This is a genomic window from Chryseobacterium sp. JUb7, from assembly GCF_024806495.1.
GTDB lineage: Bacteria > Bacteroidota > Bacteroidia > Flavobacteriales > Weeksellaceae > Chryseobacterium.
The window spans coordinates 1-57,671 of record NZ_JANUFF010000013.1 but is presented as its reverse complement, the minus strand read 5'-3'; the positions used below and the strand labels follow the sequence as shown (position 1 = coordinate 57,671).

Here is a 57,671-nt window from a genome sequence, read left to right as displayed (position 1 = left end):
GATTTTATGTTGGAAATTTGCTAAAACTCCGTACCAGTTGTGAGAATTGATACTAGCTCTACGTATTAATGTGTTTCCAGCAGCTGCAGCATTTACGTCAACAGCAGCATTGGCTTTAAAGATAGCATCATAATCGAAGTGTCCTTCTGTATCATAATAACCAGTGATTCCTTTTCCACCAACTCTACCTAATTCACCAGTTCCACCACCTCTACCATTAGACATGTATGCTACGGTGCTTAATTTTGATTTATCGTTGATATTCCAATCCCAGTTAAACATCATTACCGGTTTAGAATAGTAGTTCGCTCTGTTTGCTAATGCTACTTTATTTCCATTGGCATCTGTGTAGTAACCATAATCAGAGTTATATTGTCTGTATGGAGTTCCATCATGATCCGGATTGTAGTTAATGTAATTTTGGATCGTTGGTGAATATGTTCTTTGGTTGTGCCATTGCGGCGCAGAAGTTAATGTAAACTGGAAATTATGTTTTTTATTTGGCTCCCAACCTAATGCAAAATAATAAGCATAAGATTCATAATCTGTATTTTCTATATAAGTACTACCAGCCTGTCTGCTCATTAAGAATGAAGAAGACCATCCTTTATCAGATTTACCTGTATTATAAGCAAAAGATGTTTTAAAATAGTCATTGTTACCAACTCCTAATCTAATGATTCCTCCTTTCTTCATATCAGCCGACTTTGTCAAGAAGTTCATAGTTCCCCCAACAGAAGCAATTGCTAATTTTGAAGAACCAAGTCCTCTTTGTACCTGCATGGTACTTGTTACGTCAGATAATCCAGTCCAGTTTGAGAAATAAACTGTACCACCTTCCATATCATTTACCGGCATACCATTTACCATTACGGCAATGTTTCTAGATTCAAATCCACGCATTGTGATCTGAGAGTCTCCAAATCCACCTCCACCTTTTGTAGCATATACAGACGGTGTTGTGTTTAGCAATTCAACAAGCTCCTGGTTTCCTTGTCTTTCAAGAATCTGTGCAGCTTTAATTGTAGATACTGCAACAGGTGTCTTTCTATCTTTTGCGATATCGGTTACACCTCTTAGGATTACCTCTTCAATGTCTTTGGACTTCGTAGTGGTGTCCTGAACTTCTTGAGCGTAATAAATACTAGCCGTTGATAATGTAATTATCGCAGTTAGCATCGATTTGTTGATTAATTTCATAATCGTTAGTAATAGTTAGATTTAAATTTTCCGCAAAATTCGGAAAATAAAATTTAACTAATATTAACTTTATGTTAATTTTTACTCAATCTTAATAAGTTGTAATATTTTGATTTACAATGTATTGAATAATAATTGAAATTTTACATGAAAAAAATCATATTATTGAATTTTTAACAAACGTGGCTTGTTTTTATTAAAAATTCAATGCTATTTCACTGCTTTGAGACTCAAATCGATATTCTCGGCAGAGTGAGTAAGGGCTCCCGCGGATATAAATGTTACGCCGGTAGAGGCGATTTCTTTCAGTTGATCGCGGGTGATTCCGCCTGATGCTTCAGATTCGCAGGTGTTGTTAATCATCTGTACAGCTTGCTTCATGGTCTTTACATCCATATTGTCGAGCATGATTCTGTCTACTTTTGCTTTGATGGCTTCCTGAACTTCTTCCAGATTTCTGGTTTCAACTTCAATCTTTAACTTCTTTTTGGTCTTTTTAACATAGTCTTTCGCCATTTTCACAGCGTTTGTGATGCTTCCGTTATAATCAATATGATTATCTTTCAGCATGATCATATCGTAAAGTCCATATCTGTGATTGGTTCCGCCGCCGATAGCTACAGCCCATTTTTCGCAAACTCTGAAATTAGGTGTTGTTTTTCGGGTATCTAATAATTTTGTTTTTGTTCCGACCAGTCTTGAATCCCAGTCATGAGTCATAGTGGCGATTCCGCTCATTCTCTGCATGCAGTTTAAAACAAGTCTTTCTGTGGAAAGAATAGATCTTGCGCTTCCGCTGACAATAAAGGCTACATCTCTGACTTTGGCAATAGATCCGTCTTTGATAAAAGTTTCAATCTTAAGATCTTTATCAAAAGTTTTAAAAATAATTTCAGCTAACTCTACACCTGCCAGAATACAGTTTTCTTTCACTAAAAGCTTAGCACTTTGCTGTAGATCTTTTGGAATGGTAGAGAGGGTAGAGTGATCACCATCCTGAATGTCCTCTTCCAAAGCATTTTTTATAAATTGTTTTAAAATTTTATCTGTTGCGTATGCTGGTCTTTTCATTTTGTTTAATTTTAGTAATAGTAAGATGCTTTTGTTCCGAATAGCAAATCGTAGATCACAAAGAGCAAAATTACTTCATTTTCATCAGCTTTTATTTTTTCGAACTCTATTTTGTTTTTTATCCGGATATTATCTTGGTTAATGCCTGTGAATTCTATTATATATTTGCCATTTTTTCTATTGTAGTTATAAGGCTCTTTAGAATATGGAAAATATTTCCAATTGAAATGTTTCCATTCATATTCCTGATCGTGGAAAAGAACTTTATCTTTATTGAATTGTAAAATAGGATGCTGGTGATTATTGATATAATAAAAAGTCGATGGAAGATTGTTGTCATTAATGATTTCATCCATGTCAAATTTATCTTTTCCAAAATAATAAGGCTTTCCTAATTTCAGAATATTACATAAAAGATTCAGGGGAAGTGGATATTTTGCTTTAGAAATAATGATTCTCTTTAAATAGTTGAAAAAATCTCTTCCAAAGAAAGCGATAACAATTCCTAAAATCCACGCAACAAGATCGGTTGAGTTTTCAAATTTAAAAATGAAAAGAAGAATTCCTAAAATTCCTAAAATCACTAATACAATTAATCCTCTTAAAAAATATAGAAGTTTAATAACTGTAAGAATCTTCAGGCTGAATATTTCCATTGATTTTTGCTTTAATTTCTTTTAAGCTAAATCTTTATTGTAAAAAGCTCCCTTATTCTCCTTCATCTCCATAGACTGGGTAATGATGAGGTGAGCAACAGTTGTTAAATTTCTTAATTCAGATAATTGAGGCGAGAGAATTGAATAGTGGTATATTTCATTTACGGCAGCGGCGATTTCCTGATGTTTTTGAAGAGCCATGCTTAAACGTCTGTTGCTTCTTACAATTCCTACAAGGTCGCTCATCATTTCCTGAAGTTGTTTTCTCAGATAAGAAATGATGACCATTTCATCCATAATCTTCATTCCTTCTTCGTTCCATTCCGGGACAGCTTTTAAATCTTCAAAGTTGAAATTGTTTTCGTGTAAAAGTTCCACTGTTTTCATGGCAGCACTGTGTCCGAAAACCAATCCTTCCAGTAATGAATTTGAGGCGAGTCTGTTGGCTCCGTGAAGTCCGGAATTTGTACATTCTCCCACTGCAAAAAGATTTTTGATAGATGATTGTCCGTCTTTGTCGATTTCAATCCCGCCCATTAAATAATGACAGGCCGGTACGACAGGAATTAACTGCGTGAAAGGATCTATCCCTTCATCTTTGCATTTTTTATAAATATTAGGGAAATGTTCTAGAAATTTTTCATGATCCATATCGCGGCAGTCTAAACCTACATATTCGTCACCTGTAATTTTCATTTCGGCATCGATGGCTCTTGCGACGATATCTCTTGAGGCTAATTCTTCACGTTCATCATATTTATGCATGAATTTTTCACCTCTTTTGGTTCTTAATTTGGCACCGTCTCCGCGAACTGCTTCAGAAATTAAAAACAACATTCCATCAATTTTGCTGTATAACGCCGTTGGGTGGAATTGATAATACTGCATATTGGAAACCTTCCCTTTTGCACGGGCTACAAAAGCAATTCCATCTCCTGTTGCAATGGTGGGGTTGGTGGTGTTTTTATAAACATGACCGGCTCCGCCAGTGGCTACCAGGGTTATTTTTGAAGTTATTTTTTTGATAGACTTAGATTTTTCATCTAAAATGTAAGCTCCGTAGCAGTGGATGTGCCCTTCGTTTAATTCTTTTCCCGGAACATGGTGCTGAGTGATGATATCGATAACATAATGATGGTCGAGAATTTCAATATTCGGACTGTTTTTAGCTGTTTCCAGCAAAGCGCGTTCGATTTCGAAGCCTGTTATGTCTTTATGGTGGACGATTCTGTTTTCAGTATGGCCGCCTTCTCTTCCTAAAGCGAATTCTCCATTTTTCATGTCAAAATTGGCGCCCCATTCAACGATTTCATTAAATCTTGCAGGAGCTTCTGTCACTACCATTTCTACGACATCACGTTTGTTTTCTCCGTCTCCGGCACGCATCGTGTCTTCGATGTGTTTACTGAAATTATCATTTTTAGAATCTGTAACTACTGCAAGACCGCCTTGGGCATATTTGGTGTTACTTTCGTCTTCATCAGATTTTGTTACGATGATTATTTTGGCATCAGGAAGTTGCTCAGAAATTTTTATGGCATAAGAAAGTCCCGAAATTCCGGAACCAATTACTAATACATCCGCTTTTATCATTATGCTTGCTTTAGGTACAATCGTCTAAATAATTAGATAAATTTAAACAATTTTTCGTTTGGTTTCCTTACTTTTTTCATGTGCTGGAAATGATCTTCCTCAGAACGGTAGCCTAGAGCGAGGGTGACGGTTACCTTTTCTGTCTCCGGATTGATGTCTAAAATGTTTTCAATCACGTCATGTCGGAAGCCTTCCATAGGGCAGGTATCTATACTTTCAATAGCTGCTGCATACATTAAGTTGGCTAAAACTATATAAGACTGTTTTTCTGCCCAATTGAAAATTTCATCTTGGTTTTTCTGATTAATATGTTGACTGATGCTGTTTCTGAATAAGTTGAGCTGCTCCAAAGGAGTTTCTCTTACTTCTGAAATATGTTTAAAATACCCATTGATATAGGTTTCTTCAACTGTTTTTTTTGAAATAATAACAATTAAATGAGAGCATGTGGAAATTTGCGAAGGATTGTAAAAGGCAGGAATTAGTTTTTGTTTCATGTCATTACTTTCCACCACCAGAATTTTATAAGGCTGAAGCCCAAGAGAACTTGCAGACAGCTTTCCTGACTCAAGGATGTTGTGCAGTGTTTCCTGAGGAATAATCTCGCCATTGAATTTCTTTACAGAATATCTTCTGCTTAAAGCTTCCAAATAATTCATATTACAAATTTAAGAATTGAATGTGAATAAATTTTGTTTAAAATGAATTATCTCTTTCTAAATAAGCATAAAAAAGAATCACTTCAATATTTTGAAGTGATTCTTCGGTATAATAATGAATGTTATATTTATTCTCTGTTTTTTACAAGAATCCAGTCAGAATATTTAATAGCCGTATTCTTTTTGTTGTTTTCATTCCATGAGACAGAGTACCAGTAGCTTCCGGTAGGAACTTTTCGTCCGGCAATAGTTCCGTCCCATCGGTATTTATTTGATTTGTCTGCCTGGTGGATTTTTGCTCCATATCGGTCAAAAATATTGAAAACAAGATTTTGTTTGCTTCCTAGAGCTGAATAATCAATAAAATCATTGATTCCGTCTCCGTTTGGTGTGATAACGTTAATAAGATTAGGAACAACAATCGTGATGTCAATAGGCTCGCAATCATAGGCGTCTTTTACAAATATTTGGGCATCCCCTCTCGGAACATTTTTAAATACATTGGAATCCTGCCAGTTGATTCCGTCCATAGAGTATTTGTAAGGTTGTGTTCCGCCATTTGCATAAACGGTAACCGTAGTGCTTGCAATATCAATACTTGAAATAACAGGTTGTTCCGATGCGTATACTTTTACAGCTTGTGTAGCAATACATTCTCCCGATTTCAGCTGTACCCAATAGGTTCCGACTGTAACGTTGTTGATGACTTGTGTTGTTGCTCCTGTGCTCCAAAGATAACTTGTAAATCCGGGTCCTGCATCCAGTGATGTCTTGTCTTCCATGCAGATGGTTTTATCTTTTAAAGTGGTTGAAAAAGTTGGTGGAATAACCTCTAAATTAACTTTTGCAATGGCAAAGCACCCATATGTATTACTGACTTTAATGTAAACGACTCCGGTAGGGGCAATGTAATTATTGAAATTTGTAATTTCATTTGTCCCGTTTTGAGCATCGGTTAAAGAAGGGTAATACTTTTTAGTCGTGCTCCCAGTACCTGTCACGCTTGCTGTGGTAAGATTAAAAAGTGCTGTTGAAGGATTGGCTTCAATGAAGCAGGATCTTAAATTAGCATTATTCACCGTAACTGTGGGAGCAACTTTCAGTGCAATTTTTGCGTCATTATTGTCACAGAGTACGGAAGTGGGATCTTTGATAACGACCGAAATGTTGGTGTCTGCGTTGTATTGGAAGTTTGTAGGATTGGCAATCGGAGTTCCGCTTCCGGTAATATAATAGGTGAAGTTATAATTAGCGGGAGTTGCTGTAAACTGAGAATTAAATGTCGTTAAGTCAATATTGCTCATTCCTGCGAGGTCCGGGCAAATGTATTTGGTAATATTGGTTTCTAAAAGCGGAATTTTATCTACAAAAACTTTTACATTTTTAATAGAATGTCTTGATCTTGCTCCTCCTGTAGAGGCAGAAAATCCGAAATATCCGACAGTCATTGCCGCAGCTGCGCCGGAAGGAGCGAAAGATTGACTGCAGATCTGAGTGCCGTTAATTGAAATTTTTACAATCCAGTTAGCGGGAGCGTTAGGATCTACTTCTCCGCTTACTTCAACGTGTTTATAAGTTGTTCCCTGAAATGGTAAGGTTGCATTAAGGTCAGGTGAATGAAAAGAACTGTTCGGAACATTGAAGAATTCTACATTATTGGTATCAGTGGTATTTTGAACCTGGCCGTAAGCAACATGTACTTTACTCATGCCGGAGCTTCCGGTAGAGTTGTTAAAGGTGTCAAAACCCACGATAAAGCCTATGGCGTTTTGGGAAACTCCGATCCCGGATCCTAATACACTGGCTATCGGAGGGTTGGCGAGGTACCAGAAGGCAATGCCGTCTCCGTTATACGTTTGATTGGAATCCATTCTGAAGTCGAACTCAACTCTCCACTTGTCGCAATATTTTAAGTTAATGGGTTCGTTTAATCTTATCGATCCTGATCTGTCATTGGTGTCCGGTGTGAGTTGTACAAAGTCCGTGTTCACAACGGTGGGGGCGACCATAGTCCATCCGGTCGTGTTTACAGGATTGCCTGTAAGCTGATACGTTTGTGATGAGAATAGTTTTGGAAGACAGAGTAGGAGGATAAAAAGGAAGAAGGGGTAGTTTTTTTTCATATGTAAAAGTTTATTAGTTTATGATTTTGTAAATATAATTAATTTTCATTGATTGATGTTGTGTTAATTTTGTGTTTTTAATGATGATTTATTAATGGTGTCGAAAGTATTGAAATAAATGTTTAATAATAAGGTTGTCCATTGGTTTTTGCTAATTTATTTTTTAATTACCTTCTTTTTGTGCAAATAAAAAGGATCATTTCAATTGATGAAATGATCCTCTTATGTAAAAATGAATGTTATTTTTTTATTCTCTGTTTTTCACCAATATCCAGCCTGAATATTTGAATGGAGTATTGTTTTTGTCATTCTCGTTCCATGTTACAGAATACCAGTAGCTTCCGGTAGGAACTTTTCTTCCTGCTATTGTTCCGTCCCATCTGTATCTGTTGGTTTTATCAGCCTGATGAATTTTTGCGCCATATCGGTCAAAAATGCTGAATACCAGATTCTTTTTGCTCGCTAAAGCGGAGTAGTCAATTGCATCATTGATTCCGTCTCCGTTTGGAGTGATTACGTTGATCAGATTAGGAACAACAACGATGATATGAATTGGCTCACAGTCGTAATCGTCTTTTACATAGATTTCACTATCTCCTCTTGGCAGATCTTTGAATATATTCGAATCCTGCCAGTTGATTCCATCCAGAGAATATTTGTAAGGTGGAGTTCCTCCGATCACATTAATTGTAACCTTATTGTTGGAAATGTCTACATTCGTGATGACAGGTTGTTGTGAAGCGTATATTTTTACTGTCTGCGTAGCAATACATTCTCCTGTTTTCAGTTTTACCCAATATGTGCCTACACCTACATTGTTGATGACCTGAGTTGTTGCTCCGGTGCTCCATTCATAACTTGCAAAACCTGGTCCTGCGTCCAGAGAAGTTTTATCTTCCATACAAATGGTTTTATCTTTCAATACATTTGAATAAACAGGAGGCAGAACGACTAATGTTACTTTTGCAATGGCGTAGCATCCGTTTCCGTTTGTCACTTTTATATAGGCGACTCCGTTTGGAGAGACGTAGGTTGTAGGTGCTGTAATTTCGTTAGTTCCGTTCTCTGCATCAGTTAAAGAAGGATAGTATTTTTTAGTGATTCCTGTTTGTGTCGTTACTGGGGCTACCGTAAGATTAAATGATGATGTAGAAGGATTTGAATCCATAAAGCAGGATCTTAATGTAGCATCACTTACTACTACAACTGGGAATAAACTTAAAGTCACTTTCGCTGTATCCACACAGCCCTGAGGGGTTGTTACTTTAGCATAAATTACCGCAGCAGGTGAGAAAAATGCATTAGGATTTTGAATCTGATTGATATTGTTATTCAGATCATACATGCTGTTGTAAAACTGCATGGTAACTCCGGGAACTGTAGTGAACGGTGCGGTTGTCAAATCAAATACAGCTCCGCCCGCATTGTTGTTATTACATCCTGTTAATGTCACGTCATCAGCTGAGAAAGGGGATGGGTTTAATACAATTTTACCGTCGCCATTATCACATAAAGTGGAGGATGGATCTTTTACAACTACTGAAATGGTGGTAGTTCCTGTGGTATATTGATAGTTTGTCGGAGTTGTAATTTGAACTCCGCCGGGACCATAATAAGTGAAGGTGTAATTGGCGGGATTCGTTACAAACTGATTTTGAAAAGATGTTAAATCAACAGATCCATTTCCTGTAGCCGGATTTACGCAGACAAAAGGAGTGATCGTATTGGTTAAAATAGGAACTTTATCAATGTATATCTTTGCATTTTTAATAGAATGTCTTGCGCTTGCTCCACCTGTTGCAGCTGAGAAACCGAAATATCCTGTAGTCATACCCACTGCACCTCCTGAAGCGGTGAACGGCTGGTCTGCAATCGTTACTCCGTCTAACTGAACTTTGATATGCCAAATGTTAGGGTTAAGAGCATCAATTTGGCCATTTACTTCAACGTGTTTGTATGTTGCTCCTACAAACGGTTGGGTTGGGTTGAGATCTGCTGAGTGGAAAGTACTTCCTGCAGTAGTGTTGTATTCAATATTGTTATTTCCTACCGGAAGGTTGTTTGTTCCGTATAAAATATGGACTTTACTCATCTGGCCTTCTGTGGTGTTGTTGAAAATATCAAAACCTACCATTAGCCCGTTGGCTCCTGAAGGAATTCCTAATCCGCCTCCACTCGTAAATGCTGTCGGAGGATTGGCAAGATACCAGAATGTGAATCCGTCACCTCTTCCAAAAGCGGTGGTTCCGTTTCCATCGATTCTGAAATCGAATTCCACTTTCCAGTTATCACAATATTTAAGATTGATAGGATTGGATAATTTTACAACGCCGAACTGACCTCCAATGTCCTGTGTAAGCTGAACGAAGTCACCAGTTGCAGATGCATTGGAAACAAGATCCCATCCGGTTGTGTTTATGACCGGTGTTCCCACGAGTTGATAGGTCTGTGAAGATAATGTTCCTGACAGAAAAATGAAGAGTAATGAAAAATAGTAGAGTATATTTTTTTTCATATGATAAGGTTGAAGTTTTTGTTGATTTTGTAAATGTATTGAAAAATAGATGGTTAATATTTAATTGGGTATAATTTGATCGATAAAGATGCTTTTTAGGGTTTTTATTAATTTAAAACAAGAGATCGTATTAAAAAATTAATTTTTTTTAACTGAAAAATAAAAAGATCACTCCGATGATGGAGTGATCTCAGTATATATTATTCTCTGTTTTTTACCAATACCCAGCCGTTGTATTTAGTTTGTGTGTTGTTTTTGTCGTTCTCATTCCAAGTGATAGTGTACCAGTAGGTGCCTGTAACGATTTTTTTACCGAAAGCCGTTCCGTCCCATTTGTAATTTCTGATTTTATCAGCTTGGTATAATTTGTTGCCATATCTGTCATACACTGTAAACACAAGGTTTTTCTTATATGCCAATGCGGAGTAGTCAATATCATCATTGATGTTGTCTCCGTTTGGCGTGATCGCGTTGATCAGATTTGGAACAGTGATCTGTACATCAATAGGCTCACAATTGTAAAAGTCTTTTACGTATACCTTCACTTCACCTCTTGCCAGATTGGAGAAATAATTAGAATCCTGCCAATTAACACCATCCAGAGAGTATTTGTATGGTGGAGTTCCGCCGTTTACATTTACCGTGATCGTATTGTTGTTGATGTCTATACTTGAGATAACAGGCTGTGCAGAAGCATTTACTTTTACAATTTGAGTAGTGATACAGTTTCCTGTTTTTAATTTTACCCAATAAATACCAACTGGTACACCTCCGATAGATTGTGTGGTAGCACCTGTGTTCCATTCGTAGCCATCAAATCCAGGGCCTGCGTCAAGGTCTGTTCTGCCGTCGATACAAATTATTTTGTCTTTTAATACTGAAGACTTTACAGGTGGTAATACCACAAGGGTAATTTTAGCAATGTTAAAACATCCGTTCGTGCTTGTTACCTTTACGTATACTACTGTGCTTGTTGTTACATATGCTGCGGGATTTGATATTTCGTTTGTCCCGCTAAGTGCATTGGCAAGAGTTGTGTAATATTTTTTTGTAATTCCTGTTTGGGAAGGCTGTGTTACAGCAGCCGTTGTGAGATTGAATAATCCAGTGGTTACATTGGTTTCAATAAAACAAGACTGTAACGTTACATCCGTTAAAGGAATCTGAGGATAAAAAGCAAGGGTAATAGGCGCTGATCCCGTACATCCCAGAGGAGTTGTTACTTTTACATAAACAGTTCCTGCTACAGATAAATACGTTGTCGGGTTTGTGATTTCATTGGTCCCTGCATTAAGATCTGCCATTGTTTTATAATACTTCTTTGTAGACCCGACAGGTTCATTTACATTGGCAAGGGTTAGATTATAAGTTGCCGTTCCAATATTATTGTTATTACAGGCTGTGAGGGTAGCCGGAATTGCGGTAAAAGGGGAAAGATTCAGCTGAATTTTTCCATCCGGATTGTCGCAGAGGAGTCCCGAGTTATCCTTAATTAAAACTGAAACAGTGGTATTTGCGGCAAACTGATAGTTGGCAGGCGTTGTAATCGGAGTTCCTGCTACACTGTACGAAAATGTATAGTTACCTGGATTGGTTACAAATTGATTCTGATATGAAGTAAGGTTTACTGTTCCCTGTCCTGTTGTTGGATTAGGGCAGAATGTGTCTGTTACGGTTGCTTGGTTTATTGCTACTTTATCTACATAAACCTTTACATTCTTGATAGAGTGTCTCGATCTGTTCCCTCCTGTAGAAGCAGAAAACCCGAAATATCCGACAGTCATTGCAGCTGCGGCACCAGCAGGCGCAAAGTCCTGATTACAAATAATGTTTCCGTCAATTGTAATTTTTATGGTCCAGCTTTGTGTACCGGGAACGATTTGCCCTGTTACTTCCACGTGCTTAAAAGTAGTTCCCTGAAATGGAAGGGTAGTGTTCATATCCGGTGAGTGGAAAGAACTTCCGGCTGTGTTGAAGAACTCCACATTGTTGTTATCGGTCGTGTTGGCAATCTGTCCGTATCCGACATGTACCTTACTCATTACTGCGGTTGTGGTGTTGTTATAAGTGTCAAATCCTACAACTAAACCGATTGCATTCTGAGAAACACCTAATCCTGATCCTAGTACACTGGCAACGGGAGGGTTTTGAAGATACCAAAAGGCAATACCGTCTCCATTGGCAGTTTGGTTAGAGTCCATTCGGAAGTCGAATTCCACTCTCCATTTATCACAGTATTTTAAGTTGATTTGTTCGTTCAGCCTGATAGATCCGGACTGGTTGTTGGTATCCGGAGTAAGCTGAATAAAATCACCATTTACCTGCGTCGGGGAAACCATAGTCCATCCTGTCGTACCCACGGGATTGCCTATTAGCTGATAGGTCTGAGAAGATGTTTTTCCGAAAAAACAGATGAAAAGAATGGTGAAATAAGATAGTAGTTTTTTATTCATTTATTAACATACTTAAAATTAGACGTGTAAAGATATTAAATCCTAATTAATAAATATGTATATAATGTTAATTTTGTAGAAAAAGCTGAATATTTTGTAATAAATATGAATTTGAAAAACGAAAAAGGCAATATAATTAATATAAATTTAGTTTAATTAAAATTAGGCTTAAATTTTTCTTAAAATAGAGTGTTGTTTTCCTGATTTTCAAAATAGGTATCAACCTCAAGATTTGGTGAAGCAGCAGCGGCTACCGCTAGCTTGTCGCAGAGTTCATTTTCGAAATGACCGGCATGTCCTTTGATCCAGTGCATTTTTGGATTGTGTTGGTTGTAGAGCTCAATGAATTTTTTCCAGAGATCCGGATTTTTCACATTTTTCCAGCCTCGTTTTACCCAGCCGGCAATCCAGTTCTGATTGATCGCGTCGGAAACATATTTACTGTCTGTAAAAACATGAATGTCATTTTCCGTAGATTTCAGTTTTTCAAGCGCCGTGATGACGGCCAATAGCTCCATCCTGTTGTTGGTTGTTTTCCTGAAACCTTTTGAGAATGTTTTCTGATAGTTTTTTTCGGGAACGCGCATGAGAATTCCGTATCCGCCTTTTCCGGGATTTCCGCTGCATGCTCCGTCGGTGTATATTTCTATTCTCAAAATTTTATTTACTTGAATTTTTTAGCGCAGGCTTCGAGAGCCTCAGCCTGACACGGTTTCAAATTAGCTTATCTTAAATTACACTTTAAAAAGGAAAATCATCGTCATCATCCAAATCATTCATCGAAGATCCTGAAAGTTTTGAACTGTCCGGAAGATCAAACGCTGCTCCTGGCTGAATAGTCGTCTTAATTTTATCAAAACCACTCTGGTCGGTGTTGAAATTAGAAGGATAGCCATCTGGTCCTCCCATGGCAGCTTCAACATCGCCGAATTTTGCAAAATGTTTTAAGAAAGATAAACGGACATCTGCCGTTGCTCCATTTCTGTGTTTTGCTATAATCAATTCTGCTTGATTTTCTGTTGAGGTTTCCTGTCCTTCCTCATCATTGTCCCAAACTGTAATTTTATAATATTCGGGTCTGAAAATAAATGATACGATATCGGCATCCTGCTCAATAGCTCCGGATTCCCTCAGATCTGAAAGCTGAGGTCTTTTTCCGGGACGGGTTTCCACACTTCTCGAAAGCTGCGAAAGGGCAATTACCGGAACATTTAATTCTTTTGCAATTGCTTTTAAGGAACGGGAGATCATTGAGATTTCCTGTTCACGGTTTCCGACTCCTTTTCCGCTACTACCGGCAGTCATCAGCTGAAGGTAATCGACCATTATTATTCTCACGCCGTGTTGCATTACCAGTCTTCGGCATTTGGCCCGGAAGTCAAAAATGGAAAGGGAAGGGGTTTCGTCAATATATAGAGGTGCGTTTTCCAGTTCGGAAACGTTAGAGAAAAGCCTTTGCCATTCTTCATCGTCTAAGGTTCCTTTTCTCAGTTTTTCGGATGAAATTCTTGTTTCTGAAGCAATCATTCTGGTAATCAACTGTACAGATGCCATCTCCAGGGAGAAAAGTGCCATCGGGATTTTGTGGCCTACTGCAATATTTCTCGCCATGGAAAGAAGAAAAGCGGTTTTCCCCATCGCGGGACGTGCCGCAATGATGATAAGATCGGAATTTTGCCAGCCTCCGGTTTCTTTATCCACATCCCTGAATCCTGAAGGAACTCCGGAAAGTCCTTCTTTGTCTTTTAGAGATTTAATGGTTTCAATGGCTTGCTTTACTAATGAATTAGCGGTATCGAATCCTTTTTTAATGGTACCGTTGGTGATTTCAAAAAAGGACTGTTCTGCTTTGTCCAACAGTTCAAAAACGTCTGTAGATTCTTTATACGAGGAATCAATAACATTAGCAGAAACATTAATTAAGCTTCTTAAGATATATTTTTCAAGAATAACACGTACATGATATTCTATGTGGGCAGATGAACTTACCCCCATCGTTAAATCTACAATATAATGATCTCCTCCGGCCAGGTTAAGTTTTTCGGTCTTTTTCAGATCCTGAATAATGGTCATTAAGTCAACAGGCTGGTTGGCTTCATATAATTTTAAGATGGTAGAGAAAATCACCTGATGTCTTGGGTCGTAAAATACATCAGGAGTAAGTAAATCGATAGAATGGTCAAGCCCTTTTTTGTCTATTAAAAAAGTACCGATAACCAATCTTTCAAAATCTACTGCATTAGGAGGCATTTTTCCATCAGCAATTGACAGCTCTTTTGCAAAGTTTCCATTGGTAAGAGATGATAATGTTTCTTTCTGCGCCATTCTGCAAAGATAGTTTATTTGAAAAATAATCTGAAATTAGTAATTAATAAATATTGTGGATAAGTTTTAAATTTCTAGTAATGAAGGGCTTTATATCATGTGAATAAAAAAATCACCCCGGGATTGGGGTGATTATAAAAGATTATGAAAATTAAATTATTCTCTGTTTTTTACCAATATCCATCCGGTATAACTTGTCTGGGTATTGTTTTTATCATTTTCGTTCCATGAGATGGTGTACCAGTAGGTTCCTGTGATAATTTTTTTACCACCGGAAGTTCCGTCCCATTTGTAGTCTCTGATTTTGTCTGCTTCATACAGTTTGTTTCCGTATCTGTCGTAAACGATAAAGGTTAAATTCTTCTTGTAAGCCAATGCTGAATAATCAATATAATCATTAACATTATCACCGTTTGGCGTGATGGCATTCAGAAGATTCGGAACAGTTACCTGAACATCAATCGGGGTGCAGTCAAAAGCATCTTTTACGAATACTTTGTTTTCTCCTCTCGGAAGACCTGTGAATACATTAGAATCCTGCCAGTTGGTTCCGTCAAGAGAGTATTTGTAAGGTGATTTTCCTCCGTTTACATTCACAGTGAAAGAATCGTTTGTAATGTCAATACTTGTGATCACAGGTTGCTGTGAGGCATATACTTTTACTTGTTGCAATGTATAGCAAGCTCCGGTTTTTAATCTTACCCAGTAAGATCCTACAGGAACATTTGAAATAGACTGTGTTGTAGCGCCTGTGCTCCATTCGTAACCGTCAAATCCAGGCCCGGCATCAAGAATGGTTGTATCTTCCATACAAATTGTTTTGTCTACCAGAACATTCGATTTTACCGGAGGCAAAACTTTAAGCGTAATTTTAGCAATAGCATAACATTCGTTGGTACTGATTACTCTTACATAAACATCTCCACTTGTGGCAACATAGGCCATAGGAGTTGTTATTTCGTTGACACCGCTTACCGCATTGGCAAATGTAGTATAGAATTTTTTTGTAATTCCTGATTGAGAGGTTACGTTGGCGGTTGTTAAATTAAATGAAGCTGTTGTAATAGCTGTATCAATAAAACAAGATTCGATGCTGGTATTATTTACAACAACTACAGGATGAAATTTCAATGCTATTTCAGCATTTCCTGTACATCCTTCAGAAGTAGTCACTTTTACAAAGATTGTTTTTTCACCTGAAACATAGTTGGTAACATTCGTAATTGCGTTTGTACCAGCCGTTAAATCTGCCAGAGTCGGATAATATTTTTTTGTTGCTCCAGGATCAGAGTATACATCTGCCAGTGTCAAATTGAATGATGCTGTGCCGGCTCCGTTGTTGTTACAAGAAAGCAATGTGGCATTGGTAGGTTTTATAGGTCCGAGCACAAACTTAAATGATCCGGTTTGGAAGCATTTGTTCAAAGGGTTATTCGGATTATTCGGATCCTGATATTTTACTCTGTAATAATAAGTTGTTGCTGTTACAGTAGTTGGTGAAGTAATAGGGTTATCTCCTGTGATAGCATCATTCATCGTATTATGATAAGTTACGGTAAACGATGTATTTCCATTTAAAATTCCGCTGGTAAGAGAGTTGAAATTAAATGTTGTAGGAAGGGCACATCTTGCTATTTCATTAGGCTGATTAGGTGTTGCACTTGTTTGTCCCGGCGGAACGAATGGGAATGGGGTAAGGGTAGGATCAGTAAATGCTGAAGATATCGTTGCAGTACCTCCCCATGATAATGAAAATCCATTAGCTGTACTTAAATAATTGTCAACAACCAGATAATAAGTTTCTCCGGCCACCACATCCATATATGCACTCCATGCATCATCGGTGTCCTGATCGGTTAAAGAAAGTGTCAATCCTGTATCACCATCGGCTCCGGAATAATTGCATCTGATAGGCGCTCCCAAACTTCCGCAGCTGGCATTAGGTCCATATACTGCAAAGTCATAGTCATCTGCAAACACATTTGGATGAATGGTAAAAGTTAACGTTCCGGATGTTGCAATGGTAAAAGAATACCAAACTGAAAAGTGTTCGTCGGAAACCAGACATCCTCCCAGGTCTTCATTCACGTTTCCATGACCGCTGGGAGTATAAGAGAAATTGGAGTTTCCACACACCGGAATAGCAGAGTCACAATCGGATTGTGAAAAATAAAATTGTGATAAAAATAAAACTAAAACGAATAGTAGTCTTCTCATTTTTTTAAGTTTATGTGAAGTTTAAATAATAGGGTTGTCTTTAAGTGAAAAAACCGCCTTTGCAAGCGGTTTTTATAATATTAATTAGCTTAATCTCTGTTTTTTACCATTACCCAACCAGAATATTTGAGAGGGGTATTCTTTTTATTGTTTTCGTTCCAGGTTACAGAGTACCAGTAGGTTCCGGTAGGTACTTTTTTACCGGCTATGGTACCATCCCATTTATAACCGTTAAATTTATCTGCCTGGAAGATCTTCGTTCCGTATCTGTCATAGATATTGAATACAAGATTCTGCTTATGTCCTAATGCTGAATAATCAATCACATCGTTTATTCCGTCACCGTTTGGTGTGATGACGTTGATGAGGTTAGGAATTACAATCTCTACATCAATAGGTTCACAGTCGTAAGCATCTTTTACATATACTACACCATTGCCTCTCGGTACGTTATTGAATATGTTGGAATCCTGCCAGTTGATATTATCCATTGAATATTTGTAAGGCGCAGTTCCTCCTATAGCATTTACTGTTACGGTGTTGTTGGCAATATCAATATTAGATACTACCGGCTGCTCAGAAGCATATACTTTTACAGTCTGTAGCGTTATACAATCTCCGGTTTTTAATTTTACCCAGTATGTTCCAACACCAGCATTGTTAATTTTCTGAGTCGTTGCTCCTGTGCTCCACTCATACGCTGTAAATCCAGGACCTGCATCTAATGTGGTTTTGTCTTCCATACAGATAATTTTATCTTCCAATACATTAGAATATACTGGCGGAAGTACAACCAATGTCACTTTTGCAACAGCATAACATCCGTTTCCGTTTGTTACCTTAATGTATATCACGCCGTTTGGTGCGATATAAGTAGCTGGTGCTGTGATTTCATTGGTGCCGTTTACAGCATCCGTTAATGATGGATAATATGTTTTTGTGATGCCTGGCTGAGTGGTAACAGCTGCTGCAGTAAGGTTGAAAGATGCTGTTGCCGGACTTCCTTCGATGAAGCAAGATCTTATGGTTGCATCATTTACAACTACTACAGGGAAGAAGTTTAAAGTGATCTTAGCACTGTCAGCACATCCCTGAAGTGTCGTTACCAATACGTATACCACTCCTGTTGACGATTGATATTGTGTAGGGTTGGTGATTTCATTGGTTCCTGCATTCAGGTCATTCATCGTTGGATAAAATTTCTTGATAGCAGTCGGGTCATTGAATACCGCGGCAGAAGTAAGATCAAATATTGCTGTACCAGCATTATTATTGTTACATGCCGTTAACGTAGCGTCGTTGGCTGTAATATTTCCGAGTATAAACTTAAACTTTCCAATTTCCCTACAAGAGTTGATTGGGTTAGTCGGGTTGGTAGGATCCTGATAATGGATACTGTAATAATAAACATCTGTCGTGTTAACTGTTTGTGGTGTTAGAATCGCATTGTTTCCGGCAATAGCATCATTCTGAGAAGTATGATAGCTTACGAAGAAATTAGGATTTCCATTCACAATACCATTCGTTAATGAGCTGAAGTCGAAAACTGCAGGGCTCGTACAAACAATTACTTCTCTCGGGTTAGCCGGATTGGCAGCCGGTTGTCCTGGCGGAACGAAAGGGTGAGGAGTAAGGTTGGGATCATTAAACGGAGATGCCAGTGTTGCTGTCCCTCCCCAGGTTAATGAGAATCCGTTTGTATTTCCGGAATAGTTATTAACCAATAGATAATAAGTTTCACCAGGTAAAACATCCATATATTTTGCCCAGCCATCGGCATTAGATCCAGGCTGTCCGAAATAATCGTAAGGATCGGTAGATGTTAAATTCAGTCCTGTAGCACCTGGTGTGTAAGGAGTTGAACATCTGATCGTATTTCCTTTGTTGTTACAGGCAACGTTGGGTCCCCAGACATAAAAGTCGTAATCTGCGGCAGTTGTTTGCAGCGGGGTAATTGCAAAAGTCAGTGTTCCTGCGGTCGCAATAGTGAACTTATACCATACGGAATAATCTTCAAGGTAAGATCCGCAATTGGCTTCAGGTAATTCCTGAATGCCATGACCGGAAGGGGTATATGAGAAACCTGAGTTCCCACATACAGCTAGAGCTGTAGCACAGTCTTCCTGCGCATAAAATATCTGAAAAAATGATATCAGAAAAATCAGTAGAGTTTTTTTCATGAAGGGGAATTTTATATAGCAAATATAAAAAATTATTAATCTGTAATTAAAGTTTTTGTAATATATTTAATGAATAACGCAGATTCATTCCTAATATTGCATTTTTCTTAATTTTGGATTTGTACTTCCTACAAGTAATGCTATAAGTACCGTCATGCTTCCCCCAAAAATCACGGAACGTACTACTCCTAACAGTTTGGCGCTCAGTCCGCTCTCAAATTGTCCCATCTCATTACTGGACATAATAAAGATCGAATTTACACTTAATACACGCCCTCTGATGTGATCCGGAGTTTTTAGCTGAACAATGGTTCCTCTGATGACCACAGAAATACCGTCAAGCATTCCGCTAAACACCAAAAACATAAAAGAAATCCAGTAAATTCTCGAAAGTCCGAAACCGATGATACAAAGTCCGAAACCGGTAACTACTGCCAGTAATATTTTACCCTGATTTTTTCTTAACGGAACCAGAGATAAAATGGTAATGATACACATTGATCCTATGTCTGAAGCTGCATTCAGTAGACCGAAACCTTCAGCACCCACTTTTAAAATATCAGTTGCAAAAACCGGAATCATTGCCACTGCCCCTCCAAACAGAACCGCAAACATATCAAGGCATAAAGCTCCGAGTATTTCTTTAGTTTTAAAAATGTAAGCAATACCTTCCCTCATGCTCTCCATCACATTTACCGTTTCTTTTTTGTGCTCGGAATATTGCTTATTCAGCTGCCAGAAAAATAAAGAAGCAACGGATATTAATGAAATAATAACAACCAAGGTCCATTGTACCCCAAAATATCCGATCAGAAATCCTCCGATTGCATGTCCGCAAACTGAAGAAATCAAAAAGGTAGCCTGGTTTAAAGTAACAGCATTGGGAAGATTTTCTTTTTTCACAATTTTAGGAATCATAGAAGGCACTATCGGACCTATAAAAGCCCTTGCTATTCCTGTGAAAAAAATAACTCCGTATATGTAATAAGTGATCTGATGTCCCGTAAAGTGTATTTCAACATTCAGAAATGCAGGAATTAATAGCAATCCGATAAGGAATACGTAGGCATAATTGCAAATCAGCAACAGCCTTTTCTTTTCATTCATATCGATGACGTGGCCTGCGTATAAAGCACAGCTCACTGCCGGAATTACTTCTGATAGTCCGATAAGTCCGATAGAAAAAGGATCTTTTGTTAATTGGTATACCCACCATCCCAATAAAGTAGCAAGCATTCTGAAGGCTAAAACCATAAAAAATCTTCCGGTAAGAAGATTCCTGAATTCGACATTTTGCAATGTCTTTAACGGGGTAAACGAAATCATGCACAAAAATAGCCCTAAATATTTATTTAAGGCTATCAGTATATCGATTTTTTGAATGATAAATCAAATGAAGACTAAAAGATAAAATCTATTTTAGTCAGCTCTGGATGAGCTCAATACAAGAGCAGCAACTCCCGCAGCTCCGATTACTACAGCACCTGCTGTTATTCTGGCTTTTCTGCTGTCTTTTACTGCGGCTACGTTGGATTTTGGAATAGTAACAACGGTGCTGTCTTTTTTTCCTGCTGTACCGATAAGATTATCACCATCTACATTACGAAATAGCATTTTTTGTTTTTTTGAGCCGTCTTTCATTGAGACAACATACATTTTTCCAGCTTCAAGGTTGGAATAATTATTCTTAGAAATGTCTTCCGAATATTTTGTAGTTGCACAAGAGGAAATAACAAATAAAGACGTAAGTAATGATGATTTTAAAAGTACAGATGCTTTCATTATTATTTTTTAATTTCTCAAATTTATAATTTTTTTTGAATATACGTTTTCGGAATTGAAAAAATGTATTTAAAATTTATAAATTTCCAATAAATCTGCAATTTTTCTGTCATTGGCGAGTCTCGGAGTTTTATTTTGACCTCCAAGTTTGCCTTGGGATTTTGCATATTCATGGAAAGCTCCTTTTTTTAACGTTGTGATGTGAAGCTTTTGAAGAATATTTCCTGAAATCAGATCATCATAATAGGTATTCCGTTTTCTGAGCTGATCATCAAGTTCATTTTTAAATAAATCTAAATTTTCCGGTTCTTTTTCAAATTCGATAAACCACTCGTGATAAGGCAATCCTTCAGCGGAATTCACCTGAGGAGCGAGGTGAAACTCTGTGATTTGAGCGGGGTATTTTTCTAAAGTGGATTTCATGGCTTCTTCTACTTCAAAGGCGATCACATGTTCACCAAAGGCAGACGTAAAATGCTTTGTCCGCCCACTTACCAGTATCCGATAAGGGTTTTTATCAATGAAGCGTACAACATCTCCAATGGAGTAGGCCCAAAGTCCTGAATTTGTAGTTAAAATTAAAGCGTAATCTTTATGAAGCTCAACATCTTTTAAGGTCAATCTTCTCGCATTGGGTTTACCATATTCTTCCAGAGGAATGAATTCGTAAAAAATACCGTGATTGGTCAAAAGCAGTAGTCCTTCTTTGGTGTAATCATCCTGAAAGGCAAAAAAACCTTCAGAGGCAGGAAAAGTCTGTACAATATCTACCTTTCCACCCAGAAGTTCTTCCATTTTGTCGCGGTAAGGTTCATAGTTAACCCCTCCGGTTACAATGAGCTGCAAATTCGGAAATATCTGTTTTATTTTTTTACCGTGTTTCTCTGTCAGTTTTTCAAAATACATGATCAGCCATGGCGGAATTCCCGAAATCAAAGTCATGTTTTCTTTTTCAGTTTCTTCCACAATTTTATCAACCTTGGCTTCCCAGTCTTCCATCATATTGGTTTCCCAGCTCGGAAGACGGTTTTTCTGTAAATAATTGGGAATATGGTGTGCTACAATTCCGGAAAGTCTTCCTGTTTTTATTCCGAAAACTTCTTCCAGTTCCGGACTTCCCTGTAAAAAGATCATTTTTCCTTTTACAAAATCGGCATTTTCTTTTTTGGCGATATAGTGAAACAAAGCACTTTGAGCGCCTTTTATCTGAAAAGGCATTCCTTCTTTAGAAATAGGAATGTATTTTGCGCCTGACGTCGTTCCCGATGTTTTTGCAAAATATTCCGGAGTTGAGGTCCACAGAATATTGGCCTGTCCTCTTTTTACCTTCTCGATATAAGGTTTCAGATCCTCATAGTCGGCAACTTTTACTCTTTTCCGGAAATCTTCTACTGTTTTGATGTTTTCAAAATCATGTTCTCTTCCAAACAGTGTTTTCTGAGCTGTATCTACTAAAGCTAACAATAGCTTTTCTTGATTCTTTTCAGAATTTTTTTTGAATTCTTCTGCTTTTTGAACATGCTTTTTTGCCCAAACCAACGCCGCTTTTTTCTTGAGGAAGTTTAACATGGTTCAAATTTATAAATAACTGAAGAATCTCATAACATTTTAATTAAATATGAAATAAAAAAACCGACGAATAAATTCATCGGTTCTTCGAAATTTGATTATGAAAATAACAACTATATGTTGAGTTTACTTGTTGGCTTTGTATCTTTTGTCCGGAGTTCCGTCTTTTTTGAGGTTTTTATTCTCTTTATATCTTTTGTCTGGAGTTCCGTCTTTTTTCATTTTGGCTTCGGGAGCTGCGGTTGCGGCAGGCTTTGCAGTTGCTGTATTTTTAACGGTTGTCGCTGTTTTTGTTGTTTGCTGAGCTTTTGTCGCTGTAGCAGGAGCTGTTTGTTGAGCGGTAGCAAATCCTAATCCTAAGGCCAGAGACATTGCTGTTAATAATTTTTTCATAGTGATGATATTTGTTTTTGTTGATTCAAAGTTATACAAAAACTGAGCTGAAAATGATGAGTTTAGTAAACTTTACGAAAGTTTATCAGTGCTTAAAAAAAAATTAAAGTCCAGACAGGATGTGAAATATTTGTTAGTGTCTAAAACAAGTCAGTATATAAGAGGATTTTTAAAATAAAAACCGATGAATAGCTTCACCGGTTTTTCGAAATTTGATTATGAAAATAACAACTATATGTTGAGATTATTTGTTGGCTTTGCTTTTTTTATCAGCAGTTGCAGTTTTTGCCTTTTCAGCAGATGCTTCTTTTTTCGCTTTTGCCGGTTTAGCAGTTTTTGTTGTTTGGTTTGTTTTAGCCGGAGCTGTTTGTTGAGCTGTTGCAAGTCCTAATCCTAAAACTACTGACATTGCTAAGAATAACTTTTTCATAAGAATAAATTTTACTTGTTTTTGTTGATTCAAAGGTATACAAAAATCGAACTTAAATGCTGGATTTTAGAAACTTAACTAAAGTTTATCACAGCTTAAAAAAAGCTTAAACAAGTTATTTTTAAGGCATGAAAAAACATCTGTTAAAGAGGCTGTATTTTTAAGGGTTGGAAACTTTTACTGAGTCATTGGCGGGCTTTTCTTTTTTACAGAAAGATTCAAAAATAAATTCTCCGATACTCTCAGGGATTACTCTTTTGGCTGGTTCAGAATTCACACCGCGGCCAATGATTCCATTTTCTCCATAGGTTATATATTCCCCAATTCTGTATTTTTCATTTTCACAGTCGCACAGCCAATATTGAAGTGTGGTTTCTTCGCCTGTTTTTATTATTTTTCCTTTTTTATTTTTTATAACCTGTGCAAATTTCTGCTGTTTGATCCACCCGCTTGAGAAATCGGTAGGCTGTTTATAGATCACTTGCTTTTTGTCCCGGTATATCTCAACAAAATCTATATACTTGGTGAAACTTAAAGTCAGAGTGACGAAAAATAAAGCAGCCAGTAAATAGAAATTAGTTTTTTTCATGGAAATAATTTTTTCAAATATAAAACAAAACCTGCTTTCTCGGAAAAGAAAGCAGGCCCTAACATATGCATGAAAAGTTGGTTTACCTTGTACAGTTGGCTGTCCAGGTTTTACCATCTTTGATGTATAAGATTTTCAGATCATTATTATCAATTCTGATATAAGTTGTTGCAGAAGCCCCGACCATAACCAACGTATGGTCTCCCTGCTGCTGAAATTCTACACCATTCAAATCAGGAATACTGTTTGAAAAAGCGAAGTTGTATTTCGTTCCGCTGGCTATTTTGGTTACAAAAACACTACCGTCACTGGTGCTTATGTTAGTGTCACCATCAACAAAGGAAACGCTTCCTTTATACGTTCCCGCGAAGAAATCATTGTTTACCGGGTCATCATCATCACTGCATGACGAGACAGACGAGATGATGAAGAATGTCAACATAAACATTCCTAAGATTTTAATTGCTTTTTTCATAATATTATTTCTTTAAGAGTTTGGTAGACTGAAAATTTCAAAGTTTATGCCATGTAACCTTTAAAGAATTGGTTTAACTTTTTATTAGAATATTTAGCAAAAAATTAAGATTTGTAGATCTTTTAATGAATCATTTTATATTTTGTATGATCTGCAATTCTCTGTCAAAGAAAAAAATATTATTACCTTTGTGATTGTCAAACGGTTTCGGAAACTCCCGAAATCGCTTTTGTCGTTTATACCATCACTAATTATGCAATTAAAAACCATCAACGAAAAATTTCTTCCTGAATTGCTTAAGAAAGAATTTGGAAAAGAGATTTTTGCCCAGCTCGAGAATAATAATCATATTTCTGTAAAAGGAGGTGCCGGATCTTCAGCATCAGTTTTTGTGGCTGAGCTTTTTCTCACCCACAAAAAAACAATCCTTTATATAGTAGATGATAAGGAAGATGCTCTGTATGCCAATGCGGAAATGGAAGATCTTTTGGGTAAAGAAAAGGTTTTGTATTTTCCGGCAACCCATCTTGAGCCTTATCAGGTCGAAAAAACTCAGAATGCGAATCTTGTGCTGAGAACGGAGGTTCTGAATAAAATGAATTCCGGAAAATCTGCTAAAGTGATTGTTGCCTATGCAGGAGCATTATCCGAAAAGGTTTTAAAGAAAGAAGATTTTAAAGCTATTTCACATCATATTAAAGTAGGCGACCAACTTGACTTTGATTTTGTGGATGAGCTGCTGAATCATTATAATTTTCAACAGACTGATTTTGTTTCAGAGCCTGGTGAGTTTTCTATTCGTGGAGGAATAGTTGATGTTTTCTCCTATTCTTATGAAAAGCCTTACCGGATAACATTTTTCGGAAATGAGGTAGAAAATATTAAGACGTTTGATATCGAAACTCAGCTTTCTGTAGATAAGGTTAAAGAATTTCAATTGGTCTCCAACATGAATTTTTCAGTGACCGGAAGCCGGGTCTCTTTGCTTCAGCTTTTGCCGAAGGAAAGCTTTGTTGTTTCCAAAAACGGTATTGTAGGTATGCAGAAAATGAAAGCATTCTACGAAAAGTCACTGGAAAAATATGAAACACTGAGCAAAGATATTGCTCACAAAACACCTCAGGAATTATTTACTTCGGATCAGGAGTTTTTATTTGATTATAAAAAATTCAGAACAGTAGATTTCGGAAGTGTTCCGATAGAAGGAATTAAAGAAATTACTGAGCTGAAAATTGATCAGACCGCTCAGCCTTCATTTCATAAAAATTTTGAACTGCTTATTGAAGATCTTGAGGAAAAACAACAGGTTGGTTTTGATACTTGGATCTCTTTTTCGACAGAAAAGCAAAAAGAAAGACTGGAGTCTATTTTTGAAGAGCTGGAGCATGAAGTTCCTTTTAAAAGTTTTAAATCTGAACTTCACGAAGGTTTTGTAGATAACCAGCATAAAATTCTGGTGTATACCGATCATCAGATCTTTGACCGATATCAGCGCTATAAAGCAAAAAATACATTTGCTAAATCGGAACAGCTGACATTGAAGGATTTAATGTCCCTGAAAATTGGGGATTATATCGCTCATATTGACCATGGAATCGGAAAATTCATGGGATTGGTAAAAGTGAATAATGACGGTAAAATCCAGGAATGTTTTAAACTGACGTATAAAAACGGAGACTTATTATATGTAAGTATCCATTCGCTTCATAAAATTTCGAAATACAACGGTCCCGATGGGCGAGAGGTTGTTCTGAGTAAGTTGGGATCTCCAACCTGGAAATCTTTAAAGCAAAAAACAAAAGCAAAAGTAAAACAGATTGCTTTTGACTTAATAAGATTATATGCCCAGCGAAAAACAGCAAAAGGATTTTCTTACACTCAGGATTCTTATCTACAGAATGAACTGGAAGCAAGCTTTATTTATGAAGATACTCCGGATCAGGAAAAAGCCACGATTGATGTAAAAAAAGATATGGAAGCCGATACGGTAATGGATCGACTTGTTTGCGGCGATGTAGGTTTCGGAAAAACGGAAGTTGCAATCCGTGCTGCATTTAAAGCGGCTACTGACGGAAAGCAGGTTGCCGTTCTGGTTCCTACTACCATTCTGGCATTCCAGCATTATAGAAGTTTTAAAGAGAGACTTAAAGATTTTCCTGTAAATGTAGCCTATGTTAACCGTTTCAGAACCGCCAAACAGAAGTCTGAAACTTTAGACGGGCTTAAAAACGGGAAAGTAGATATTATCATCGGAACCCATCAGCTGGCAAGTAGTTCTGTGAAGTTTAAAGATCTTGGATTGCTCATCATTGATGAAGAACATAAATTCGGGGTTTCTGTAAAGGATAAGCTGAAAACATTAAAAAGTAATGTTGATACATTGACATTAACAGCAACGCCGATCCCAAGAACATTACAGTTTTCTTTGATGGCGGCTCGTGATTTATCAGTAATTAAAACGCCACCACCCAACAGGCAGCCTGTGGATACCCAGTTAATTGGTTTTAATGAAGAAATTCTTCGTGATGCTGTTTCTTACGAACTTCAGCGTGACGGACAGGTGTATTTTATCAATAACAGGATTGAAAACCTTAAAGATATTGCAGGATTGATCCAAAGGTTGGTTCCTGATGCCAGAGTGATCACCGGACACGGACAGATGGAAGGAAAGCAGCTGGAAAGAAATGTCCTTGATTTCATGGAAGGGAAATATGATGTACTGGTTTCTACAACTATTGTGGAAAGTGGGGTAGACGTTCCGAATGCCAATACGATCTTTATTAATGATGCACAAAGATTTGGTATGGCAGATCTGCATCAGATGAGAGGAAGGGTAGGCCGTAGTAACAGAAAGGCTTTCTGTTATCTGATCACGCCACCATATGATATGATGACTTCTGATGCGAGAAAACGCTTGGAAGCAATTGAGCAGTTTTCTGATCTTGGAAGCGGTTTCCAAATTGCGATGAAAGATCTTGAGATTCGTGGCGCAGGAGATCTGCTGGGAGCAGAGCAAAGCGGATTTATCAATGAAATGGGGTTTGAAACATACCAGAAATTAATGCAGGAAGCCCTGGAAGAGTTGAAAGACGATCAGGAATTTGAGAATTTATTTGAAAATGAAGAAGAGAGGAATAAGCTTTTCAAATCGGTAAAAGATGTCAATATTGATACGGATCTTGAGCTGATGCTTCCTGATTTCTATATCTCGAATACCGAGGAAAGATTATTGCTTTATCAGAAGCTTGCCGAGATCGATAATGAGCAGGATTTGGAAAAATTTGAATCAGAATTGATTGATCGCTTTGGAAATTTACCAAAGGAGGCCATTAATTTATTAAAAAGTGTTTCGTTAAAATGGCTTGCCGCCGAGATAGGTTTTGAAAAAATTGTGATGAAAAACGGCGTGTTTCTGGGCTACTTCCCAAGCAACCCACAGGACAAATTTTATCAGACAAATAAGTTCAGACACATTATCAATTACTTAACCAAAAACCCTGCTGAAGCACAGCTGAAGGAGAAAATAAACAAAGACGGAAATCACCTTATGATGAGAAAAGATAGGATAATAAATGTCGATGAGGTGAATTATCTTCTTAAATCGATCCTTAAAAATGAAAATTAATTCAACAGGATAGGAAATAATTCCACTTTTTTTATGATAGAATCTATGCTGTAAATTGCTTATTTCTATTGATTTATGAGGGGCTTGTGGGATTTTTAGTAAAATTTTTTTTACCTTTGCAGCCCCTTATTATGAAAAAAACTATTAATTATTGCGTAATTGGATTATTTTTTACAATTCAAGCAAACGCTCAGGTGGGAATTGGGACAAGTGTGCCTAATTCAACTCTCGATATCAACGGGAAAACCACCTTAAGAAAAGAACTTAGAGTGAATGGAACCTCATCTCAGGCAGGGAGTGCTGGGTTGAATGGACAAGTTTTAGTTTCCCAAGGTGAAAACCTACCTCCGGTTTGGAGAACCATCACTGTTCCCTTTATGGAAGAAGGACAGTACAAATTAATCAATTCATACCTTTCATCGGATCAGGCTGGAATTACGACGCTGTCAAGCGGAGTAGCCGGCGATGGAATCTTTAAGAACAGCGTAAATGATGAGATTACCGATACCAGTAAAGGTAAATGGGTGAAAATTGCAGGTCTGGAAAGCAATTTTACGATTAAAAATGCAAAAAACAGACTGACTTACCAATTGCAGACCGGAGCTGAAATGAAATCTTCATCAGCTACAAGTTCTCAGAGTATCAGTTTTACCTGTGGGGTATTCAGAAACGGTAAGCTGGTCGCTGTACGACCGGATAAAATCTCATCCAACAATAATACTGATAAAGCTGGGTTGCAGGATTATATCTTTACATTGAATTATACGGAACAGAATGTTGCGATCGGTGCCCAGAAAATAGAAGTGGCATGCCGAAAAATTGAGACAACAAGTAACAATGCTCAGTTTACAGTCGGGCGAAATATCTCGAACAGTAATACTGAATCTAATGCATTTACGCTGGAATCTGTATTTAAAACAGATGTTGTTGAATACGTAACTTACAAATCCAATTAATTAAATGAAAAAATTATATTCTATCCTGTTTGTTGTAATAGGATTGTCTCTATCTGCGCAAATCGGAGTGAAAACGAATGCTCCGAAAGCAAGACTTGATGTAAATGGTGATACCAATTTTAGAGGTAAACTAGCCGTAATGAATGTTTCTGATAATAATAAACTGTTTGAAGGGAATAATGATCAGGTACTGGTTTCTCAGGGTGAAGGCCTTCCGCCGCTTTGGAAAACGCTTAGAATTCCTGAATACGAAGCTAATAAATTTTACCTGATTTTTAATAATTCATTTTCTGATAAAACCGGAGTGACTTTTACGAGCAGTGAAGAGTCTACAAACGGAAGTTCAAGATCTACATCTTTTACTAAAAATGTTGCTTACAGCAGTTTAAACAGATTTAAGAAAATTGCTTCACTTTCACAACCGATTACTATTTACAGTACACAAAGCAAAACATATTTCCAGTTTGAAACGGTAGTACAGGCTGCTTTTCCTGTAAATGATAATCCGGATATTTCAATAGATTATGCATGTGGAATATTCGTAGATGATAAATTGGTCAATCTGAGACAGAGAAATATTAAAGCAAGTAGTGCAACAAGTACGTTCATTACCCACAATCAGATTGGGATTGCTGAGAATCTTTCAAAAGGCCAGCACACCGTAAGTGTGGCGTGTTCAAGATTGAAATCTTATAATACGAATGTCAACTTGGGAATCGGAATCAATGTGGCAAGCAATATTGACAGTTTCATTACCCAGTCGTCTCTGAAAGTAGATGTATACGAAGTTCCTCAGGTATTTAACACAATTTTAAACTAATCATGAAAAAAATATTTTTAATCACATCCCTTTTATTTTCGTTCTTATATGAGGCGCAAGTAGGTATCAATACAGCGACACCTGTGAATATGCTAGATATCAACGGAGATTTAAATGTAAGAAGAGAAATAAGAACGGGAGGAACAAGTACGGTAAAAGGAACAACCGGAGCTGCAGGGACAATTTTTCATAATAATTCGGACTTAGAAGTCAATGACTGGAAAAATATAAGAATTGCCGACGGGCAGGGAAGTATGTCTCTGTTTTTTATGAATACAGTTTCAGATCAGACGGGTGCTTCTTTTAGTGGAGCAAATGGTTCTACAAGTCCATATACTGAAGGCTCTACAATTACAGATGCATGGACTGTTCTCCCGGGAACGATCGATACATTTTCGGTAAGCAAGACAAATAATAAAGTGGTCTTCACATTTCAGACGACGGCTCAGAAAACAGGAAACGGAAGCTCATCTTCGGGATTTGCGTGCGGAATTTTTGTCGATGACAAATTAAGGGCTGTAAGAACGGATGTGTTATTAGGAACGGATGGTACCAACAAGATTTTTAATCTTAATGCAACGCTTACCAATCTTGATATTAAAAGCAATTACAATGTAAAAGCAGCATGTACAAAAAGAAATCTTAATTCAGGAACATTAGGTCTTGGTACAGCGGTTAATACCACCTATCTGAATGCCGGAATGTCACAATCTGTACTCACAACATCGGTATTACAACCCTATTAATTTTTCATAAATAAATAATAATTGAAAATCTAAAAACAGATGTTTTTAGATTTTTTTTGTGAAATAGATAGTGAAATAATTGTTTTTTTAATTCTTTCGTAAGATAAAATAAATTATATTTGGCGACGTGAAAAATTAAAGTTACCCATGAAAAAAAACTATTTTTTTAAAGCTTTTGTAGGAGTACTTTTTGGTCTTATGGTTTCTTGTGACAATACTACCGATGATCCTATCAATCAAAATAATACAGGAAATAACAACGAGCCGACCATTACCGGGCCAAGAGTTCTGAATAAAGTAATGAGCGGAACGGTGACTTCGGAAGAGTATATTACTTCTTCAGGTGCTATTTCTCAGGTGATTTTAAGAGATTTTGCAACAACGAATTCTACGACTGCCACAGTAACCTATACCGGCGATAAAATATCGAAAATTAAATATATAGATAACCAGAATCCGCATGTTATTGATAATGAATATAACATTACTTATACAAACGGAAGAATGAGCGCTATTGCTCTTCAGCAGAATTTGGGATCTGTCATTAATCGCAGTGATTTTACTGTAAATTATGATCCTTCAGGAGTTTTATACAGAGTCGAAGAAAAGAAAAAAATGGGCGGAAGTACAAACTACACGCATTATGCGGAATACAAATTCACCTTTTCGGCTAGTAATGTCGTAAGAGTAGAGCATACGACCATGTTGATGAACGGTAGTAATCCGGACCCGACAACGGCTTCAAAAACCAATTATGCTTACGAAAACTATGACAACAAGATCAATCCTTATACAACATTGTCAAAAGAATATTTTATCGTTACAGGAATATTATTTCCGGTTAACTTCAATATGATTTCTTCAAACAATGCTGGAAAGGTGACTGTACAAAATCCGGCAGGAGCTGTAATATCATATCCGAAAACATATTTGTATGATTCTCAAAACTATCCGACATCGGACCAGGGGCAGTCTACAAAATATATTTATAAAGCATTATAATCGCCTTTTTGATTATTGGTTTTGTTAGAATATAAATAAATATATATTTTTTATGCAAAAAAAAATTATATTTGTGGAAAAATAAATAATCCCTAAAGGAATGAAACGAATATTTTATTTTATTTTAATCTTAGCTGGTGTCTCTTCTGTATACTCTTGTAAAGATATGCTGGATGAGAACGGAGACCCGCTTTCAGATCTTAACAACAATACAGGTCTTAACGGGCCTAGAGGGCTATACAGGGAAATAACAGATCAGGACACTATAGCAGAATATCATTATAACGGCTTGCTGATGACAAAGGTACTTACAGACAGTGCTTCGGTAACGGATGTAATGTATAGTGGTGAAAAAGTAAGTAAAATTAATTTCAACGGCTTCCTTGATGTAGACGGAGATGGTAAACTGGATAAAGACAGCATTTCTTATACGCAGCTATTTACGTATGAAAATACAGGAAAACTGGTGTCAATTTCAGAAAACCGCTCTTATTATAGAAGAGGACCCGCTGTACCACCGGCTACTTTAGGACCAAAAGTTCTTTTCGCAAAAACAAAAACGCTTTATGCCTTAACATATTCGGCAACTACCTCCAAATTGGATGGTATTGTCATGAAAACTGGACCGGATGTGTCAGGAACTCAATTTGCTAATACAGATTATTCAAAATCATCATATACGTATTTGGGAGATAATGTTTCTAAAGTGGTAAGAGAATACGGACCTATGGCTAATAATGTATTTGGAGCAGTAACGGAAAAATACAGCTATGAATATTTAAGCTATGATACTCAGATCAGTGCTTATACATTGTTGCCGTTTGCCTATAAGATTTCAAACCTTTTATCTACTGAAGCTAATGATTTCAGAAGTTTGATCTTATCTCCAAACAGTCCGAAGAGAATAGCGGTTACAGATCTTATGCAACCTATTCCTACGCCAACGATTTTCTCGACAGATTATAATTATGATCCTCAGACCTATGTTACAAAAGGATTTGGAATCAATTATATCTATAAACCTTTTTAAAGTATTTTTTAATCATAATATGAAACTCAATCTTTCTTAAGGTTGAGTTTTTTATTTTAATACCTTAATTTTGCAAAAAATTTCTCAATGAAATATTTAATTGTCGGTCTCGGAAATAAAGGACCTGAATATGAAAATACACGCCACAATATAGGTTTTAAGGTTGCAGATAAAATTGCAGAAACACTGGAGGTTCCATTTAATTCTACCAATTTCGGCTGGATGGCAGATGGGAAATATAAAGGAAGAAGAGTGCTGGTGCTAAAACCTGATACGTACATGAATCTTTCGGGAAATGCAGTTAAATTTTGGATGCAGAAAGAAAATATCCCATTGGAAAATGTATTGATTGTTACTGATGATCTGGCACTGCCTTTCGGAACACTGAGGATGAAGGGTAAAGGTTCGGATGCAGGACATAACGGTCTTAAAAATATCAATGAAGTTTTGCAGACTCAAAATTATGCGAGGCTTCGCTTTGGTATTTCTGCTGATTTTTCAGAAGGAAGACAGGTGGATTATGTACTTGGAACCTGGAATGAAGAAGAGTCAAAAACTCTCCAGGAAAGGATTGAAAAATTTTCTAAAGCAAGTCTTTCTTTTGTTTTTGCCGGAATTAATAATACCATGTCTACTTTTAACGGGAAGTAGAAAGTAATAAAGCATAACAATAAAAGACCATCGGAATTTCGATGGTCTTTCTGTTGTACTCTTAATAATAAATTAATTTCCAATCTATCTAACTATAACATTCTTTTAAATAGTCCTTGTGAGAATGATTATAATGGATAATCTGATTTTTATAGCCAGGTTACAACTCCGGTTTCAACATCGTAGTTGGCACCAACTATTTTTATTTTACCTTCCTCTTCAAGTCTTCTAAGCGTTGAGCTTTGTTTACGGATATCTTCAATAGCGCTTTTTACGTTCTGTTGGTTCAGTCTTTCCAAAAGAGCACTGTTTTTTGAAGAACGCTCTTCTCCTTCTTCAATCACTTCATTGATGATAGGATCAAAATGATTGATCAGGTGGTTCAGGTTGTCCATTCCCAGTCCTTCGATTTGTGCTGCATCCAGGCCACCTTTCAATGCGCCACATTTAGTGTGTCCTAAAACAACAACAAGTTTTGAACCCGCAACATTACAGCCAAATTCCATTGATCCTAAAATATCCTGATTTACGAAGTTACCCGCAATTCTGATGCTGAAAACATCTCCCAATCCCTGATCAAAGATAAGTTCAGCAGAGGTACGACTGTCTATACAGCTTAGTACTACAGCAAAAGGCCATTGCCCTTCACGGGTAGCATTTACCTGCTCCAAAAGGTCTCTGTTTGCCTTTAAATTGTTTACAAATCTCTGGTTTCCTTCTTTTAAAAAGTTTAATGCCTTTTCAGGAGTAATGGTAGATTGAGTTTCAGATGTGTGTGCTTTCATATGATTGATTTATTCTTTTTTAAAGTTAAAAAAATTATTGAATTGAGCTTACATTGCTCTTCTGTGAGTGATTAAAATGTGAGAATCTTCGTCCCGCTCATAATCTTTGTATGATGTTTTGAAGCCTAAGAGTTCTACATTGATGTCTTCTTCTTTTGCTCTGATATTGGCAAAATCCTGGATCATTTCAAGGACATCTGTTGCGATGTATGAAGTTCCGCGGGCATCAATGGTTACTGCAGAATTAGGCTTAATGTTTTTTAATGTCTTTTTAATAGCTGCTTTATTTAAAAATGAAACTTCCTCGGCCAGTTTAATATTAATTCCATCGGCATCGTCCAGTTTTTCGCGACTCAGATAATACGCTCTTTTCATATTTCCCTGGAGAATATAAAAAACGGAAATCGCTAAACCAATTCCAACCCCTTTTAATAAATCTGTTGCTACAACAGCTACAACGGTAGCTACAAACGGGATAAACTGGAACTTACCTAAATGCCAGAAATGTTTGAAAGTAGCAGGTTTTGCCAATTTATAGCCTACCAAAAGCAATACTGCAGCCAGTGTAGCCAATGGAATAAGATTTAAAACCATAGGAATTGAAAGAACACAGATCAATAAAAGAAGTCCATGGATGATCGCTGAAAGTTTAGAGGTTGCTCCTGCATTGGCGTTGGCCGAACTTCTTACCACAACGGAAGTCATTGGAAGCCCTCCGATAAACGAACTTACAAGATTTCCGATACCCTGAGCTTTTAATTCAAGATTGGTATCTGTGATTCTTCGCTGAGTGTCCAGTCTGTCTGACGCTTCAATACAAAGTAAGGTTTCAATCGAAGCTACAATGGCAATTGTTGCTCCTACGATCCAGACTTTAGGATTGGTGAATCCTCCGAAATCAGGCATTATAATTAAGTTTTTGAAATCATCAATGGATTGCGGAACCGGTAAAACCACCAAATGTTGAGGGTTGATCGCTAATGAGCTTCCTGTCATTTTGAAAAGTTCGTTTAGCAAAATACCGGCTACAACGGCAACTAACGCTCCCGGAAGCATTTTCATTCTTTTTAAAGTTGGAATTTTATCCCAGGCTAAAAGAATCCCGATGGAAACCAATGTTACCACAATAGCTCCCGGATGAATAGCTCCGAAAAGTTCTGTGAAGTAACCAAAATTTAATCCATTGTCAAAAATAGATTCGTGACCTTCATAGTCTTTATCGAAACCCAGTGCATGTGGAATCTGTTTTAAAATAATGATAATACCGATAGCGGCAAGCATCCCTTCAATAACATTATTCGGGAAGTAGTTTGAGATACTTCCGGCTCTGACAAAGCCTAAAATCAATTGAATGAGACCTGCAATAATTCCTGCACAAAGAAAAAGTTCAAATGCGCCTAAATCCGTAATTGCGGTTAAAACAATAGCTGTTAAACCGGCTGCCGGACCTGATACGGAAATATTAGAATTACTAATTGTTCCTACTACCAAACCACCTACTATACCAGCGATAATACCGGATAAAGGCGGTGCTCCCGATGCTAAAGCAATTCCTAAACATAGAGGAAGTGCAACTAAAAATACAACGAGTCCTGAAGGGAAATTCTCCTTAATTCCTCCTATTAATGATGTGTTTTTCATGATATGAAAATGCTGTGATTATAACTGATCAGCTGTGATTGATCAATTATAAAAGATTGAAAATTTAATTTTAAAGCACATGTCGATTCTATATCAAAATTTGATATGAATACTATTAAAAAAACTAACTATACTTAAAAATTAAGCTTCCGGAGGCGGAGAAAATATGGTGAGTAAAGGTGACAGATGAAAGTCATCATCGATCAGTACAAAAGATTTACCCTGAAGGTCAGGTTCGAAAAATTTAAGGTAATCGAATACGTCCAGAGTTTTTGGAAGTGTTTTTTCGTAAACGGTGAAAGAGGTGGGATGAGAATGCGGCTCTTCTTCATTGATGATAATATTGGTTCGCTGTAATTCCCAACCGAAAACGGCAGCTATGCTCGGCAAAGCTGTAAAGTTCAGGAAAAACGTTAAAACAATAATACTCCAGAATTTCATTTTACATTTTTTTTGAAAAACTTACTTTGTTTTTCTGCTCATTACCCAATCAGAACTTGTAAGGTTGTAGATTTTTTGGATATCCTTTAAGATTTTCTCAAAATCGATCTCCAGATCAATGATCTTACCTGTTCTAAGGTCAAACACCCACCCGTGAACAACAGGATATTCTTCTAAAATATATCTTTCCTGTACGCAGGCCATTTTAATAACGTTGATACACTGCTCCTGAACATTAAGTTCTACCAGTCTGTCATAACGCTTACCTTCATCATGAATAGAGTCTAGTTCAGCCTGGTGTAATCTGTAAACATCACGAATATTTCTCAGCCAGGGATTCAATAACCCTAAATCCTGAGGCGTCATCGCTGCTTTTACACCTCCGCAGTTGTAATGTCCGCAAACAATAATGTGTTTTACTTTCAAGTGTTCTACAGCATATTGAATAACAGCTGTTGAACTCATATCCAGTGTGTTGACCACATTCGCGATGTTTCTTGTTACAAAAACTTCGCCCGGCTGTGTTCCCATTAATTCTTCGGCAGTTACTCTGCTGTCCGAACATCCGATATACAGATAATCCGGATTTTGAGTTTTAGCTAATTCTTCGAAGAAAGTAGGATCATTGGCAACTTTGGATTCGACCCATTTTCTGTTGTTTTCGAAAATAACTTCGTACGATTGTGACATAAAAAAAATTTAAAGTGTTACAATTATTTATTTCGTTTAAATTATTTTCAAATTCAATAGACTAAATCAATAATCATACAAAAATATAATTTTTGGTGAAAATGTAATCATTTTTAACAAAGTTTAATATTAAAATATGCTTAAAATCATATGTAATACAGCGTTAATGCTATGTTCTCTGTTCTTAAAAAGTGACTTTTAAGGTTTTAAATAATTTAAACATCTTTTAAAAACCAATATAAAATTACAAACAATGAATAAAAAAACAATGATTTTGAAAATTAAAGTTTTCTTAAATAATAAAAAACTCCTAAAAAAGGAGCTTTACCGGATTAAAATTGTATGGTTTTATATTCTATTATTAATGTAACCTTCTGTAGCATTTTCAGATTCATATATTTTTCCGGGATTTCCCATGACCACTGAATTGGCAGGAACATTAAAGTTTACATAAGAGTTCGGAGCGATCAAAACATTGTTTTCAATCGTAATTCCCCCTACAATCACGGCATTGGCTCCAATCCAGACTTCGTCTCCTATAGAAGGAAAGCCTTGGTTTTTTCCACGGTTTTGCTGTCCGATTGTTACTCCCTGTGCTATATTGCAGTTTTTTCCAATGGTCACCTTCGGATTGATGACCAGGCTTCCCCAATGTCCAAGATAAAAACCTTCTCCGATTTTTGTTTCAGGGTAAATCTGGAAGCCATATTTTATCTGATAATGTCTTAAAATCATTTTCCAGAATACACCTAGGACAGGTGTCTTGTGATATTGCTGAGTTTTTCTTAAAACATAGATGAAATGAAGATTCGGATTGATGCATTTAGTCCAAATCTTAGTGCCGGAAAGCCATTTTCCGCTTTCTCTGTAAAAATCTTTTTGGATGATAGAGTACTTTTCTGCCATAAAACAAATGTAGAGGTTTTGGATGAGCCTGAAATTAAAAAAGTATTACAACTGATCAATAATGGAAACTATTTTAGATACAGAATTTTCCAGATTGAAAGGGATTTCGTAATCTTTTAGTTTTTCCGAATAGGGTGTAAAAGTTTCAGGCTGAGTCAGAGCCTGTTTCATTCCATTGTAAATTCCGTCTTCAGAGTTTTCCACGATTAATCCAAGTGTCCCATGGTTAAGCATTTCACTGGCGCCGGAAACTTCCGTAGAAATAATTTTCTTTTTCAGGGTAATGGCCTCAAATAAGACGGTCGGAAAACCCTCATACCTTGAACTTAAAATATAAAAATCAGCATTTTTAAAATAAGGATAAGGATTATCTGTAAAACCAAGCATGGTAGCTGTTTTATCAACACCCAGATCTGATTTCAGGTTTTTAATATTTTCAAAATCATAACCGTCACCTACAATGAGAACCTTGTGCTTTAAGCCTTCGTCCAGTAATTTTTTGTGAACCTTCAATAATCTGTCGAAGCCTTTTTGTGGAAAAACAGTTCCTACGGAGATAAATGTAGGAACAGACGGATCGAAAGTATAATTGATAACCGGTTTTTCGGCCTTTAATAAAAATTCTTCAGTATCCAGCGGATTGTAGATTCTTACAATTTTTTGCTTTTCAGTATCGTTTTTAGCTAAGTTTAAAAATAAATGTTCGATTTTCTCTGAGATCACCATAATTTTATCAAATCCGAAGAACTTCCGGATCTCAGAATCCGTATAGCCCTTTACCTGTGAAAGATCATTATGAATCCAGACTATTTTTTTTGAATTTTTTAATGGTGAACCTAAAATTTCGTCACGCATTCCATGAATGGCGGCAAATTCTATGTCGTATTTTTTATTTTTTAATTTTCTTTTATAAAGGAGATTCGGGAATTTTTTTAAAGTCTTCTGATAGAGTACTCTTGCCGCTTTTTTCGGAATTTCGTGAGGGCGGTTGGTGGTAATCATTTCTCCTTTGTGCAGATATAAAATATTGATCCAGTCCGGAACTTCCGGCAGGTATTTTCCGGAATAAAGATTCAATAATAAATCAATTTCGTACTTATCTTTTGGAAGATTCTTCAAAAAAGTGACTAAAACTTTTTCTGCACCACCATGTCGAAGGGAACCGATACGGATTAGGATTTTTTTCTTTTCAGTCATTTATTTTCTTACTGGTTTGTAGGTGTGAGGGAGGTGTTCTTTGATGTAAGCTTCTAGTTTTGGTCTGTCTTTTTCTAATTCACGAGGGTACATAACATTGTTAGCGAGTAATTTGTCTCCATATTCCTCAATCGTACAGATGTATTTTGCAGGAACTCCGGCATATACCGTTCCGCTGGGCATAGAACTCGTTAAAATAGACCCTGCTCCGAGAACACAGTTGTCACCCATTTCTACACCAAGCATAATAATAGTGTCTGCACCGATAAGACATTGTTTACCTATTTTTATTCTGCCAAAGGTTCTTACGTCTTTATATTTTTCAAAAAAATGAAGTGCATTCTGCCCACCGTCATGGTTTACAAATCTTACATTATTTGAAAATGTAGTTTCATCACCTATTTCAATTAAAAAAGCTTCAGTTCCAAATTGTGGTACTTCTACAAAACGTACATTTTTTCCTACTTTCAATCCTTTTGAAAGACAAATTTTAAGATAAATTTTTTGTATCATAAACTGATACGTGGTATGGATCTTCAGTATGGCGCGATATAATAAAAGCATACTTATTTTTTTACTAAGTTAATGATGATATTTTCAACAGCATCAAAAATTTTCTGATTGTCAAACTGTTTTTCAATATCTTTTAAATTGTCTTTGATTTGTGAAACCAATTCGGGATCTGTCAGGAATTTCTTCATTGATTCATACATTTCATCAGTATCATAATTGATGAGGTATCCTGTTTTTTCATGGGCGATCATTTCCGGAATTCCGCCGACATTGGTTGATATAATTGGTTTTTGAAGAATTAATGTATCTGCTATAATTAATGGCCAACCTTCGGATTCTGATGGCAAAATAAAAAAGTCAGCTTGCTTTACATAAGGATAAGGATTCATGAGAGATCCCAAAAACTCGAAACTATGAGTTACTCCCAGGTTTTCGGCCTGTTTTTTTAGATTTTCTTTTTCTTCACCGTCACCGATGATGATGATATGATGATCCAAACCATCTTTTAAGAGTCTTGCATGAGCATCCATAAGCTTATGAAAGCCTTTTCTGCTATGTAGTCTGGCAACGGATACAAATACAGGTTTATTTGGAAATTCGGGAGTGAAAGCTACTGCTTTTTGCTTTAATTCATCAATAGGAATGGCGTTTAATATGACCTGATTTTCAGGAACAGGAAGATTAGGATAAGTTTCTGATAAAATATCCTTCGTTTGCTGGGATCCAAAAATAAAATAATCAAACTGAGGAATTTGTTTTAATATTTCAGGAACCAATGGTTGTAACTTGGGCAATGTAATATCCGAGTGAAACCAGCCTATTTTTTTTGAATTCTTTTTAAGAGAATCTAAAACTGGTGCAAATGCAGAATAGGTAGTCGCAATTTCCACATCATAATTTTCTTCTAAAAGAGCATTGGCAATACTGGGATTTTTTAATGCTTTTTTTAGTTTAAGATTTCTTTTGACAAGTTGTATTTTTTGAATAAAAGGTCTTTTAGACAGATCTTCTCTGCCTTTTGTAAGAAATACTTTTTTTACATGGGAAGGGAATTCGTCTCTTAATTCACCTTGATTGATATTTAAACAGACCGTAATCTCAAATTTTTCTTTATTGAGATTATTGAGCATACTTAGTATCACTTTTTCCACTCCGCCCATCTCCATAGAACGATGTCTAAAAAGCACTTTGATCTTCTTATTGTCTGTCATTATCTAAAGATTTTTTGTATTCTGAGTTTAATTTGTTTTTTTATTCTGAAGGGAATTTTATTTTGATATTCCAGAAGGTCAAAAATTTCCTGGGGATCTTTATAATCTTTAGGAACAGCTTTTCCATTGATTTCTTTTAAATTTCTCCTTTGGATAGCTTCCCAAATGGCCTGTGCATAGTAGGCATAGGACTTTTGTTTATTATCATTTTGAGAAATCCCTCCTGTATGAGCCCGATATAAATAATCCGTCTGATTGATGAATTCTACTTTCCCCACTTCATACATTTTGTAATAAAGGTCCTGATCTTCAGCAATTTTTAATTCGCGGTTGATCCTTGATGTTTTCATATAAACATCTTTTCGAAATGACACAAACGGAGCAATCTGTATCGGAAAATTAAAAAAATATTTCTGCCCATTGGGAACCTGCATTGCCGATTTGAATTCGGTTAAAATATTTAAATGTTCATCGCATTTTGCCAGTCGGGAGTAAGTTAGTACAACATCTTTTTTCTTTTCCAGAATTTCGACTGCACTTTTTAATGCTTTAGGCTTAATGATATCATCTGGGTCTAAGTATCCGCAGATATCCCCAGTTGAGCGTTCAATGAGATCTGATTTCGTAACCCCAACACCATAATTGGCATCATTTTCATACAATTTAAATCTTTCATCATTTCCTATAATTCCTTTAATAACTTCAACTGAGTTATCGGTAGAACGGTCGTCAATGATTATGGTTTCCCAGTTTTTGTATTCTTGAGCGAGGATAGAATCGTAGCAGTCTTTAAAGAATTTGCCGTTGTTGTAGTTGGCAATAAGAATAGAAAATTTCATACACTTGTGTTAATAAATTTTTACAAATATAATTATATCTGAAAAGTTACAGAAAAATCTTTATTTTTGTGTCTTAAATTTAACACAGTGAGTGAAATAGTAAGAGTTCTCAAAACGTTTGTCGCCTATCTTAAAAGACCTGACCTTTATCCTGAACTGGGCAGAAAGATCATTAAAAATACAGTTAATCGAGGTAATGCCTTTAAAGGAAAGGAAAAAACGAATTCCTGGGCAGCTTCCAAAGCAATTTCTCAGCAGGAAGCAGTAACAAAACTTTTTGGAGCAGATATTTCTCCATTTAGAACCCAGTTTCTGGAAATCTTAAAGCAGTCTGAGCAAAAAGAAAAAGATTGTCCTATTAAAATGGGTGGTCCCGGAGCCTTGGAATTAATTTATTATTCGTGTGAGTTTGCGAACGCTAAAAATGTAGTGGAAACAGGCGTAGCTTATGGATGGTCTTCTCTGGCAGCATTGCTGTCTCTGCAAAAAAGAGAAGGGAAGTTGTACAGTTCGGATATGCCATATCTGGCTCAGGATGGAGACCAGTATGTTGGGTATGTAGTTCCTGAAAATCTTAAACAGTACTGGAAACTGTTCCGTTTTGCTGATAAAGAGTCTTTACCGAAAATTTTCGGTGATAGTGAAACTTTTGATGTTGTGCATTATGACTCGGATAAGAGTTATAACGGAAGAGTCTGGGCTTATAATGAATTATACAGACACCTTAGAAAAGGGGGTGTTTTTATCAGTGATGATATTGGTGATAATTCGGCTTATCAGGATTTTTGTGAGGCAAATTCTATTGATACGGTTGTTGTAGAATACGAAGGTAAGTACATCGGCGTTTTTGTGAAATAATAATGTTGTAATGTATTTGAATTTTAGTGAAAATTAGTCAGATTACATTTACAAGATTTATAGCGGCAATCGCTATTGTTATTTCTCATTTCAGCAAAGATTTATTTCTGTATAAAATAAAATATATCTCCGATATTTTCTTAAGGGCTAATGTCGGAGTTAGCTATTTTTTTATTCTTTCCGGTTTTATCATGATCGTTGCTTATCACAAAAAAGATAAAATTCAGTATTGGGATTATTACAGAAACCGATTGGCAAGAATTTACCCTTTATATGTTTTGGGATTATTGCTGTTATTGGTTACTAAATATTCTGAGTTTAACTTTTATAAGCTTATTTTGTATTTATCCGGTACTCAGAGCTGGATTCCGGGTGATGTATTGATTTTGAATTTTCCGGGCTGGTCTATATCCGTAGAATTTCTTTTTTATTTACTTTTCCCACTATTGTATAATTATTTTTATTCAAAAGGAAATAAAAGTATCTGGATCGGAACAATTTTACTTTGGCTGATTACACAGGTATTTTCAAATCTTTACGTAAACTCAGTATTTTATCAGGGACCTCATACAGTAAGCCATGAATTTATTTCATATTTCCCTTTGTTGCATCTTAATGAATTTTTAATCGGTAACCTGGCGGGATTGTTTTTTGTTAAAAATTTTAAAGAAAGGAAATTTGACCTGTCGATTATTTTAATTTTTGTAGCAATCTTGCTCTCATTAATATATATTCCGCTTAATTTTCATAACGGGCTGATGGCTGTATTCTTTATCCCACTGATCTATTTGATTTCCTGCAATAATGGATGGATGACGAGAATATTTTCATTAAAGCCTATGGAGTATTTAGGAGAAATAAGCTATGCGATTTACATTGTTCATATTCCTGTACTCTACTTATTGAGAAAAGTTTTGTGGGAAACAGTAGGATTCTTAAAAACGGATACCATCTTTTTGATTTATATATTAACTTTAATGATAGTTTCAATGGTTTTCTATCAGTTTATTGAAAAACCCATGAGAGATTATCTGAAAAAATGGAAGATTAAATAAAAATAGATACTTTTGTTAAACTTCAAAAAATAATATACACATGACTGAAATAATAGTTCCCAAACATACATGCAACGTACAACACAGAATTTATTGATCGAAACATATAAGGATAAGAAATAAAATTAATTTTAAAAACACTGTATGTTATTCAATTCAATTGGGTTTTTGATTTTTCTGCCAATAGTTTTCATATTATATTGGTTTGTATTTAATAAAAAATATCAACATCAAAATCTACTGATTCTTTTCGCAAGTTTTTATTTTTATGCTTGTTGGGATTGGCGTTTTCTTTTTTTATTAATGTTTTCTATAGGTTTAGACTATTTCTCAGGTCATCAGATTGAGAAAAGTAAAACCAATAAAGAAGCCAAATTTTGGTTGGCACTCAGTATTATTATCAATCTTGGGTTTTTAGGCTTTTTTAAATATTACAATTTTTTTGTTGAAAGCTTCGCCGATTTATTAGGCGGTTTCGGATTCCATCCGAATGTATGGCTTCTTAAAATTGTGCTGCCCGTGGGTATTTCTTTCTATACATTTCATGGCCTTTCTTATGTCATTGATATTTACAAAAAAAGAATTTCTGCAGAGAAAAATTTTATCGATTATGCTGTTTTCGTAAGTTATTTCCCACTTTTGGTAGCAGGTCCCATCGAGAGGGCTACGCATCTCTTGCCACAAATTCAGAAAAAACGGATCTTTAATTATGAGCAGGCTGCGGATGGTATGCGTCAAATTCTGTGGGGATTTTTCAAGAAAATGGTTATTGCAGATAGTTGTGCGCCGTTGGTTAACGAGATTTTTGCACATTATCATACAGAAAGTGCAAGTAATTTGGTTTTAGGAGCTGTTTTATTTGCGTTCCAGATTTACGGAGATTTTTCAGGATATTCAGATATCGCATTGGGGGTTTCAAAACTTTTTGGTGTTGAGCTGTTGAAAAATTTTGCTTTTCCTTACTTTTCAAGAGATATTGCTGAATTTTGGAGAAGGTGGCATATTTCTCTGTCTTCATGGTTCAGAGATTATCTTTATATTCCTTTAGGAGGTAGTAAGGGAGGATTGATGATGAAAATAAGAAATACTTTTATCATCTTTCTGGTCTCAGGATTTTGGCATGGAGCAAACTGGACTTTTATCATTTGGGGAGGGCTCAATGCAATTTATTTCTTACCACTTTTGGTTGCCAGCAAAAACCGACAGAATCTCGAGGTGGTTGCAATGAATAGGCTTTTGCCGTCATTTAAAGAGTTTTTACAAATTTTAATTACTTTTTCTCTTACTTGTTTTGCATGGATTTTCTTTAGAGCAGCATCAGTTTCAGAGGCGATATCATACATAGGAAATATTTTTAATCAGACAATATTTAAAGTTCCCGCACACTTTCCTTATAAAGTTTTATCGTTGATAGGAGTTATGCTGATGATTGAATGGATTAACAGAAGCAGGTTTCATGGGCTGGAGATAGAGAGATTCAATCCGTGGCTGAGAAGACTTCTGTATTTGATTATTATTTATATCATTCTCCGTTATGCTAATTTCGGGAATAACGAATTTATTTATTTTCAATTTTAGTATGAAAAAGTTTTTATTTAAAATATCATTTTATCTGTTAGGACTGGTCATTATATTTGCTGTTTTGGGTTCTTTTGCTGATGGCAATACGGATGATAATTACATGCATTTTGCAGTAGAGAAGCCCAATAATATTATCCTGGGAGATTCAAGAGGTTCACAGGCAGTTTTACCAAGAATTCTGAAAGAAAAACTTCAGCGAAAATTTGATAATTTTTCATTGAATGTAGTTCAGTCTCCTTATGGTCCGGTTTATCTTGATGCTTTAAAGAAAAAAATACATGAGAATACAAAAAATGGCATATTTATTTTAACTGTTGACCCCTGGAATTTATCTTCCAATAAAGGCGTTGAAAAATTCAAAGATTTTCCGGAAGAACATTCTCCTTTGAAAAATATGCATTTTTATAACTGGTCTCCCAATTATGAATACCTTTTAAAAAACTACAGCAGAAGCTGGTTTAAAATTTATACAGAAAGAGAAAAAGTAGGAAAATCGAATACCTATTTACATAAAGATGGGTGGTTGGAAGTAACCGTTGATATGCAAAAAGATTCTGTGAAGAAGAGAGAAACTGAAAAAGTGGATTTCTTTTATAAAGATCTTGCTGTAAACCAAAAAATATCTTCAACGAGGCTCAGATCATTGGAAGACATTATAAAATTCCTTAAAAATAAAGGGACAGTATATTTAGTTAGAATTCCCACCTCAGAACGGTTAATGAAAGTGGAAAACTCTTATGCTCCGGATTTTAATCTTAAAATGAAGGAAATTGCTGAAAAGCACCAAATGCAATATTTTGATTTTACCTCAAATCCCAATGATTACCAATATACAGACGGAAATCATATGTATAAAGAATCGGGTAAAGTATTTACAGCCCAGCTTGCAGATTCAATTCTTATAAAAAGAAAGGATTTAAAATAAATCCTTTCTGAAGTTAATGTTATATATTCCGGAACGGATACTTGGATAATCTGTAACCATATATTTTGTAATCATTCCCCATTTTTTCAACGGAGGTGCCAGTGCGATTTCAAAGCTGCGTTGCATCCTTCTGATGTGGGTTTTTATATTTTCCGGAATAGACTTTTCATTTTCGGACCAATTGCAGATCTCTCTCCACAGTAAGACTTTTGTGGTAGCTGGTTTTATTTTCTTAGTATCAACTTTTGTAATTCTATTGTCTTCATGAACTCCTCTCATCGCAACAGCTTTATCCAAAATACCAGGATATAGATCCAGATAGTATGACAGCCGGAACAAAAATTCGGTATCCTGATGCAGCCTTAAATGGGTTTTAAAAAAAGGACTGAGTTTACTTACCATATTCTCCCTGCGTACCGTTAAAGTATCAATACTGAAAAGACCGAAACTGCCTCTTAAATTGATTTGCCCCGGAAAAACATCTTTAGGGTCATGTCTTTTGTAAACAGTTGTTAAACGATCTCCAAAAATCCTGTAATATTGTTCTTTTGCTTTTTCAGAATAATAATGTACGCCGAGAGCTCCGTAAATACCTTCTACTTTTGGATCTTTGAAAAGTTCTTTTTCTGCATCAAAACGATTGGGAAGATAATAGTCATCCGCATCAAGAAATGCGATATAATCTCCTGTTGCTTTTTCCAGACCTAAATTCCTTGATGCTCCGGCTCCATGGTTTCCTTTATCAGGATGCTGAAAAAGTTTTACACGATCATATTTTTGGGCTAGTGTTTCACAAATCTGTAATGCGTTATCCGGAGATTGATCTTCAACCAAAATGACTTCATATACTTCTTCAAACTGCAGGGCCGATTCTATAGCTTGTGTTACATATTTTTCTGCGTTATATACAGGTACAATTACTGATATTTTCATCTAAAGTGTTTATATTATTATAATAGTGTTTTTCTAAAATTGATATTGTATAATCCGGATCTTATGCTTGTGTAATCAATCGTTAAATATTTAAAGATCATACTCCATTTTTTTATTTTGGGGGCATTGGCAATTTCAAAACTACGCTGCATTCTTTTAATATGAATCTTAATATTTTCTGGCATTGTTTTCTCATCCTGAGCCCAGTTATTCACCTCATTCCAAAGAATTGCCCTTGATGCAGCCTGCTTTAACTTGCCGGTTTCTACTTTGGTTATTCTGTTATCTTCATGTACTCCTCTTACTGCTACCGCCTTATCCAAAATACCGGGATAGAGATCAAGATAATAAGACAAACGGAATAAAAATTCTGTATCCTCATGCATTTTCAAATCAGATTTGAATAAATAATCCATTTTCATTGTTAGGGAATCTCTTCGTAGTGTCAGGGTATCAATACTGAATAATCCAAAGCTTCCCAGCATATAGATTTGTCCCGGAAAAACATCTTTTGGAGGATGCTTTCTATAAACTGTTGTAAGATCATCTTTATAGATTGCATAATATTGTTCTTTTGCTTTTTCTGAATAATAATGTACGCCAAGGGCTCCGTAAACGCCGTCAACTTTTGGGTTTTTGAAAAGTTCTTTTTCAGCATCAAAACGATTTGGCTGATAATAATCATCCGCGTCAAGAAAAGCAATAAAATCACCAGTTGCCTTTTCTATTCCGAGATTTCGACTGGCCGCAGCTCCATGATTGGCTTTGTCAGGATGCTGAAATAGCTTTACACGGCTGTATTTTAATGCTAATTGCCGACAAACTTCCAAAGCATTGTCAGGCGATTGATCTTCTATTAAGATGACTTCATATACTTCATCAAAGCTCAGTACCGATTCTACAGCATGAGTGACAAATTTTTCTGCATTATAAACGGGAACGATCACGGAAATCTTCATCATTATCTGTAATAGTTAAATCTGTATTTTGTTTTTAAAATTTTTGGATCTTTAATGGTTTCCAAAATGATATTAACATATTTTGCCCATCCTTTTTTTAAAGATAAATCAAAAGATTTATAACTTAAATAAATTCTTTTTTTATACTCACTGGGAATCTGAGCCGCTTTTGCCCAGTCGTATAAAGATTTCCAGTAAATATGCTGCCTCTGGTTATACTGAGGAGAATATTGTACGATTTTGGTAATTCGGTTATCATCGTGTATTCCTCTTATTGCTACTGGCTGATCTATGATTCCTGATTTCAGATAACAATGATATGCCAGCTTAATATTAAAATCAGAATCCTGATGTACCCGGAGATTAACATTAAACCTTAAATTATTTTTGTCAATGGCTGATTTTCTGATCGTCAATGCATTAAGGTGAAAAAAAGTGCCGAAAGTTTTTGGAGTAAGACTTAATAATCCCCTGAAAACTTCTTCGCCCTCAGCATGATAATTTACCGTAGTAAGCGGAGCATCTTTAAATTTCGACTGATATTCCTGTTTTCCTTTTTCAGTAAGGTATTCAATGCCGATAGCACCGAAGACTCCTTCTACTTTAGGATCTTTAAAAATCTCTTTCTCGGCATCAAAGCGATTGGGAAGGTAGTAATCGTCGGCATCTAAAAATGTAATAAAATTTCCGGTTGCTTTTTCAATTCCTAAATTTCTTGTAGCTCCGGCTCCGTGATTTTCTTTGTCAGGATGCTGGTATAGTTTGACCTTATTGTATTCAAGGCTTAATTTCTGACAAATTTCCAGTGAATGATCGGTTGATTTATCTTCAATTAAGATGATTTCTTTGACTTCCTCAAACTGTATGGCAGACTGTACAGCTTTTTCTAAAAACTGCCCTGCGTTGTATACGGGTATGATAACAGAAATATCCAACATTATAAAATATTTTGGTTGTTATGAGCCCAAAGAGCAAGTTGCAGTAAGTTCCAGTGTTTGTGATCCTTTTTCTGAAACTTTTGAGCGGCATCAAAATCGATATAGTTAAAAATCTTCTGATCGCGGTTTTTTAATAAGTCATTGGAAAGGTTCACCAGATTTTCTTCATCAAACCAAGTTTTCACACTCATTCCAAAACCTTGTTTACGGCGATTTCTTATTGTTTCTGTCCAGTAAGAACCCATAGATTCTCGCAGGATTATTTTGTCATTTTCATTATTCAGCTTTAATTGTTCCGGAAGCTGAATACAAAACTCAGCGAAATCAACATCTAAGAAAGGGGTTCTTACTTCCAGAGAATTGGCCATAGCCATCCTGTCTGATTTCACCATCATATTTCCGGGAACATATCCTTCCATATCCACTCTCATAATATCATTTAAAGAATCAGGATCCGGAGTGAAACTGTAAGGCTGCTGATAGTCCGAGACAATTCCCAAAGACCTTTGCTCATCTTTATTAAATGAATTTCGGACAAAATTCTGATGAAAATCCAGAATATGATCATGGGCAAGATTTTTCTTTGTGATGAAAGATGTTTCTTTTATATTCTGGTATAATTTTAAACCAAACTTGGCAATGATATTTTTATAACTGAAATGGTTTCTTAATGTATTTTCAACCCTGTAGAAATCATACCCGCCAAATAATTCATCCCCTACATCTCCTGAAAGAACTACCGTAAGGTCTTTTTTTGCATTTCTGCATATTTCATAATGAGGAATGAACGAGATGTCGGCAAAAGGTTCATCAAAAAACGGCGAAATCTTTAAAAGTGCCGTAGCAAGATCCTGCTTTTTTTCGTGAACTTCAATGTGGTTTGTGTGGTATTTGTCAGCAATTTCCTTGGCATATTTCAGCTCACTTTCTTTGTGATCATATCCGAAGCTGATGGTAGTCTGACGCGGTAAAAACTCAGCAACTAAAGCCACAACAGAAGAAGAATCTAAGCCCCCGCTAAGGAAACTTCCTACTTCAACATCTGCAATAAGCTGTTTTTTAACAGCATTTTTAAGTAAATAAGTAAATTCTTCCTTAGCCTCAGATAAACTTATATTCCGGTCTTTTGGCGGAATGCTGTAATAACGTGAAACTGAAAATTTCCCGTCTTTCCATATCAGTTGATGAGCAGGCGGAAGAGTGAAAATATTACTGTAAATACTTTGATAAGTGCTTACATATCCATACTGTAGATAGTGGGAGAGGGCATCATGATTTACTTGTGGCTGAATCAATCCGGAGGCCAGAATACTTTTGATTTCCGAAGCGAAGATGAACTCATTGTTTTTTCCGATTGCATAGAAAAAAGGCTTTTCTCCGAAACGGTCTCTTGCGCAGAACAGCTCTTGCTTTTCGTTGTCCCAGATGGCAAAAGCAAACATTCCGGGAAGATCATGGATCAGCTTTTCCTTTTTTCTCTGATACATGGCAAGAATAACCTCGGTATCAGAGCTTCCGCGGTAAGGATATTCAGGATATTGATTTTTAATCGTCTGATAGCCATAGATTTCACCGTTAAGGACGATACATTCGTTTGCAGTATTCGAAAACATAGGTTGTTTTCCATTTTCAGATAAATCGATAATAGAAAGCCTGCGGTGTCCTAAGGCGGCGTTGTCATAAAATTCTGCATGTGAAGAATCCGGACCGCGATGGGCCATTGCATCTGTCATTTTCTGAATTTCTTCCTGATAATTTCGGGCATTACTGGCAATAATTCCTGCTATTCCACACATAATTTTATTTATTTTTTTTCAAATTAAGTTTAAATTTATAAACTACTTTTCACAAAAGAAAATATCTTCATAAGGATTTAGACCTAATTTCTTGTATTTATTTGAAATATTTATTCTGTTTACTTTAAATCCTACACTTTCTAATCTGGTGCTGTAATCCTGACCATAAATTCTTACATGGTCAAATTGACCAAACAGTTCCTCTCTCTTTTTTGGATCGGAAACTGTAAAGTCTTCGTGGGTTTCCTGAGTATTATTGGAGATTGGAACCTGTAATATGGCTTTACCTCCAGATTTTAATACCCTGAATAATTCACCCATAGCTTTTGTATCTTCCGGAATATGTTCCAGTACATGATTACAGATCACGAAATCAAAATGCTGTTCCGGATAGGGGATGTCTAAAACATTGATATTTTTTACATAATCGGCATAATGATATCCCGGCGTAAATAAATCGCCACACACATATTCTTTGAAATGTTGATCAAGGAGAACGCTGGATAATTTAATTTCGGGAGCAATATGCAATATGCTGAGGTCTTTGGATTCTGGAAGTTTTAATTCTTCCATAATAAAAGCATATAAAAGTCTTTCTCTGTCTCTGGATTGGCATTTATAGCAGCCGGCAGCTCTTCTTCCGCCTCCGATGACTTCCTTTTCACGAAGAACAGCCAGATCATGTCCTACAACCTCCCAGTCTTTCGAATGGTAGCCACAAAATGGACAATAATAATCTGAGCCGGAATGGGACAATAGTTTTAATTTGTTTTTTAATTTTTTTATGAGTTTCATTTGTGCGTGTTTATTATTAAATTAATTTTATCATACTTTCAGAAAAGAAGGGCCGGCCTGAGTCACAATATTTTTCATTTCGCTAAGCTGTTTCTCTTCTGAGGTGATTTTTTTATATTTCTTGGATAAATTTTTATAATGGGCGATTTTTCCAAAAATTATATTTTTAAGCATACTCTGCTTAAGTGCTTTTTTTTCTAAATATAGCGAATTGGGAAGCCCCGGATTCATAATGTTGGTTTCTACCCTCAGATCAGGATATTTTGTAGTATCTACTTTGGTTAATATTTGTTTTCCGTCGTGAACTACTTTACTGGCAGGAACAAGCAGCGTTTTTTTCTGATGAAAAACCACCCGGTTGACATATTCCACATCTTCACCATAATGGAAAAAATATGGATTGAAGCCTCCCACTATCTCAATGGTATCTCTAGGAATAAGCCAGTGTGCCGCATTGATGAATTCTATTTCGTAATATGGTTTCAGATTCTGAAAATAAAGATCGGAAATAAGTCTTGTTTCAAAATTAATGGCAATATATTTATCAAGGAAAATATCCAAAAGTTTTTCTGTACCATCAATATGCATTGGGCTGATAATGCCAATCTCTTTTTTATTCGGATGGTGATAATAGATTTCCAGTAGTTTTTCTAAACTATCTTCATAAAGCCAGGCATCCTGATTCATTAAATAAAAAAAATCAGCACCCTCTTTGTATGCCTTTTCGATCCCGATATTATTGGCTTTTCCAAATCCAAGATTTTCCTTAGACTGGATAAAGTCTACCTCCGGAAAATGGGTTGTGATATATTCCTGAGTGCCATCTGTAGAACCGTTGTCGATGACAACAGTATGCACAGGAACAGAAGACTGTTTTAAACTGGTAAAACATTTTTCGGCCCATTTCATGGCATTGTAAGTAACGATAATAATATAAATCTTAGACATTTTTGAGTTTTAAATATATTTCTGGGCTAAAACCTGCAAGTATTCCTGCGGATTAATTCCCGTAAAGAAATCTTCGGTTTTTTCATCAAAATCTACTTTGTAGAAGTCACCTTCATCAATCTCATTATATTTTGCCGCTTTCTCAATCTTATTTTCAAGAGCATTGATGATCTCTTTTAAATTATAATAATAAGGATAAGCAAAATTGATCGTCTGATTATTCAATAAACTACAATCAGAGGCTAAAAAACGGGAAATATCATCTATATCGATCAAAAGTCTTCTCGCTTTGTTATGTAGTGTAAACTCGTGATCTGCTGTGATCTGGTTTCTCAGAAAATTGAAAAGGGTGTTGGGATTTCCACCGTTTCCTACAATATTTCCTATCCGTAAAATAAGATAAGATTCAAGGTTATTTTTTATATAATTTTCGATCTCTTTTTTATGAAGAACGTAGTGGCTGTTTTGCTTCGATTGATCATGAATACTGAGTGTCGAAAAATAAACCAGCTTTTTGTCTTTATTTTCTGCAATAGATTTTTTTAAAAGAGAAAATTCTCTTTCAAATTCTGAGCTTCTGGTTTCGAGGGAATTGGAAACTCCGGAAGCGAAATACAGCATCACCTCTGAATCAATGTTTTTTAATGAATTGGCAATAAGTCCTGTTCCTATAATCATATTCTATTAAGTGTTTTTTTACTTAATTAATTTCTATATAAAACTATGATTTTATTTAATGATAAGGGTAATAAACTAGTTTTAAATATTTGTATTTTGTTTGTTATTAATGCTTTTAGCGTATTTTATATAATTTAAAAGTTTCTTTACAACTGTAACATGATCTTTCGCATTGAGCTTTTTAGGATAAAATTGTAATACAGAAATTAGGGTTTTTCTGTTGACCGGATAATACATAAAATAATTATGTAAAAATCCTAAAAAAGCTTTTTTCTCTGTTTCAGAATCAAATCGTTGAGAAAATTTTAAGTCAATATTCTGCTTTACGACAATATTGGTATCCATCCAAGTTTTATCGAGGTTGCCTTTAGAAAAATGTTCAATAAGAATATCATCAACCACATAATTTTGAAGTTGTTTTGAAACTCTTAAGCTAAAATCAAGATCATATCCGTGAAAGCCTTTCAATAGTTTTTCGTTAAATCTGAATTGGCTGTAATTTTCCTTTTTGATTGCCATAAATACTCCATCTACAGCAAAAACCTCATTACGGTTTTGTTGAGTAGTGTGAATCAGGAAGGCTTCTTTTTTTTCTTTGTTTCCCTGTAAAATATGTACAAAATTATATTTTTCCGAAACTGTCCAGCTTGATGGGGCAGTGGGTACATATGATGAACCTGCAACGCCAATAATGCCTGTTTCAGCTAGGCTGAGGTGATTAATCAGTTTTTTTCCCCAATGATGAGTGTGAAATAATACATCTTCATGCATGAAAAGGAGATTTTCGTATTTTGCTTTTTGTGCACCTTGGTTATATGCTTCACAAATTCCCATCAGTCCCGGATTATCAATTTTAATAATTTCATAAGAGACTCCAATACTTTTAGAAATATTATCTTCTAAAGCAGAAAAATAAGCAGGTAAATAGGATGAAATTATTATTGAAATCATTTATACAAGTTCATCTATCAGGTTAAAAATATTCAACGTAAGTTTTTCGTCAGAATAATCTTCTTCAAGTCTTCTGTGTATATTTTCACCATACTTTTTTCTCAGTTCATTATTTTTGAGCAGGTTTACAACATTATCAGCCATTTTATCAAGATCTAAATAAGGGGCAAGTATGCCATATCCATTTTCTAAAAACTCCACAGCGCCACCACTTTTTTCAAAAGCAATAATAGGTTTTTTAAGTTTGGCTGCGGTGAGCATTACCAAAGGAAAAGGATCTTCTCTAGACATCAGAAGAAATACATCGAAAAGATTAATATAGTCATTTGGAAATTTATTATGATCAATGAATAGCAAAACATCATCAACTTCCAGTTTTTCAGCATCTATTTTGGCACAACGTACAGCTGGGCTTTTTGAAGTACCTCCCAGGTTGATAAATTTAAACGGAAGATCTGTTTTTTGTTTTATCTTTTGTACCAGAAGCGGGATCATATCTGTTCCTTTTCTTAATTCCTGCGAGCTGGCGATTCCAATGATTAGTTCATTGTTTTTAATTCCTAATTCTTGTCTGAGGCTTTCTTTATCTTTTTGAAGGATAAGTACAGAATCCACAAAAGAATGAACGACATTGATCTTTTTTGGATCAGCGCCATACTTAGCAACAAGATTGTCCCCGACAGCTTTTGAGCCGGCGATGATTTTTGTTACATTGGAAATATTTTCCAATACAAATTCTTTAGGATATGTACTCTCAATACCAAAACTTAGCTCATGAATGGCTACAATGGTAGGAATATTTTTTCTATAGAACGGCAACGTCCAGATGAGAGATTCCATCGTATTGCCATAAACAAGATCATATTTATTCTGAAGGAGTATCGTTGTGATTTTGTCAATCTTATCCTGTTGGGTCTCCGGCTTTTTTTTGAAGACAATAGATTCTACCCGTTTAAGGTTTCGCTTTAAAAAAGAAAAAGACTGAAGATGGTAATGAGCAACAACAATCTGGTTTGAAATCTTTGCAAAATCTTCATATAATTCTCCACCTCTGATCAATAAAACATCTATCGTATAATCTTCCTTTTCCTTTTTTAACCTCTTTAATAAGTTTAAAGCAAGAATAGGGGCGCCGGATAAAGATGCTTCATGGGAAATGAATAATATTTTTTTCATTTTAGAGGGATTCATAAATTAAATTTTGATTATTTTTTACAATTGTGTTTGCAGGAACAGATTTGTGGATGACGCACCCTGCCCCGATTATGGTGTTATCACCAATTGTGACACCTTTTAAAATAACGGCATTGCTGCCTATCCAACAGTTTTTACCTATTACTATTGGTTTTTTTGTGTATTTCTCTTTCTCAACGTGAAGAGTTAGTCCTCTTTCAATAAGATGATTATGATCGTAAAGCTTTACGCCTTCTCCAAAAATCGTATCGTCACCAATTTCTATTTTTTCGAGGCAGTTGATTGAACAATAATTATTAAAAAAAACGCCTTTACCAATAGAAAGCTCGGCATTTGGAAATACTAAAATATTACAATACTCTCTTAATAGAACATTTTCCCCAATTGTTATATGTCCTAGGTTATTTCCTTCTCCTTTAAAAATGGTTGAATTTTTGGGAATGAATGTTTTATGAATATTGATGCTTTTTGCGGTTAATAAACTCTGCCATGCTGCATGCTGCTTTTTTCTTTCGTTATTTTCAACTAAAGAAATTATTTTCTGAGCGAGACTGTTTTTTAAATTATTAAGCATTAGAACAGTTTATATTTTAAATAATACCATTTTACAGGCAAGTTTAACTTCAGACATAAATCTAACCATTTTTCCTTTCCTCCATATTTAGAATATTTTTCAGAAACTTTTTGGATCTCTTTTTTATCTTTAGAAGTGGTATAGATTTTCTTGATATCATCGTTAATTTTTACTTTATTATCAAGATTGGTGTCATATTTTAATCTTAAAAGAATTTCTTCTACAAAGACAACTCTTTCTTTGAGTTTAGATATATTTTCTTCATGCTTTCTATGATAGGCTAAATTTTCAGGAACAAAATCAATAAAGTATTTTTCACTAATTCTCAGCCAGCGATCATAGTCTTCAATAAGAATATTTTTATCATAAGGTCCGGTTTCCTGTAGGACTTTTGTCTTTACTAATGTTGCAAGTGCTGGAATTGGGTTTAGTTTTTTTAATGTTTTTTTAAATTGAATGTTATTTTCATAAAAACTAAAGTCATTGAGATAATTAATTAATGTTTTATCTTCTTTAATAATAAAACAACTGGAAAATACCATTCCGAAATCGTCACCTCGCTGTTCTAAAGAAGATAGGCACTTTTCAAGAAATTCATGATGAAAATAATCATCTGCTGCAATGATATTTACATATTTTCCTTCGACCATTTGTATACATTCATTAAGAGTCGCTGCAAAACCTTTATTTTCTTTGTGAAAATTTGTTTTGGCTGAAACCTGATTTTCTTGCAGCCATTTTTGAGCCGTTTTTGCAGAATTATCTTTAGAGGCATCATCGGCTACTATAAGTTCCCAATTTGTGTAAGTTTGGTTTTTTATGCTATCTAAACATTCAGTGATAAATTCTGAATGGTTATAAGAAACAACAATAAAGCTCACCAATGGTCTTTCCATTAGAATTTATTTATGATCTCAATTATCTTATTCACCTCTTCATCGCTCATCACCGGAGAAATAGGAAGACTTAATACTTCCTGATGAATTTTCTCACTGATTGGAAACGACATATCATTCCATTCCTTATAAGCCTGTTGCCTGTGTGGTGGAATAGGGTAGTGAATTAGGGTCTGAATCCCGTTTTCAGTAAGGTAAGCCTGAAGAGCTTCTCTGTTTTCTGTTCTTATGATGAAAACATGCCATACATGTTCTCTCTCGTTTTCAGGATTTTCCGGAAGAATAATTTTTGGATTTGAAATTTCGCCGATATAACGTTTTGCAATATTTCTTCTAACGGTGTTCTCCTCATCAATATATTTTAATTTAACATCAAGAACTGCTGCCTGAATTTCATCCAGTCGCGAATTCAGCCCCTGATAAATATTGACATATTTTTGGTTTGAACCGTAATTAGCTAAAGCCCTGATTGTCTTAGCTAGCTCTTCATCATTAGTGGTCACAGCTCCTGCATCTCCCAAAGCACCAAGGTTTTTCCCGGGGTAAAAACTGAAACCTGCTGCATCGCCAAGATTTCCGGATTTTTTACCCTTCCATTCGGCTCCAATTGTTTGGGCATTATCTTCAATAATTTTTAAACTGTATTTCTGAGCCAATTGTTCTAATTCTTCTGAAAAAACAATTCTTCCATACAAGTGAACAATTAAGATCCCTTTTGTCTTCGAAGTTATTTTTTTCTCAATTTTTGAGATATCAATATTGTAATTGTCAATGTCCGGTTCTGCCAAAACAGGAACAAGACCATTATCTGAAATGGCAAGAATAGAGGCAATATAGGTATTGGAAGGGACTATGATTTCGTCATCTTTACTCATGATACCCAGTTCAATATAGGCTCTTAGAATAAGTCTCAGCGCATCCAGTCCATTGGCTACACCAATAGAATGTTTGGCTCCGATATAATTATTAAAATTCTGTTCGAAATTGGTAAGCTGACCTCCCATCAAATACCATCCGGAACGAAAAACTTCCAGAAGCTTTGCTTCAATTTCTTCTTGATATTGTAAATTGACTTTCTGTAAATCTAAGAATTTGATCATAGGTGTTTAAATATATAAGATTTCTCCTTTCTCGTTAATTGTTCCTTTTTGCTTAGCCGGATTTCCAAACCAAACGGTATTGGCAGGAACATCTTTTGTAACCACGCTTCCGGCTCCGATTAAAGCATTCTCTCCAATAGTGTTTCCAGCGACAATAGTAGCATTGGCCCCTATGGAAGCTCCTTTTTGAACTAAAGTTTTACTGAA

Annotated in this window: 51 protein-coding genes and 1 pseudogene (1 of these 52 running past the window's edge); 11 read left to right on the top strand and 41 right to left on the bottom strand. The window is 35.8% G+C overall.

Going from position 1 to position 57,671, the window contains the following annotated elements:
* The 19 genes from M2373_RS19110 to M2373_RS19020 form a co-directional block, all read right to left on the bottom strand.
* Positions 1-1,200 carry the 5' portion of a TonB-dependent receptor gene (locus M2373_RS19110; protein WP_259112857.1) on the bottom strand. It extends 1,377 nt beyond the left edge of the window, so only the first 1,200 of its 2,577 coding nucleotides appear in the window; it begins with the start codon at positions 1,198-1,200; its stop codon lies off the left edge, out of view.
* A 210-nt stretch (positions 1,201-1,410) separates the two neighbouring features.
* Positions 1,411-2,271, bottom strand: coding sequence for a carboxylating nicotinate-nucleotide diphosphorylase (gene nadC, locus M2373_RS19105; protein WP_259112856.1), 861 nt, complete (start codon positions 2,269-2,271; stop codon positions 1,411-1,413).
* An 11-nt stretch (positions 2,272-2,282) separates the two neighbouring features.
* Positions 2,283-2,927 (bottom strand): TrbC/VirB2 family protein, encoded by a 645-nt coding sequence (locus tag M2373_RS19100; protein ID WP_259112855.1) that lies wholly within the window; start codon positions 2,925-2,927, stop codon positions 2,283-2,285.
* A gap of 21 nt (positions 2,928-2,948) precedes the next feature.
* The gene (gene nadB / locus M2373_RS19095; RefSeq protein WP_259112854.1) at positions 2,949-4,520 is read right to left on the bottom strand and encodes an L-aspartate oxidase; all 1,572 of its coding nucleotides are present in this window, start codon (positions 4,518-4,520) and stop codon (positions 2,949-2,951) included.
* A gap of 32 nt (positions 4,521-4,552) precedes the next feature.
* Positions 4,553-5,179 carry an NAD(P)H-dependent oxidoreductase gene (locus tag M2373_RS19090; RefSeq protein WP_259112853.1) on the bottom strand — a complete coding sequence of 209 codons (627 nt, stop codon included), beginning with the start codon at positions 5,177-5,179 and terminating at the stop codon, positions 4,553-4,555.
* A gap of 128 nt (positions 5,180-5,307) precedes the next feature.
* Positions 5,308-7,302 (bottom strand): T9SS type B sorting domain-containing protein, encoded by a 1,995-nt coding sequence (locus M2373_RS19085; protein ID WP_259112852.1) that lies wholly within the window; start codon positions 7,300-7,302, stop codon positions 5,308-5,310.
* A 247-nt stretch (positions 7,303-7,549) separates the two neighbouring features.
* Positions 7,550-9,817 carry a T9SS type B sorting domain-containing protein gene (locus tag M2373_RS19080; protein WP_259112851.1) on the bottom strand — a complete coding sequence of 756 codons (2,268 nt, stop codon included), beginning with the start codon at positions 9,815-9,817 and terminating at the stop codon, positions 7,550-7,552.
* Between the two features lie 200 nt (positions 9,818-10,017).
* Complete coding sequence (locus tag M2373_RS19075; protein ID WP_259112850.1) at positions 10,018-12,270, bottom strand: lectin-like domain-containing protein; 2,253 nt, start codon at positions 12,268-12,270, stop codon at positions 10,018-10,020.
* Positions 12,271-12,449: 179 nt separating this feature from the next.
* Entirely contained in the window at positions 12,450-12,926 is a 477-nt protein-coding gene (rnhA, locus tag M2373_RS19070) for a ribonuclease HI (RefSeq protein ID WP_259112849.1), read from the bottom strand.
* Between the two features lie 85 nt (positions 12,927-13,011).
* Entirely contained in the window at positions 13,012-14,595 is a 1,584-nt protein-coding gene (gene dnaB, locus M2373_RS19065) for a replicative DNA helicase (RefSeq protein ID WP_259112848.1), read from the bottom strand.
* Positions 14,596-14,751: 156 nt separating this feature from the next.
* A complete protein-coding gene (locus tag M2373_RS19060; RefSeq protein ID WP_259112847.1) occupies positions 14,752-16,812 on the bottom strand; it encodes a gliding motility-associated C-terminal domain-containing protein in 2,061 nt (686 codons plus the stop codon).
* Positions 16,813-16,901: 89 nt separating this feature from the next.
* Positions 16,902-18,992: a gliding motility-associated C-terminal domain-containing protein gene (locus M2373_RS19055; protein ID WP_259112846.1), complete on the bottom strand. Its 2,091-nt coding sequence runs from the start codon at positions 18,990-18,992 to the stop codon at positions 16,902-16,904.
* Between the two features lie 90 nt (positions 18,993-19,082).
* Entirely contained in the window at positions 19,083-20,318 is a 1,236-nt protein-coding gene (locus M2373_RS19050) for an MFS transporter (protein ID WP_259112845.1), read from the bottom strand.
* 93 nt (positions 20,319-20,411) lie between these two features.
* Positions 20,412-20,774 (bottom strand): hypothetical protein, encoded by a 363-nt coding sequence (locus M2373_RS19045; RefSeq protein ID WP_259112844.1) that lies wholly within the window; start codon positions 20,772-20,774, stop codon positions 20,412-20,414.
* A 69-nt stretch (positions 20,775-20,843) separates the two neighbouring features.
* Positions 20,844-22,343: a GH3 auxin-responsive promoter family protein gene (locus M2373_RS19040; protein ID WP_259112843.1), complete on the bottom strand. Its 1,500-nt coding sequence runs from the start codon at positions 22,341-22,343 to the stop codon at positions 20,844-20,846.
* Positions 22,344-22,469: 126 nt separating this feature from the next.
* The gene (locus M2373_RS19035) at positions 22,470-22,736 is read right to left on the bottom strand and encodes a hypothetical protein (protein WP_259112842.1); all 267 of its coding nucleotides are present in this window, start codon (positions 22,734-22,736) and stop codon (positions 22,470-22,472) included.
* 244 nt (positions 22,737-22,980) lie between these two features.
* A complete protein-coding gene (locus M2373_RS19030) occupies positions 22,981-23,166 on the bottom strand; it encodes a hypothetical protein (protein ID WP_259112841.1) in 186 nt (61 codons plus the stop codon).
* Positions 23,167-23,326: 160 nt separating this feature from the next.
* Positions 23,327-23,755, bottom strand: coding sequence for a hypothetical protein (locus M2373_RS19025; RefSeq protein WP_259112840.1), 429 nt, complete (start codon positions 23,753-23,755; stop codon positions 23,327-23,329).
* A gap of 82 nt (positions 23,756-23,837) precedes the next feature.
* Positions 23,838-24,230, bottom strand: coding sequence for a hypothetical protein (locus tag M2373_RS19020; RefSeq protein WP_259112838.1), 393 nt, complete (start codon positions 24,228-24,230; stop codon positions 23,838-23,840).
* A gap of 253 nt (positions 24,231-24,483) precedes the next feature.
* On the opposite strand from M2373_RS19020, the gene mfd reads away from it, so the two are divergent.
* From mfd to pth, 7 genes are all read left to right on the top strand, one after another.
* Positions 24,484-27,855, top strand: a complete 3,372-nt coding sequence (gene mfd, locus M2373_RS19015) for a transcription-repair coupling factor (RefSeq protein ID WP_259112837.1) — start codon at positions 24,484-24,486, stop codon at positions 27,853-27,855.
* A gap of 131 nt (positions 27,856-27,986) precedes the next feature.
* Entirely contained in the window at positions 27,987-28,811 is an 825-nt protein-coding gene (locus M2373_RS19010; RefSeq protein ID WP_259112835.1) for a hypothetical protein, read from the top strand.
* Positions 28,812-28,815: 4 nt separating this feature from the next.
* A complete protein-coding gene (locus M2373_RS19005; RefSeq protein ID WP_259112833.1) occupies positions 28,816-29,631 on the top strand; it encodes a hypothetical protein in 816 nt (271 codons plus the stop codon).
* A gap of 2 nt (positions 29,632-29,633) precedes the next feature.
* A complete protein-coding gene (locus M2373_RS19000; protein WP_259112832.1) occupies positions 29,634-30,377 on the top strand; it encodes a hypothetical protein in 744 nt (247 codons plus the stop codon).
* Positions 30,378-30,524: 147 nt separating this feature from the next.
* A complete protein-coding gene (locus tag M2373_RS18995; RefSeq protein ID WP_259112831.1) occupies positions 30,525-31,379 on the top strand; it encodes a hypothetical protein in 855 nt (284 codons plus the stop codon).
* Positions 31,380-31,479: 100 nt separating this feature from the next.
* Positions 31,480-32,409, top strand: coding sequence for a hypothetical protein (locus tag M2373_RS18990; protein ID WP_259112830.1), 930 nt, complete (start codon positions 31,480-31,482; stop codon positions 32,407-32,409).
* An 87-nt stretch (positions 32,410-32,496) separates the two neighbouring features.
* On the top strand, positions 32,497-33,060 hold the full coding sequence (gene pth / locus M2373_RS18985) for an aminoacyl-tRNA hydrolase (protein ID WP_259112829.1): 564 nt from the start codon (positions 32,497-32,499) through the stop codon (positions 33,058-33,060).
* A 149-nt stretch (positions 33,061-33,209) separates the two neighbouring features.
* Here pth and M2373_RS18980 read toward each other — a convergent pair whose 3' ends face one another.
* The 9 genes from M2373_RS18980 to M2373_RS18940 form a co-directional block, all read right to left on the bottom strand.
* Positions 33,210-33,845 carry a carbonic anhydrase family protein gene (locus M2373_RS18980; RefSeq protein ID WP_259112828.1) on the bottom strand — a complete coding sequence of 212 codons (636 nt, stop codon included), beginning with the start codon at positions 33,843-33,845 and terminating at the stop codon, positions 33,210-33,212.
* A 48-nt stretch (positions 33,846-33,893) separates the two neighbouring features.
* Positions 33,894-35,486, bottom strand: coding sequence for a SulP family inorganic anion transporter (locus M2373_RS18975; protein WP_259112827.1), 1,593 nt, complete (start codon positions 35,484-35,486; stop codon positions 33,894-33,896).
* Positions 35,487-35,627: 141 nt separating this feature from the next.
* Positions 35,628-35,927, bottom strand: coding sequence for a hypothetical protein (locus M2373_RS18970; protein WP_259112826.1), 300 nt, complete (start codon positions 35,925-35,927; stop codon positions 35,628-35,630).
* Positions 35,928-35,948: 21 nt separating this feature from the next.
* Positions 35,949-36,617: a carbonic anhydrase gene (locus tag M2373_RS18965; protein ID WP_259112824.1), complete on the bottom strand. Its 669-nt coding sequence runs from the start codon at positions 36,615-36,617 to the stop codon at positions 35,949-35,951.
* A gap of 348 nt (positions 36,618-36,965) precedes the next feature.
* Positions 36,966-37,523, bottom strand: a complete 558-nt coding sequence (locus M2373_RS18960; RefSeq protein WP_259112822.1) for a serine acetyltransferase — start codon at positions 37,521-37,523, stop codon at positions 36,966-36,968.
* A gap of 45 nt (positions 37,524-37,568) precedes the next feature.
* Positions 37,569-38,720: a glycosyltransferase gene (locus tag M2373_RS18955; protein WP_259112821.1), complete on the bottom strand. Its 1,152-nt coding sequence runs from the start codon at positions 38,718-38,720 to the stop codon at positions 37,569-37,571.
* Positions 38,721-39,284, bottom strand: coding sequence for a DapH/DapD/GlmU-related protein (locus M2373_RS18950; protein ID WP_259112820.1), 564 nt, complete (start codon positions 39,282-39,284; stop codon positions 38,721-38,723).
* Between the two features lie 2 nt (positions 39,285-39,286).
* Positions 39,287-40,444, bottom strand: a complete 1,158-nt coding sequence (locus tag M2373_RS18945; protein WP_259112819.1) for a glycosyltransferase — start codon at positions 40,442-40,444, stop codon at positions 39,287-39,289.
* Complete coding sequence (locus M2373_RS18940; RefSeq protein ID WP_259112818.1) at positions 40,444-41,283, bottom strand: glycosyltransferase; 840 nt, start codon at positions 41,281-41,283, stop codon at positions 40,444-40,446. The genes M2373_RS18945 and M2373_RS18940 overlap by 1 nt, the downstream gene beginning before the upstream one ends.
* 87 nt (positions 41,284-41,370) lie before the next feature.
* Here M2373_RS18940 and M2373_RS18935 point away from each other — a divergent pair, with 87 nt between their 5' ends.
* The 4 genes from M2373_RS18935 (at position 41,371) to M2373_RS18920 (ending at position 45,702) form a co-directional block, all read left to right on the top strand.
* Positions 41,371-42,141 carry an O-methyltransferase gene (locus tag M2373_RS18935; RefSeq protein ID WP_259112817.1) on the top strand — a complete coding sequence of 257 codons (771 nt, stop codon included), beginning with the start codon at positions 41,371-41,373 and terminating at the stop codon, positions 42,139-42,141.
* A 26-nt stretch (positions 42,142-42,167) separates the two neighbouring features.
* Complete coding sequence (locus M2373_RS18930) at positions 42,168-43,196, top strand: acyltransferase (protein ID WP_259112816.1); 1,029 nt, start codon at positions 42,168-42,170, stop codon at positions 43,194-43,196.
* Positions 43,197-43,340: 144 nt separating this feature from the next.
* The gene (locus M2373_RS18925) at positions 43,341-44,774 is read left to right on the top strand and encodes an MBOAT family protein (RefSeq protein WP_259112815.1); all 1,434 of its coding nucleotides are present in this window, start codon (positions 43,341-43,343) and stop codon (positions 44,772-44,774) included.
* Position 44,775: 1 nt separating this feature from the next.
* Positions 44,776-45,702, top strand: a complete 927-nt coding sequence (locus tag M2373_RS18920) for a hypothetical protein (RefSeq protein ID WP_259112814.1) — start codon at positions 44,776-44,778, stop codon at positions 45,700-45,702.
* Here M2373_RS18920 and M2373_RS18915 read toward each other — a convergent pair.
* The 13 genes and pseudogenes from M2373_RS18915 to M2373_RS18855 form a co-directional block, all read right to left on the bottom strand.
* Positions 45,694-46,635, bottom strand: coding sequence for a glycosyltransferase family 2 protein (locus tag M2373_RS18915; protein WP_259112813.1), 942 nt, complete (start codon positions 46,633-46,635; stop codon positions 45,694-45,696). The two genes, M2373_RS18920 and M2373_RS18915, sit on opposite strands and share 9 nt — an antisense overlap.
* A 17-nt stretch (positions 46,636-46,652) precedes the next feature.
* On the bottom strand, positions 46,653-47,597 hold the full coding sequence (locus M2373_RS18910) for a glycosyltransferase family 2 protein (RefSeq protein ID WP_259112812.1): 945 nt from the start codon (positions 47,595-47,597) through the stop codon (positions 46,653-46,655).
* A complete protein-coding gene (locus tag M2373_RS18905; RefSeq protein ID WP_259112811.1) occupies positions 47,597-48,532 on the bottom strand; it encodes a glycosyltransferase family 2 protein in 936 nt (311 codons plus the stop codon). Before M2373_RS18905 ends, M2373_RS18910 begins: the two co-directional genes overlap by 1 nt.
* Positions 48,532-50,328 carry an asparagine synthase (glutamine-hydrolyzing) gene (gene asnB / locus M2373_RS18900; protein WP_259112810.1) on the bottom strand — a complete coding sequence of 599 codons (1,797 nt, stop codon included), beginning with the start codon at positions 50,326-50,328 and terminating at the stop codon, positions 48,532-48,534. The genes M2373_RS18905 and asnB overlap by 1 nt, the downstream gene beginning before the upstream one ends.
* Positions 50,329-50,370: 42 nt before the next feature.
* Positions 50,371-51,123, bottom strand: coding sequence for a class I SAM-dependent methyltransferase (locus tag M2373_RS18895; RefSeq protein WP_259112809.1), 753 nt, complete (start codon positions 51,121-51,123; stop codon positions 50,371-50,373).
* Between the two features lie 30 nt (positions 51,124-51,153).
* A complete protein-coding gene (locus M2373_RS18890) occupies positions 51,154-52,071 on the bottom strand; it encodes a glycosyltransferase family 2 protein (RefSeq protein WP_259112808.1) in 918 nt (305 codons plus the stop codon).
* Between the two features lie 9 nt (positions 52,072-52,080).
* Entirely contained in the window at positions 52,081-52,749 is a 669-nt protein-coding gene (locus M2373_RS18885; protein WP_259112807.1) for a hypothetical protein, read from the bottom strand.
* Between the two features lie 81 nt (positions 52,750-52,830).
* Entirely contained in the window at positions 52,831-53,700 is an 870-nt protein-coding gene (locus M2373_RS18880) for a glycosyltransferase family protein (RefSeq protein WP_259112806.1), read from the bottom strand.
* On the bottom strand, positions 53,701-54,876 hold the full coding sequence (locus M2373_RS18875) for a glycosyltransferase family 4 protein (protein WP_259112805.1): 1,176 nt from the start codon (positions 54,874-54,876) through the stop codon (positions 53,701-53,703).
* A gap of 1 nt (position 54,877) precedes the next feature.
* Positions 54,878-55,468, bottom strand: a complete 591-nt coding sequence (locus tag M2373_RS18870) for a DapH/DapD/GlmU-related protein (RefSeq protein WP_259112804.1) — start codon at positions 55,466-55,468, stop codon at positions 54,878-54,880.
* Positions 55,468-56,364, bottom strand: a complete 897-nt coding sequence (locus M2373_RS18865; protein WP_259112803.1) for a glycosyltransferase family 2 protein — start codon at positions 56,362-56,364, stop codon at positions 55,468-55,470. The genes M2373_RS18870 and M2373_RS18865 overlap by 1 nt, the downstream gene beginning before the upstream one ends.
* The gene (locus M2373_RS18860; protein ID WP_259112802.1) at positions 56,364-57,464 is read right to left on the bottom strand and encodes a DegT/DnrJ/EryC1/StrS aminotransferase family protein; all 1,101 of its coding nucleotides are present in this window, start codon (positions 57,462-57,464) and stop codon (positions 56,364-56,366) included. Before M2373_RS18860 ends, M2373_RS18865 begins: the two co-directional genes overlap by 1 nt.
* Before the next feature lie 6 nt (positions 57,465-57,470).
* Positions 57,471-57,671: pseudogene (locus tag M2373_RS18855) on the bottom strand (DapH/DapD/GlmU-related protein); the annotation flags it as partial.

Bases quoted from the DNA above. Each gene is read 5' to 3' on its own strand.
- nadC (WP_259112856.1), bottom strand. From the start codon at position 2,271: ATGAAAAGACCAGCATACGCAACAGATAAAATTTTAAAACAATTTATA.
- M2373_RS19100 (WP_259112855.1), bottom strand. From the start codon at position 2,927: ATGGAAATATTCAGCCTGAAGATTCTTACAGTTATTAAACTTCTATAT.
- nadB (WP_259112854.1), bottom strand. From the start codon at position 4,520: ATGATAAAAGCGGATGTATTAGTAATTGGTTCCGGAATTTCGGGACTT.
- M2373_RS19090 (WP_259112853.1), bottom strand. From the start codon at position 5,179: ATGAATTATTTGGAAGCTTTAAGCAGAAGATATTCTGTAAAGAAATTC.
- M2373_RS19085 (WP_259112852.1), bottom strand. From the start codon at position 7,302: ATGAAAAAAAACTACCCCTTCTTCCTTTTTATCCTCCTACTCTGTCTT.
- M2373_RS19080 (WP_259112851.1), bottom strand. From the start codon at position 9,817: ATGAAAAAAAATATACTCTACTATTTTTCATTACTCTTCATTTTTCTG.
- M2373_RS19075 (WP_259112850.1), bottom strand. From the start codon at position 12,270: ATGAATAAAAAACTACTATCTTATTTCACCATTCTTTTCATCTGTTTT.
- dnaB (WP_259112848.1), bottom strand. From the start codon at position 14,595: ATGGCGCAGAAAGAAACATTATCATCTCTTACCAATGGAAACTTTGCA.
- M2373_RS19060 (WP_259112847.1), bottom strand. From the start codon at position 16,812: ATGAGAAGACTACTATTCGTTTTAGTTTTATTTTTATCACAATTTTAT.
- M2373_RS19055 (WP_259112846.1), bottom strand. From the start codon at position 18,992: ATGAAAAAAACTCTACTGATTTTTCTGATATCATTTTTTCAGATATTT.
- M2373_RS19050 (WP_259112845.1), bottom strand. From the start codon at position 20,318: ATGATTTCGTTTACCCCGTTAAAGACATTGCAAAATGTCGAATTCAGG.
- M2373_RS19045 (WP_259112844.1), bottom strand. From the start codon at position 20,774: ATGAAAGCATCTGTACTTTTAAAATCATCATTACTTACGTCTTTATTT.
- M2373_RS19040 (WP_259112843.1), bottom strand. From the start codon at position 22,343: ATGTTAAACTTCCTCAAGAAAAAAGCGGCGTTGGTTTGGGCAAAAAAG.
- M2373_RS19035 (WP_259112842.1), bottom strand. From the start codon at position 22,736: ATGAAAAAATTATTAACAGCAATGTCTCTGGCCTTAGGATTAGGATTT.
- M2373_RS19030 (WP_259112841.1), bottom strand. From the start codon at position 23,166: ATGAAAAAGTTATTCTTAGCAATGTCAGTAGTTTTAGGATTAGGACTT.
- M2373_RS19025 (WP_259112840.1), bottom strand. From the start codon at position 23,755: ATGAAAAAAACTAATTTCTATTTACTGGCTGCTTTATTTTTCGTCACT.
- M2373_RS19020 (WP_259112838.1), bottom strand. From the start codon at position 24,230: ATGAAAAAAGCAATTAAAATCTTAGGAATGTTTATGTTGACATTCTTC.
- mfd (WP_259112837.1), top strand. From the start codon at position 24,484: ATGCAATTAAAAACCATCAACGAAAAATTTCTTCCTGAATTGCTTAAG.
- M2373_RS19010 (WP_259112835.1), top strand. From the start codon at position 27,987: ATGAAAAAAACTATTAATTATTGCGTAATTGGATTATTTTTTACAATT.
- M2373_RS19005 (WP_259112833.1), top strand. From the start codon at position 28,816: ATGAAAAAATTATATTCTATCCTGTTTGTTGTAATAGGATTGTCTCTA.
- M2373_RS19000 (WP_259112832.1), top strand. From the start codon at position 29,634: ATGAAAAAAATATTTTTAATCACATCCCTTTTATTTTCGTTCTTATAT.
- M2373_RS18995 (WP_259112831.1), top strand. From the start codon at position 30,525: ATGAAAAAAAACTATTTTTTTAAAGCTTTTGTAGGAGTACTTTTTGGT.
- M2373_RS18990 (WP_259112830.1), top strand. From the start codon at position 31,480: ATGAAACGAATATTTTATTTTATTTTAATCTTAGCTGGTGTCTCTTCT.
- pth (WP_259112829.1), top strand. From the start codon at position 32,497: ATGAAATATTTAATTGTCGGTCTCGGAAATAAAGGACCTGAATATGAA.
- M2373_RS18980 (WP_259112828.1), bottom strand. From the start codon at position 33,845: ATGAAAGCACACACATCTGAAACTCAATCTACCATTACTCCTGAAAAG.
- M2373_RS18975 (WP_259112827.1), bottom strand. From the start codon at position 35,486: ATGAAAAACACATCATTAATAGGAGGAATTAAGGAGAATTTCCCTTCA.
- M2373_RS18970 (WP_259112826.1), bottom strand. From the start codon at position 35,927: ATGAAATTCTGGAGTATTATTGTTTTAACGTTTTTCCTGAACTTTACA.
- M2373_RS18965 (WP_259112824.1), bottom strand. From the start codon at position 36,617: ATGTCACAATCGTACGAAGTTATTTTCGAAAACAACAGAAAATGGGTC.
- M2373_RS18960 (WP_259112822.1), bottom strand. From the start codon at position 37,523: ATGGCAGAAAAGTACTCTATCATCCAAAAAGATTTTTACAGAGAAAGC.
- M2373_RS18955 (WP_259112821.1), bottom strand. From the start codon at position 38,720: ATGACTGAAAAGAAAAAAATCCTAATCCGTATCGGTTCCCTTCGACAT.
- M2373_RS18950 (WP_259112820.1), bottom strand. From the start codon at position 39,284: ATGCTTTTATTATATCGCGCCATACTGAAGATCCATACCACGTATCAG.
- M2373_RS18945 (WP_259112819.1), bottom strand. From the start codon at position 40,444: ATGACAGACAATAAGAAGATCAAAGTGCTTTTTAGACATCGTTCTATG.
- M2373_RS18940 (WP_259112818.1), bottom strand. From the start codon at position 41,283: ATGAAATTTTCTATTCTTATTGCCAACTACAACAACGGCAAATTCTTT.
- M2373_RS18925 (WP_259112815.1), top strand. From the start codon at position 43,341: ATGTTATTCAATTCAATTGGGTTTTTGATTTTTCTGCCAATAGTTTTC.
- M2373_RS18920 (WP_259112814.1), top strand. From the start codon at position 44,776: ATGAAAAAGTTTTTATTTAAAATATCATTTTATCTGTTAGGACTGGTC.
- M2373_RS18915 (WP_259112813.1), bottom strand. From the start codon at position 46,635: ATGAAAATATCAGTAATTGTACCTGTATATAACGCAGAAAAATATGTA.
- M2373_RS18910 (WP_259112812.1), bottom strand. From the start codon at position 47,597: ATGATGAAGATTTCCGTGATCGTTCCCGTTTATAATGCAGAAAAATTT.
- M2373_RS18905 (WP_259112811.1), bottom strand. From the start codon at position 48,532: ATGTTGGATATTTCTGTTATCATACCCGTATACAACGCAGGGCAGTTT.
- asnB (WP_259112810.1), bottom strand. From the start codon at position 50,328: ATGTGTGGAATAGCAGGAATTATTGCCAGTAATGCCCGAAATTATCAG.
- M2373_RS18895 (WP_259112809.1), bottom strand. From the start codon at position 51,123: ATGAAACTCATAAAAAAATTAAAAAACAAATTAAAACTATTGTCCCAT.
- M2373_RS18890 (WP_259112808.1), bottom strand. From the start codon at position 52,071: ATGTCTAAGATTTATATTATTATCGTTACTTACAATGCCATGAAATGG.
- M2373_RS18885 (WP_259112807.1), bottom strand. From the start codon at position 52,749: ATGATTATAGGAACAGGACTTATTGCCAATTCATTAAAAAACATTGAT.
- M2373_RS18880 (WP_259112806.1), bottom strand. From the start codon at position 53,700: ATGATTTCAATAATAATTTCATCCTATTTACCTGCTTATTTTTCTGCT.
- M2373_RS18875 (WP_259112805.1), bottom strand. From the start codon at position 54,876: ATGAAAAAAATATTATTCATTTCCCATGAAGCATCTTTATCCGGCGCC.
- M2373_RS18870 (WP_259112804.1), bottom strand. From the start codon at position 55,468: ATGCTTAATAATTTAAAAAACAGTCTCGCTCAGAAAATAATTTCTTTA.
- M2373_RS18865 (WP_259112803.1), bottom strand. From the start codon at position 56,364: ATGGAAAGACCATTGGTGAGCTTTATTGTTGTTTCTTATAACCATTCA.
- M2373_RS18860 (WP_259112802.1), bottom strand. From the start codon at position 57,464: ATGATCAAATTCTTAGATTTACAGAAAGTCAATTTACAATATCAAGAA.